Consider the following 56,666-nt stretch of genomic DNA (forward strand, 5'->3'; position numbering starts at 1 on the left):
GGCAGCGTCTCGCCGCCGAGCACCGCCGAGTCGAAGCCGATGCCGCCCGCGCCGAGGCCGAGCAGCACCCGGCCGCCGGACACGTCGTCGAGCGCCGTGACCTGCCGGGCGAACGCCGCCGGGTGCCGGAAGTTCGGCGAGGCCACGAGCGTCCCCAGCTTCACCCGGGACGTCACGCCGGCCGCCGCCGTGAGCGTCGTCCACGAGTCGAACCACGGCCCGTCGACCAGGTCACGCCAGCCCAGGTGGTCGTAGGTCCAGGCGTGGTCGAAGCCCCACTCGTCCACCTGCGCCCACCGCCGGCGCGCTTCCGACCAGCGCTGGTCGGGCAGGATCACGATGCCGATTCGCATGAGCGCCAGGGTACGACCCGGGTCGGACAGTCCGACCCGGGTCGCGGGGATCACGCCGCCAGGTCGGCGACCACGCAGGCGATGTTGTCCGGCGCGCCGGCCGCGTACGCCAGCTCGACCAGGCGCTCGACGGCGGTCTCCGGATCGCCCGCCTCGGTCAGCGCGGCGTGCAGCGCACCCGGCTCCACCACCGCGGACAGGCCGTCGGAGCAGAGCAGGTAGCGGTCACCGGGCAGCGCGGTACGCAGCGCCAGATCCGCCTCCACCTCCCCGCCCACGCCGAGCGCCCGGGCCAGCAGCGCCCGCCGCGGATGCGCCAGGGCCTCCGCCGGGGTGAGCCGCCCCTGGTCGACGAGCGTCTGCACGTACGTGTGGTCCTGGGTGAGCCGGGACAGCTCGCCGCCGCGCAGCAGGTACGCCCGGCTGTCCCCGACGTGCGCGAGCGCGAGCCGGGTGCCGCGCCGCACGAGCGCGGTGAGCGTGGTGGCGGGCTGGTCGGCGTCGGTGGCGTGCGCGCGTACCGCCTGATCGGCCCGGCTCACCGCGTCGGCCAGCGCGGCGAGCAGATCGGCCTGCGGCGCGTCGGCCTGCTCCAGCGGCCGCAGCGCGTCCACCGCCGCCGCACTGGCAGTGGACCCGGCGGGACCGCGTACGCCGTCGGCGACCGCGAGCAGCGCCGTGCTCGCGTACGCGGTGTCCTCGTTGGAGTCGCGGACCGCGCCGGTCTCGCAGCGCGTCGCGTACCGGAAGGTGGTCTCGGACATGGTGGTGCCCCTCTCGCTGAGCGTGCCGACGAGGAGCGCGACGGCCCGGCCGCGCGCCGCGGTGTCCGCGCTGACCCGCCGCCACCAGGCGTCGAGCGCCTCGGCGGCGGCAGCGGGCGGCAGACCGCAGACGGTACGGATCTCCGCCAGCGGCATCCCGGCCCGGCGCAGCCCGGCGATCAGCCGCGCCCGGTCCGCCTGCTCCGGCGCGTAGTAGCGGTAGCCCGAGTGCGGGTCCACCGCGGCCGGGGGCAGCAGCCCGCAGTCGTCGTAGATGCGCAGCGCCTTGGCGCTCAGGCCGGTCGCGCGGGCGAACGCGCCGATGGTCAGCAGTCGCACCGTGCCTCCCTCGCGCTCCTCGTGCCGGTCACCGCGACCGGCACCGACCACGCTGGGCCTTGCCGCGGGGGACGGGTCAAGGCGTCGCTGCCGCCAGTTTGGTCAGCACCCGGCCCAGGTGCGGCTCGATCGTGCCGGCCGGCGCCTCGGTCACCTCGGCCGGCGTCCACCAGCGGATGCCGGCGAACTCCACCGGATCGGGCGTGAACCGCTGGTCACGGTGAGCGGACAGCACGTACCAGAGGCTCACGTCGGTGTGCCGCTGCTCCGGCGGGCCGACCGTCTCGGTGACGGTCAGGAACGCCGGGCGCTCGCCGAACGGCGGCGCGAAGACCGCCGCCACGCCCAACTCCTCCCGCAACTCGCGGCGCACCGTGTCGGCCGGGTGCTCGCCGGGCTCGACGTGACCGCCGCTCGGCAGCCACATGCCCGCGAGACGGTGGTCGACCAGCAGCACCGCGCCGTCGGCCGAGTCGCGGAGCAGGAAGTACGCGACCAGATGCGGCGACGGCGTACGCGGCTTGGCCCGGCGGAAGATGTCCTCCGTGGCGGCGAGCCAGGTCAGCGCCGCCTCCCGGTGCCGCGCCTCCTGCTCGTCGCCAGGTGTCAGTTCCTCGACCAGTGCCCGGATCTCGTCCCGCATCCCGCCGATGCTGCCAGCCGGGTGCGACGTCAGTCCTCCGGCAGCGGGTTGGCGTCGGCAGCCGCGCGGACGAACTCGCGTACCCGGGAGGTGGTGTTCCCGGCCGGCCACACCGGACCGCGACAGATCGGCGGCGCGTCGTGGATCGGCACGTAGGCCACGTCCGGGCGGGCGTAGAACTGGCGGGCCTGCTCGCCCACCGGCAGCACCCCGCGCCCCAGCGCGACGAGCGCCAGCATCTCGGAGAAGCTGCCACCTGCCGGACCCTTCGGCACCGGACGGCCGGACGGGGTGCGGTCCGGCGTGCGGTCCTGTTTGAACGCGGCCGAGGTCACCGCCGGGTACCGCACCACCGGATGGTCACCCAGCACCTCCAGCGACACCGACTCCTCGCGGGCCAGCGGGTGATCGGCGGGCACCGCGAGCACCCGGCCCTCGCGCACCAGCACCGGGCCGTTCGCCATGCCGTCGAAGGGGTACGAGGCGATCAGCACGTCGATCGTGCCGTCCATCAGGCTCGACCGGGTGCTGGCCAGGGGCGCCTCGTGCACGCGCACCTCGCAGTCCGGGTGACGCTCGGTGAACAGGGCCACCGCGCGCAGCAGCACGGGTGCCGTCGACTCGCCGACGTACGCCACCCGCAGCTCACCGGTCAGCCCGCGCCCGGCATCCACGGCCCGCCGCACCGCCGCCTCGATGCCTGCGACCAGTGGGCGCATCTCCTCGGCCAGGCGGGCGCCGATCGGGGTGAGCCGGACGACCCGGCTGGTGCGCTCGAACAGCGGCGCGCCGATCCGGCGTTCCAGCTTGCGCACCACGTGGCTGACCCGGCCGGTGCTCACCCGCAGCCGCGCGGCGGTCCGCCCGAAGTGCAGTTCCTCGGCCAGGGTCAGGAACGTCTCGACCTCGTACCGCTCCAGCACCGGGCACCTCCGTCGTTGCCTGCGGGTCAACGATCGTAGTCCGGAACGGGCTTGGCCCGGCTCACCCGGCGGACCAGGGTTGACGGCATGCAGAACCATCTCGTGACGGTGACCGGATTCGATCACCTCGTGCTTTCGGTGAGCGACGTCGAGCGCTCCCTCGGCTTCTACTGCGGCACGCTCGGCCTGGCCCCGGTGCGGGTCGACAGGTGGCGGGCCGGCGAGGTGCCGTTCCCGTCCGTACGCGTCGACGCCGGCACCATCATCGACCTGATCAAGGGCGACCCGATCGGGTCCAACGTGGACCATTTCTGCCTGGTGGTCGAGCCGGTCGACTGGCAGCGGGTGGTCGACTCCGGCGTGTTCACCGTGCTGACCGGCCCGGTACCGCGCTTCGGCGCGCGCGGCACCGGCACCTCGATCTACGTCAGCGACCCGGACGGCAACACAATCGAACTGCGCTCCTACCCGGCCGACGCCTAACCTGGCCCGATGCCGCAGCTGGAACGACTCGCCGCCCACCACGCACCCGCCGTGCTGCGGTTCGAGCGGGAGAACCGGGCGTACTTCGCCCGGTACGTCCCCGACCGGGGCGACGACTACTTCACCGGGTACGCCGCCCGGCACGCGGCCCTGCTGGACGAGCAGGAACGCGGCACCTGCCACTTCCACGTACTGGTCGGCGACCACGGCACCGTGCTCGGGCGGTTCAACCTGGTCGACGTCGCAGGCGGCAGCGCCGAGCTGGGCTACCGGGTGGCCGAGCGCGCCGCCGGGCGCGGGCTCGCGAGTGAGGGCGTACGGCGCGTCTGCGAACTGGCCCGCACCGAGTACGGCCTGCGCCGGCTGGTCGCCTCGGCGGCGCTGGCGAACCCGGCCTCGCTGGCGGTGCTCCGGCGTGCCGGGTTCGTGCTCGACGGCGCGGTGTCCGACTGCGAGGTGGATCTCGACGGGGAGCCCGGCCTGCGGCACGTACTAGACCTCCGCGAGCGGCCCGATCGTTAAGGGCCGGCGACCCGGGGCGCGTGAGCGGCCCAGGCCGCGAGCCCTCGTGTCAGGTCCGCCAGGTGCGTCCGGTACTCGTGGCGCACCCGCGCTCCGGTCCCCACCGGCATGCCCGCCGGAAGCTCCACCCAGAGCGCCTGGGTGAGACGGCACGAGTCAGGTCCGAGCGGCACGACTGTGAGCTCGGCACCGCCGGGGCAGGCAGCCATGAGGGTACGGGTGACGGCACGACGACCCGGCTCCATCTCGACGACCTCCAGGATGTCGCCCATCCGGCCCATGGGGGTCCGGCGCACGAACGCCTGGATCTCGCCGACTCCCTTCGGGCCGGGCAGCGTGACGCCGAGCTCCACCGAATCGTGCAGCACCACTGACGACGCCGGGTCCCACATGAAGTCGAAGGCCGCCTCCGCACTGGTGGGCAGGTCGACGGTGGCCGTCTCCCGCACCTGGACCGGCGTGGTCGTCACCCTGATCATCCGCAGACGTGAACGCACGCCGCATTGTGGCAGTCGATCCGCCGACCGTGGGGGCGACGCCGGAGCCACAGCGGCGTCGCTACCGGCTCCCGTCCGGCGCGAACACGGCATAGAAGGTCTCCCGCATCGGAGACCGGCACGTCCTCGCCCTTGACGCGCCCTACGCGGCCGCGTCCCCGTAGGTGGGCGCGCCGACCGGCTCGTACGTCAGTCGCAGCGCGCCGTGGGCATGGATGACCGACTCGGTGAGCCGCAGCGCGGTCGGCACCGTCCCCTCGCCGAACAGGCGCTTGCCGGTGCCGAGCACCACCGGGTACAGCCACAGGTTGAGCCGGTCGACGAGGCCGTGGCGCAGCAGCGACCGCATCAGGTCCAGGCTGCCGATCACGTGGACCTCCGCGTGACGGTCCTTCATCTCGGCGACGCGCTCGGCCAGGTCACCGTCCACCAGAGTCGAGTTCGCCCAGGTCAGCGGCTCGGCGAGCGTACGGCTGGCCACGTACTTCGGTACGCCGTTCAGCAGGCCGGTGAAGGGGATGTCCGCTGGTGCCTTCGGCCAGTAGCCGGCGAAGATGTCGTACGTCTTGCGGCCCAGCAGCAGCGCGTCCATGCCGCTCGCCTGCTGGAACATCGCCGCGCCGGACGCCTCGTCGAGCAGCGGCATCTGCCAGCCGCCGTGACTGAAGCCGCCCTCACGGTCCTCGTCGGGCTCGCCGGGCGCCTGCGCCACGCCGTCGAGGGTCAGGAACTCGGTCGCGATCAACTTGCCCATGGGTCTGCTCCTCCGGTTGCCGCTCCGTCAACCGGTAGACCCGGCCACGACCCGCAACTCATCGCCGCACTGAACCTGGGCGACTGCGGCGAGCGGGCTCAGCGAACAGATCAAGAAGGGCCGTGACCGGTACGGCCAGCGCAAGAAGCAGTAGGAACGACTGAGGCCCCAGCCAGGAAACACGTCCTGAGCTGGGGCCTCACGTTGGAGCGGGTGACGGGAATCGAACCCGCACTGTCAGCTTGGGAAGCTGATGTTCTGCCATTGAACTACACCCGCAGGCGGCATCACTCTACCTGAGGTCACCACGCCCGTGCACCCAGGTACCCCCCACGCGCGAAGTTGCACGTCGGAAACGTATGGGCGTTCTCAAATGCGTCGATGGGATGTAACGTCTGCCCCACGTTTCCGAACCGGCGTGACACACCCCCTGGCACGCCGTCAGAAAGAGGTGGGCCCATGGGACTCCGTCCCAACCTGCTGACCCGGCGTACCGCCGGTGTCGCGACGTCGACCCTCGCGCTGCTGCTCAGCACCGCCGCCGTCGGCGTCGTCCCCGCTGCTTCGGCCTTCTCGGCCGCCCCGGCCGGCACCTGCGCCGAGCCGGCCGACGCCCACGCCGACGAGCACGCGAACGCCCGCGTCGCGAAGGGCGGCAACGCCAAGCTCGACCCCAACCACCTGACCGCCCAGCAGGTCCGTGACCGTGAGGCCGACCTCGCCGCCGCGCAGCGCGAGCGGGCCAACTTCCGGACCGGCGCCGTGGCCCCGCTGGCCACCGTGACGATCCCGGTCGTCGTGCACGTCATCCAGGAGAACAGCACCCGGGCCGGTGGCAACATCACCGACTCAATGATCAACCAGCAGATCACCGTGCTGAACCAGTCGTACGCGGGCTCGACCGGCGGCGCCGCCACCGCGTTCGGGTTCCAGCTCACGAAGATCAACCGGGTGACGAACCCGTCGTGGTACCCGATCGTGCAGGGTTCCTCCGCCGAGCGCTCGATGAAGACCTCGCTGCGTGAGGGCGGCAAGAACACGCTGAACATCTACCTGGGCGAGCTGAGCGACAGCCTGCTGGGCTGGGCGACGTTCCCGAAGCGGACGCTGGACAAGATGGACGGCGTGGTGGTGCTCAACGAGTCGCTGCCCGGCGGCACCGCGACCAACTACAACCAGGGTGACACCGGCACCCACGAGGTCGGCCACTGGCTGAACCTCTACCACACCTTCCAGGGCGGCTGCTCCGGCTCGGGCGACAGCGTCTCCGACACCCCGGCCGAAGCGTCCCCGGCGTACCAGTGCCCGACCGGCCGGGACACCTGCTCGACCGCCGGCAAGGACCCGATCACCAACTTCATGGACTACACGTACGACTCCTGCATGTACCAGTTCACCGCCGGCCAGGCGAGCCGCATGCTTACCGCGTGGAACGCCTACCGCGCAGCCTGACCGTCGTACCGCGTACACCGGTGCCGGCCCTGTCCTCGGACGGGCCGGCACCGTTCGTCGTGGGCCGGGTCAGGCGGCCGGGCGGCGGGTGTCGAAGCCGTGCCGGCCGCGAAGGCCCTCGGCGGCAACCGGGTCACGCCGGGCCGGTTCGACCCCGCGCGGATCGAGCCACACCCGCACCTGCGGCGGGGCGGCGCCGGGCTGGGCCACCGGGTCGCGCCGGGTCAGCATCGCCGCCTCGACAGTGAACTCGAACAGCCGCCAGTCGCCCTGCGGCGCCGCGCGGGCGATCCGGGCCAGCCGCGTCACCGTGGCAGGGTCGGTCACCTGCCGCGCGCGCCCCGCGATGTACGCCTCGTCGTCGCTCTCCTCCGGCGGGAACGAGTGCAGCGCGTAGCGGCCGTCGCGTTCGAGGTCGCGGCGCTTCGGCGAGTCGACGACGAAGCACCAGAGCCCGTCTGCGGTGATCACCGGGGAGACCGGGTGGACCCGGGGGCCGCCGTCGGCGCGGACCGTGGCGAGGTAGCCGAAGCCCGGCCCATACTGCTGCATCAGGAGGCGGATCTCGTCGGCGAGGCGGGGCTCGTCGGCGGCGAATTCGGACCAGGAAGCCATGTGGACACTCTATCGAACACGTGTACGAAGATGTAGTGCGACACGCAGGTCACCCATACCGGTCGCTATGGTGTTCGGATGCTGCTCTCCGACCGCGACCTGGTCTCCGAGATCAAGGCCGGCACGCTCGCGCTGGAGCCCTTCGAGCCGACGCTGGTGCAGCCGTCGAGCATCGACGTACGCCTGGACCGGCTGTTCCGGGTCTTCAACAACCATCTCTACACACACATCGACCCGTCGAAGCAGCAGGACGACCTGACCTCGATGGTCGAGGTGCCGGAGGGACAGCCGTTCGTGCTGCACCCGGGCGAGTTCGTGCTCGCCTCCACGCTTGAGGTGATCTCGCTGGGCGACCAGCTCGCCGGGAGGCTGGAGGGCAAGTCGAGCCTGGGGCGGCTGGGGCTGCTGACCCACTCGACGGCCGGATTCATCGACCCGGGCTTCTCCGGCCACGTCACGCTGGAGCTGTCGAACGTGGCGAACCTGCCGATCACGCTCTGGCCGGGCATGAAGATCGGCCAGCTCTGCATCTTCCGGCTCTCCTCGCCGGCCGAGCACCCGTACGGCTCGGCCGTCTACGGCTCGCGTTACCAGGGGCAGCGCGGCCCGACGCCGAGCCGGTCCTGGCAGAGCTGGCGCACCTGGCCGACGCGCTGACGGACGCCCGCAGTTGTTAAGAAGGGCCCCCTCCTCTACCGGAGGCGTTAAGAGGGGGCCCTTCCTTACACCCGGCCGTAGCTGTTGATGTCGCCGTCGTCGACCCGCTTCATCGTGATGGGCTTGCCCGACTGGGAGGCGTGCACCACCCAGCCGTCGCCCACGTACATCGCCACGTGGTGCAGGTCGCCGTAGTAGAAGACGAGATCACCGGCACGCAGCTCGGCACGGCCGATCCGCTTCGTCACGCCGTGCTGCTGGCGTGCGTTGTGCGGCAGCGACACGCCGCCCTTGGCCCACGCCGCCATGGTCAGGCCCGAGCAGTCGAAGTGGTCCGGCCCGGCCGCGCCCCAGACGTAGATCTTGCCGATCTGGGCGCAGGCGAACTTGACCGCCGCACCGGCCGCGCCACCGGGGTAACCGGCCGGGCAGGGCGCCGGGCGCAGCGGGCCGCCGCCGCCCTTGCCGTACACCTTGAGCCGCAGCTTCTGCAGCCGGGCGATCTCGGCGTCGATCTGCTTCTTCTTCGCCGCGAGCTGGGCCTCGGTGCGCGCCAGCCCGGCGATCATCTCGTCCAGCGGCTTCTTCTTCGCCGCCAGTTCGTCGCGCAGCGCGGCGACGGAGCGCACCTGCTCGTGCTGCCGGTGCGCGAAGCGGTCGAGCAGTTCCAGGCCGTTGACCAGGTCACCCGGTGAGCGGCTGCCCAGCAGCGCGTTGACGGTGGAGAGGTTGTCGCCCTTGTAGGCGTCGGCGGCGAGCCCGCCGACCTGGCCGAGCGCGGCGTCCACCCGGGCCTGGAGGGGCGCGATCTGCCGGCCGAGCGCGTCGGCCTGCTCGCGCCGCGCGGCGAGCTGTTCGCGTACGGCGTTGACCTGTTCGATGACCGGTTCGAGCTTGTTCCAGTCGCGGTCGATCTGGGCCTCGATCTCGGCGACCGAGGGTTCGGCGTGTGCCGCGGTGGCGCCACCGGTCAGGACGACAGCGGTGCCGACCAGGGCGGCGAGGGCGGTGGTGAAGCGGGACCAGCGGGTACGCGGCACAGCCGTGGACCGGTCGACAGACCGGCTCGACGACGGCCGCGGGGCATGGAGTGCCACCGGCGTCCGTACTCCTTCTTCAGTTCCGCCTACCGGGTTAGCTGACGGATTCGGGCGGGAAGGGAGCCGCCCTACCGCATCGCTGCGGATTCACCCCAGGTACCTGGTTCCCCGGCTCGCCCGCGGGCGACTCGGCGGTGCCGGTCCGTCACCGACCGGGTTGGACGGTGAGACGTACGGCCGACGATTCACCAGAGTAGGGACCACCGTTATCGATCCGCAACTTCCAGCGACGTGACACTCCGTACGCGATCCGGCGGCGAACCACTGACGGAAGTGAAATTTTCTTTCACGGCTGATTACTTACTGGAAAGGTATTGACCGTCACGGGTGTGCGGAGTGAGGGTGGAGACGCAGTGACCCCCATCCCTGTCCAGGAGGTTCGATGCACCTCTCCGCCCCGCCGTCGGGCAGACGGATACTGCTCGCCGCCGCCGTGGCCACCGCCACCGCGCTGGCGACGACCGGCCCGGTGACCGCCGCGCCGGACACGTCCCCGCCCGCGAGCGACAGGCAACAACAATACGCCGCCGCGGCCGCCGAGTACGGCGTCCCGCAGAACGTGCTGCTCGGTGTCTCCTATCTGGAGTCCCGCTGGGACACCCACACCGGGCAGCCGAGCACCAGCGGCGGCTACGGCCCGATGCACCTGACCGACGCCGCGCACATCCTCGCCATGCCGGGCAGCGCCCACGTCGACGAGGACGAGGACCCGCGCGGCGACGACTCCCGTCCACTGAAGCTCGACCCGGCCACGGCCGCCACGCCGGAGCGGGAGGCCCCGCTGCCGCCCGCCTCGCTCCAGACGCTCGACGCCGCCGCCGCGCTCACCGGGCTCGACGCCGGGACGCTGCGGACCGACCCGGCCGCGAACATCCGCGGTGGCGCGGCGCTGCTGGCGTCGTACCAGAAGGCTCTGGGCGGGCCGGTCGGCGCCGGCACCGACCCGGCGGCCTGGTACGGCGCGGTGGCCCGGTACTCCGGCGCGGACACCACCGACGGCGCGGCGGCCTTCGCCGACGAGGTGTACGACCAGCTCGGCCAGGGCGCCAGCCGGACCACCGACGACGGCCAGCGGGTCACGCTCGCCGCCACCGCCGCGACGCCGGACCGCTCCCGGCTGGCCCGGCTCGGTTTGCGTAACGCCGAGCGGCCGGACGGGCTGGAGTGCCCGGTGCGGCTGGCCTGTGAGTGGATCCCCGCGCCGTACGAGCAGCTCAGCGACGACCCGGGTGACTACGGCAACCACGATCTTGGCGACCGGCCGAAGCAGCAGAAGATCGAGTACATCGTCATCCACGACACCGAGGGCTACTTCGGCCCGAGCGTCGACCTGGTGAAGCGGGCCGACTACCTGGGCTGGCACTACACGCTGCGCTCGGTGGACGGCTACATCGCCCAGCACATCAAGACCAAGGACGTCGGCTGGCACGCCGGCAACTGGTACGTCAACGCGAAGTCCATCGGCCTGGAGCACGAGGGCTTCGCCGGTCAGGGCACCTGGTACACCGAGGCGATGTACCGCACCTCCGCCAAGCTGGTGCGCCACCTGGCGCTGAAGCTCGGCATCCCGATGGACCGGCAGCACATCATCGGCCACGACAACGTGCCCGGCATCAACGCCGGCGCGGTGGGCGGCATGCACTGGGACCCGGGACCGTACTGGGACTGGTCGCACTACTTCGACCTGATGAAGGCGCCGTTCCGCACCACCGGCACCGCGCGGACCGGTCTGGTCACCATCGACCCGGACTTCGCCACCAACCGGCCGGCGTTCACCGGCTGCAACCAGCAGCCGCCGGGCGTCCCGACGCCCAGGCCGCCGGCCGAGCCGTGCCCGTCGCGCGGCTCCTCGTCGGTGATCCTGCGGACCGCGCCGAGCCCGGACGCCCCGCTCGTCAACGACCTCGGGCTGCGCCCGGACGGCACGCCGGACACGATGTACATCTCCGACCACGGCGCCCGCGCCTCGGCCGGTCAGACGTACGCGCTCGCCGGCCGGCAGGGTGACTGGACGGCGATCTGGTATCTCGGCCAGAAGGCGTGGTTCCTCAACCCGGCCTCCGCGCCGACCGCGAAGTGGGCCACCGGCTTCGTGGTGACCCCGCGGCCCGGCAAGGCCACCATCCCGGTGTACGGGCGGGCCTACCCGGAGCAGGCCGCCTACCCGGACACCATCCCGTACCAGACCATCTCGCCGCTTCAGTACACGTTCGCCGCCGGCCAGCGGTACGCGGTCGGCGGGGTGCTGCCCGGCGAGTACTACCGGGCCGTCTCGTTCGACGGTTCGGCCCCGGGTGACCGGACCGTGGTACGCGGCGAGAACCGCTACGTGCAGGTCCAGTTCGGCCACCGGATCATGTTCGTGAACCTGGACGACGTGCTGATCCTGCCGTCCCCGGTCGGTGCGCCGCGCTGACCCGTCACCGCACGGCGAGAGGCCCCCGGTCCGTGACGGACCGGGGGCCTCTCGGTGGTACGGGGTACGGTCAGGCGACCCGGACGAAGCCGGCGATCGGCATCGTGCTGATGCTCGACACCTGGACCGGTTTACCGGTACGTGGCGCGTGCACCATCACGCCGTTGCCGAGGTAGAGCCCGACGTGGTGCAGATCGGAGCCGAAGAACACCAGGTCACCCGGTCTCGCCTCGGAGCGGGACACCTTGCGGCCCTCGTTCCACTGCGCGCCGGTGAAGTGGGTGAGCGAGATGCCCGCCGCCTTGTACGCGTACTGGGTGAGGCCGGAGCAGTCGAACGAGTTCGGGCCGGTGGCACCCCACACGTACGGGTCGCCGACCTGGGCGCACGCCGTCTTGATCGCGGTCCGCGCGGCGCTGCTCACCACACCGTCGACGGCGGGGCAGCCCGCCGGGCGGATCGAGGTGACCGGCAGCATGGCGGTCAGCCGCTTGATCTCCGCGTCGATCTGCTTCTTCTTCGCCGCGAGATCGTTCTGCTGCTTGATCTCCAGCGCGATCAGCGCGTCGAGCTTCTCCTTCTGCTTGTTGTACTCGTCACGCACCTTGAGCACACCGGCGATCTGGCGGCGCTGGTCCTCGGCGATCCGGTCCAGCATGACCAGCTGCTCGGCCAGCGCGCCCGGCTTGGAGTTCACCAGCAACGCGCCCAGCTCCTGCGACGGGCCCTGGATGTAGTAGCGGGCCGCGATGTCGCCGACCTTGTTCATGGCGAGCGTGGAGGCCAGCTCCAGCGGCACCATCTTGTCCTTCAGCGCCTTGGACTTCTTCTGGTTGGCGCGCAGCTGCGAGCGGACCTTGTTGAACTGCTCGATGGTGGGTTCGAGCTGCTGCCACTGCTTGTCGATCTGCGCGTCGATCTCGTCCACCGACGGCGCCGCGTGCGCCGGGGCCGTCAGCATTCCGGCGCCGACCGCGGCGGCCGCGACCAGGGTGACCAGACGGTGAACCACCCGTCGGAACCCGGCCCGCCGGCCGGGTGGCGCGCTCGGGGCGTGACGTTGAGGGGGCGTGGTTGCCACCGGCACGGACTCCTTTGCAACCGACCGCCGGGCGCCTCGCGAGAGGGAAGGTCGAGGCAGACGACCCACAGCGGTCGGTGCCTCACATTAGGGAAGGCGTCCGGTGGAATCAAGGCGACCGTTTACTCAATCACGTTTCCGCAATCGTTTGCACACCAAGGGTATTCGTTTCATCTTCCGACGATGGCCGTCAATACGTCGTCGAGCGTGACCACGCCCATCGGCCGGCGCCCGTCGCTGACCAGCACCATGTGGCGGCGTTCGCGGCGCATCGCGAGCAGCAGGTCGGCCAGCGTACGGTCCGGCGGCACCACCGCCAGCGGCCGGTAGACGGCGGCCGGCACCGGCGCCCGGCGGCTCGCCCCCGCGTACCCGAGGACGTCCTTGACGTGCACGAACCCGAGCACCCGGCGGGTGGCCCGCTGCACCACCGGGAAGCGGGACCGGCCGGTACGGGTCGCCAGCACCTCCAGCGACGCCGGTGAGACGTCCTCGGCCACTGTGGTCACCGTGGACCAGGGTTGCAGCGCGTCCGCGGCGGTACGGCTGTGCAGGGCCAGCGCGCCGGTGATCCGGGCGTGCACCTCGGCGTCGAGCAACCCCTCGGTACGCGCCTGGGAGACCAGACCGGCCAGTTCCTCGGCGGTGAACACGGTCTTCACGGCGTCTGTCGCCTCCACCCGCCACCACCGCAGCACCTGCCGCGCCGCCCACTTCATCGCCAGCAGCAGCGGCTTGGTGGCCAGGCAGAACGCCAGCATCGCCGGGCCGAGCCAGAGCGCCGACGGCTCCGGGCCGGCCAGCGTGATGTTCTTCGGCACCATCTCGCCGACCACCGTGTGCAGGAACACCACCACCGCCAGCGCGACGACGAACGCCACCGGGTGCACCGCCGAGGCGGGCAGTCCCAGCGCGGCGAACGAGGGCTCCAGCAGTTGGGCCAGCGCCGGTTCGGCGATCGCGCCGAGGCCCAACGAGCAGACGGTGATGCCGAGCTGCGCCCCGGCGATCATCAGCGGGATCTGGTTCATCGCAGCCAGTGCCCACCGGGCCCGCTTCGACGTCGCCGCGAGCGGTTCGATCACCGTACGGCGGGAGGCGATCAGCGCGAACTCACTGCCCACGAAGAACCCGTTGCCGAGCAGCAGGCCCACTGCGACGAGTAACTCAGGCACCGTCGTCGGGCTCCTCGGGGCGCACCACCCGCACCTGCTCGATCCGGTGCCGGTCGACCTCCACCACGGTGAACTCGTACCCGGCCTCGTCCACCGTCTCGCCCGGCACCGGGATGTGGCCGAGCCGCGCCATGAGGAAGCCGCCGAGCGTCTCGTACGGCCCGTCAGGCAGCCGGAAACCGGTCTGCTCGACCAGCTCGTCGGCGCGCAGCACGCCGTCGGCCAGGACGGTCCGCTCGCCCCCGGGCACGGTGAGCTCCACCGGCCCGAAGCCGTCCAGCGCGTCCGGGTCGAACTCGTCGGCGATCTCCCCGACCAGTTCCTCGACCAGGTCCTCCACGGTCACCACGCCGTCGGTGCCGCCGTACTCGTCCACCACGATCGCCAGGTCCGCCCCGGCGGCCTTGAGCGCGGCCAGCACCCCGTTCAGGTTCAGGCTCTCCGGGACGTACACCGGTTCCCGGGCCACGGCGGCGACAGTGGTGGCCGCCCGGCGGGCCAGCGGCACGCCGAGCGCGTCCGGCACCCCCGCGACACCGGTGACCAGGTCGAGCGTCTCCTCGTAGACGGGGAACCGGGTCCGGCCGGTCCGCCGGGACGCCTCCAGCAGCTCGGCCACCGTCGCGGTGGCGCGCAACGCCGTCACGTCGACCCGGGGCGTCATGGCCTCGGCGGCCCGCTTGTCGCCGAAGCGGATGGTCCGGCGCAGCAGCATCGCGGTGTCCGGCGGCAGCGCGCCCGCGCGGGCGGAGATGGCGGCGAGCAGGCCCAGCTCCTCCGGGGAACGGGCGCTCGCCAGCTCCTCCTGCGGCTCCACGCCGAGGCGGCGCACCAGCCGGTTCGCTGACTCGTTCAGCAGCCGGATCAGCCAGCCGAAGGTGCGCGAGAAGGCCCGCATCGGCGCGGCCGTGGCCAGCGCCGCGGGCATCGGGCGGGCCAGCGCGAGGTTCTTCGGCACCAGCTCGCCGAAGAGCATCGAGATGAGCGTGGCCAGGGCCAGCGCGAGCAGGCCGGTGAAGCGTTCCGCGCCGCCGAACGGGTGCAGCAGCGGCGCGAAGAGGCGGGCCAGGGCGGGCTCGGCCAGGTAGCCGGTGAGCAGCGCGGTGAGCGTGATGCCGAGCTGCGCGCCGGAGAGCTGGAAGGACAGCTCGCGCAGCGCGCGGCGTACCGTGGCGGCCCGGCCGTCGCCCTCGTCGGCCCGCCTGTCGATCTCCGCCCGGTCGACGGTGACCAGGGCGAACTCGGCCGCGACGAAGAAGGCGTTGCCGGCGGTCAGCAGCACGAAACCGACCAGTGGCAACAGCGTCAGAAGCAGAAGGCCGTCGATGCGCGTGATTGTGGCACGCGGACGGCGATGGTGGACCCCCCGTAGCGTGGTGTGCATGGACGGTCTGCTGCTCACCGACGAACTGGTCCTGCTCGCGTACGACGACGACGGCGTCAACCGGCTCGGCAGCCCGCACCTCGGCTACGGCCTCGCCGGGGCGGTGCTGCTGGAACTGGCCCTGGCCGGCCGGGTGGAGGTGGCGGACAAGCGGCTCGTGGTGACCGATCCCGCCCCGACCGGCGTACCGCTGCTGGACGAGGCGCTGGCGACCGTGGGAACCGGCCGCGCGCGCAAGCCGAAGGACTGGATCGGCAAGCTCGCCCGGGGCCTGCCGGACCGGGTGCTCGGCGGGCTCGTCGACGCCGGGGTGCTGCGCCGGGAGTCCGGCAAGGTGCTGCTGGTCTTCCCGCGTACCCGCTATCCCTCGCCGACCGGCGCCCAGCCGCCGGCGGAGACGGCGGCCCGGCAGCGGATGGCGGCGGCGCTCACCACCGACGGCCCGGTCGACGCCCGGACCGCCGCGCTGCTCACGCTGACCCGCGCGGTCGGCCTGGACCGCAAGATCTTCCGTGAGCTGCCCAGGCAGCGGGTCAAGGCGCGGATCGAGGAGATCGCCGCCGGTGACTGGGCCTCGGACGCCGCCAGGAAGGCCATCGAGGAGATGCAGGCCGCGCTGCTGGTCGCCAGCACGGCCGCGGTGGCCGCCGCCTCGTCCGGCTGAGACGCGACGGCGGCGGCACCGCACTGGTGCCGCCGCCGTCGTGGTCCGGCTCCTGCCGGGGTACGCCTCAGCTCGCGGAGGGTGCGACCTCCGGTTCACCGGCCGGGGCCTCCGGCTTGACCGAGCGCAGCAGCACGCTCGCCACGTCGACCACCTCGACCTGCTCGCCCGCGCCCTTGCCGTTGACGCCGTCGTTCAGCATCGTCGAGCAGAACGGGCAACCGACCGCGATGGTCTTCGCGCCGGTGGACATGGCCTCCTCGACCCGGTCCACGTTGATCCGCTTGCCGATCTTCTCCTCCATCCACATCCGGGCGCCGCCGGCGCCGCAGCAGAAGGAGCGCTCGCTGTTACGCGGCATCTCGGTCAGCTCGCCCTGGATCGAATCGCCGAGCACCTCGCGCGGGGCCGCGAAGATCCGGTTGTGGCGGCCCAGGTAGCACGGGTCGTGGTAGGTCACGCCGCCGTCGACCGGCTGGACCGGGGTGAGCTTGCCGGCGCTGACCAGGTGGGCCAGCAGCTGGGTGTGGTGCACGACCTCGAACTCGCCGCCGAGCTGGCCGTACTCGTTGCCCAGGGTGTTGAAGCAGTGCGGGCAGGTGGCGACGATCTTGCGCTTGTTCTTCTCCCGGCCCTCGAACGCCTCGTTGAGGGTCTCGACGTTCTGCTGGGCGAGCATCTGGAAGACGAACTCGTTGCCGATACGCCGCGCCGGGTCGCCGGAGCAGGTCTCGCCCTCGCCCAGGATGGCGAACTTGACGCCCGCCTCGTTGAGCAGCGTGGCGACCGCGCGGGTGGTCTTCTTGGCCCGGTCCTCGAACGCGCCGGCGCAGCCGACCCAGAACAGGTATTCGAAGTCGTCGACCTCGCCGACGCGCGGCACCTCGAACCCGAGGCCCTTGGTCCAGTCCTCGCGGGTGTTCTGCGGGGCGCCCCACGGGTTGCCCTTGTTCTCCAGGTTGCGCAGCATGACGCCGGCCTCGGACGGGAAGCTCGACTCGATCAGCACCTGGTAGCGGCGCATGTCGACGATGTGGTCCACGTGCTCGATGTCGACCGGGCACTGCTCGACGCAGGCGCCGCAGGTGGTGCAGGACCAGAGCACGTCCGGGTCGATGACACCACCCTCCTCGGCGGTGCCGATCAGCGGCCGGTCCGCCTCGGCCATCGCGAGCACGTCCACCCCGGCCAACTGCTCCTGGGTGGCCTTCTCCTCGCCGGTCAGGTCCTTGCCGCCGCCGGCCAGCAGGTACGGCGCCTTGGCGTACGCGTGGTCGCGCAGGCTCAGCACCAGCAGCTTCGGCGACAGCGGCTTGCCGGTGTTCCAGGCGGGGCACTGCGACTGGCAGCGACCGCACTCGGTGCAGGTGCTGAAGTCGAGCAGGCCCTTCCAGGTGAACTGCTCGACGTGGGCGACGCCGAACTGGTCCTTCTCCGGGTCGGCCTCCTCGAAGTCCAGCGGCTTGCCCTCGCTGGTCATCGGGCGCAGCGGGCCCAGGCCGGAGCCGGCCGGCTTCTCCGGGTCGCGCTTGAAGAAGATGTTCGGGAAGGCCAGGAAGCGGTGCCAGGCCACGCCCATCGTGACGTTCAGCGAGATCACGATGAGCCAGGTCATCGAGATGCAGATCTTGATGAGCGCGGCGACGCTGACGCCGGCCTCCCAGCTCGGGAGCACCGAGCCGACCGCGTGGCTGAGCGGGGCGGCCCAGACGGGGTACTCGAAGTGGTCGGTGGCGACCTTGAAGCCCCGGATCACGAACCCGAAGATCAGGACCAGCAGGACGACCCACTCGACGAAGTAGCCCTGCCACATGGTCGAGCCGGTGAACCGGGACCGGTTCTCCGCGCGGCCGGGCCGGTTGCGCAGCCGGATCACCATCAGCACGACGATGCCGATCAGGCCGAGGATGCCGATCCACTCGGTGACCAGGCCGAAGATCGTCCAGTGCCCGATGATCGGCAGCCCGCCGCCGGTCGAGACCACCTCGAAGTAGGCCTCCAGCACCAGCAGCGACAGCACGATGAAGCCGACCATCACGAACCAGTGGGCGGCCCCGACCACGCTCCACTTCAACATGCGGGTGTGACCGGCGGTCTCCACCAGCATCTGCTTCGTACGCGCGCCCTTGTCGCCGAACCGTTCCGGCGCGGGCTGGCCGAGCCGGATGACGGCGGTCATCTTCATGACCGCGCGCACCGCAAGCCACACCGCAACGGCGGTGATGGCGGCCGCGAGGATCGTGGTGACGATCTGGACGCTGCCCATCGAGTTGGCCTCCCGGTCTGCTGCTTTGTCCGTGCAGCCTACGCGCAAGGTTACCCAGCAGTAACGTGAGTCTTCTCGCACCAGGCCACGCCGCCCTGCGCACACCTTAGGTGCAGTGGCACCGAAGTGCCGGGCAGGGGCGGCGTGGCGTGACCTACGCCGTGGCGGGGCAGCGCCCGATCAGCGCCAGCGGGAGAGCAGGATCAGCGACGAGACCATCGCGCCGAACCCCACAGCGAGGTTCCAGTAACCCCAGGTGGCGACCGGATACGCCTGCTCCGAGAGGTAGTAGACGACCAGCCAGCCGATGCCCACCACGATCAACGCGACAGCGGTGACCGGAAGCCAGATCGGGCTAGGCTTGCGCGTCGACGCCGTCGCCGTCGGACGAACGTCCGTCGGCGGGGTGTACACCTTCTTCTTGCGGACCTGAGACTTGGGCACGACGCTCTCCAGAGGGGGGTACGACCTCGTCCGGCCTGACAACCGGGCGCGAGGGCGACGGTCCATGGCCAATAATGTTCGACAGCTAGCGTAGTCCCGACGGACCGTCCAGGCCATGAATGGGGCCAGGACGGTGCACTCAGTAACCGGAAAGAGCGGACTTTCCGGGTCGAGCAGGTCGGCTCGCACCGGCGCGGGCCGGAACGAGACGACGGGAAAGGGAACGCCCGGTGGAGTACACGTCCGGTGCCGCCTCCTGGCAGAAGGTCCTCCGCCGCGCGGCAGCCGCCCTGCTGCCCCGGCGCGCACGCCAGCGCCGCCCGGGCTGGTCCGTCGGCGTACCCCTGATCGCCGCCGCGGCCGGTCTGCTGTTCACCACCACCGCCACCACCGCGGGCGGCACCTCGCTGCGTGAGGACCGACGGCCCCAGCTCACCCAGCTGATCGAGGACCGCCGCGAGGAGGTCGCCGCCAGCGAGGCCAAAGCCGCCCGGCTCCGCGCCGAGGTGGAGGAACAGACCGAAGCGCTCGCCGGCGCCGACGGGCCGATCAAGACCGAGCGGGACCGGGCCGCCGCCAGCCGGCAGGCGGCCGGATTCACCGCGCTCACCGGCAGCGGCGTGACAGTCGAGCTGAACGACGCCGACCGCCGGCCCGACCAGCCGCTGCCGAAGGGTGCCAGCAACGACGACCTGGTGGTGCACCAGGGCGACGTCCAGGCCGTGGTCAACGCGCTCTGGGCCGGCGGCGCGGAAGCCATGTCAATCATGAACGTCCGCGTGCTGAGCACCAGCGCGGTACGCTGCGTCGGTAACACCCTGCTGCTGCACGGCCGGGTTTACTCCCCTCCTTTCAAGATCGTGGCAATCGGCGATCCCGCGGAACTCCAGCGGGCGCTCGCCGCCTCTGAGGGAGTGCGGGTGTTCAAGGAAGTGGCCGACCACTACCAACTCGGGTACGTCGAACGCGTCTCCACGGTCACCGTGCCCGCCTTCGAGGACTCCACCGCGTTGCAGTCGGCGACGGTGCCCCGGTGACCGGCGGCGACCCGCGGGCACGCGCCGGTCACGACCGCGAGGAGGAACCCACCGCGTTCCTTCCCCGGGTCGAGCGTCCGGCACCCGCCCCGGCGTCGCCACGGCCGCTCGACCTGCCCTGGCCCGAGGCCGGCCCCGCACACACCGCCCCGGTCCGGCGCGGCCCGGCCGCCCGGCCGCACCGCCCACCGCCCGCACCGCCCCGGGCCACTCCGCCGCCCGGCCCGCCGCCACCGTGGCCGGGCAGCCGGGCACATCAGCCGATCGGCGACTCCCACCCGGAGGCCGACCCCCGGCGCCGCCCACCGGCGCGCGAGCCTTCCGGGGGTTCGCCCCGGCCGCCCGGCGTACCCCGTTTCGGCGGGCCGACCGGCGCGGACCGCAATCCGCCGGTCGACCCCGGAGCGACAACGGTGCTGCCCGCCGTTCCCCGCCCGCCCGCCGATCCCCGCCTGGACGCGACCGGGCTGATGGGCGCGGTGCCCCCGGCGCCGGACGCCGGTGACGACGGCCCGCCGGCCGAGCCGCCCCGTCCCCGCCGCGGCGAGCGGGTGGTGCGACTGCGGCCGGAGCAGACCGGCGACGGCTACCGCAGCGTCCACTCCGAGCTGACCCGTCCCACAGTCGGCTCCCGGGTGCGCACCGTCGTGCGCGGCACCGGCGAGCTGCTTATCACCTTCGGCCTCGTGGTGCTCCTCTTCGTCGGGTACGAGATCTGGGGCAAGTCGGTCCTCGTCGAGGCCCACCAGAACGACCTGAGCAGCCAGCTCGCCCAGCAGTGGGACACTCCCGCGGACCCGACTGTCGGCCCGACCAGCCGCCCGGCCGCCACGCCGAAGCCACCGGCCAAGGGACAGCCGGTCGCCGGCCTCTACATCCCCAAGTTCGACAAGCACTGGGTAGTGGTCGAGGGGGTCGACCCGGAGGACATCCGGTACGCCCCGGGCCACTACCCGGACAGCGCCCTGCCCGGCGGGGTCGGCAACTTCTCCGTCGCCGGTCACCGCATCCGCTCCACGTTTTGGCGGCTGGACGAGCTGACGACCGGCGACGCCATAGTGGTCGAGACCAGGTCCGACTGGCTCGTCTACCGCGTCTACGAGCAGCGGATCGTCAAGCCGTCCCAGGTGGAGGTGGTCGCGCCGGTGCCGGGCAAGCCGGACCAGAAGGCCACCGAGAAGCTGCTCACGCTGACCACCTGCAACCCGAAGTTCGACAACTACCAGCGGCTGATCATCCATGCCCGGCTGGACCACGCGCAGGCGAAGTCGGCGGGCCGCCCGGCCGAGTTGGAGGCGTGATCCGTGTACGCGTGGATCTGGCGCAAACTGCCGTTCGGGCTGCCCGGAAAGCTGATCGGCTCGCTGCTGCTCGCCACCGCCACCGTCGCGCTGCTCTGGTTCGTGGTCTTCCCGTGGGCCGAGCCGCTGCTGCCCTTCGACGACGTGCAGGTCACCCAGGACTCCGGCGTGCCGGGCGACGGCGGGCCGCCCGGCGAGGAGCTGCCGTACAGCACCGAGACGAACAACGCCCCACCCTCCACCCCGAACAGGTGACCCGATGCGCGTTCTGGTGATCGACAACTACGACTCGTTCGTCTTCAACCTCGTGCAGTACCTCGGCCAGCTCGGGGCCGAATGCGACGTGCGGCGCAACGACGAGATCGACGTCGCCGAGGTGGGCCGCGCCGGTGCCGCCGGCGTCCTGCTGTCACCCGGTCCGGGCAGCCCGGATCGGGCCGGCATCTGCCTGGACGTGATCCGCGAGTACGCCGGCAAGCTCCCGATCTTCGGCGTCTGCCTCGGCCACCAGGCGATCGGCGAGGCGTTCGGCGCGACCGTCGCCCGCGCGCCGGAACTGCTGCACGGCAAGACCTCTGAGGTACGCCACGACGGCGTGGGCGTGCTCGCCGGCCTGCCCGACCCGTTCACCGCCACCCGCTACCACTCGCTTGCCGTACTGCCCGAGACGCTCCCCGACGAGCTGGAGGTCACCGGCCGGACCGCCTCCGGCGTGGTGATGGCGATGCGGCACCGTTCGCTGCCGATCGAGGGTGTGCAGTTCCACCCGGAGTCGGTGCTGACCGAGGGCGGTCACCTGATGCTGGCGAACTGGCTGGCCGCCTGCGGCTTCCCGGCGGCGCTGGAGCGCGCCCCGGAGCTGGCCGCCGAGGTGGACGCCCGCCGCCAGGCGGCCTTCTCCCCAGCCTGACGGCCGCCTCCCGCCCGCCCCCATCCGCCTCCCTCTCCGTCGATCATGAAGTTGGCGGGGATAAATCGGACGCTCAGTGCCGCTAAGTTCATGGTCAACGGGAGAAGCAGGGCGGAGATGCGAGCGCGGCGGCGGCCCCGGGATCGGGGACGCCGCCGCGTCGGTCGGTCAGGTGAAGGTCAGCGGTCGGTACGTGTCGGCGCGATGGTCGGGAACGGGAAGCCACTGCCGCCGCCGTTGCCGCCGCCGTTGCCCGGCGTGCTCGGGGACGTGCTGGGGGTGACGCTCGGCGTCGGGCTCGTGGGCTCCTCCTCGCGCGGCACGTCGACCTCGATGGTCACCGTCTCGCCCTTGGCCAGCTTCCTATTGGGCGACGGGGACTGACCGCTGACCTTGCCCACCTGGGCCGGTTCGACCTCTTCGCCGTCGACCACCTTGACCCGGTAGCCGGCGTTCTCAAGCTGCTTCCTCGCCTGGTCCTCGGTGAAGCCGCGGACGTCCGGCACCTCGGCGACGTTGCCCTTGGAGACCTCGAGCGTCACCTTGGTGTTCGGGGCCACCGTGCTGCCCTCGTCGGGCGACACGTTGACCACCTGTTCCTTCGGGGCGCTGTCGGTGACGTCCTTGCGGACCACGGTGAGCCCCAGGCCTTCCAGGGTCGCCTTCACGCTGGTGAAGGTGCCACCCTTGAGGGCCTGCGGGATGGTGACGTCGTCCGGACCGGCGCAGATCTGGACCGTGACCTCGCTGTTCTTCTCCACCCGCTGGCCGAACGGCGGGTTCTGCTCGACCACGGTGCCCTTCTTGCACTCGGCGTTCTTGACCGGGTCCCCGGGGGCGAAACGCAGCCCGGCCTGGCTGAGCGCGGCCTGCGCGTCGGCCTGCGTGCGGTCCACCAACTGCGGCACCGACACCTTCTCGTTGCCGGCCTGGTTGAGCCAGAGCGCGGTGCCGAGCGCGATCACCGCGAGCACACCGAGCGTGGCGAACGCGGCGATGACCCAGGACGAGGTCTTGCGCTTGCCCGGGTCGCCGACCCGCGCCACCGGCTGCTGGCGGGTCTGCGGGCCCATCATCTGGGTCTGCTGCGCCTGCTGGTAGCCGCCGCCCGCGGCGGAACCCATCGCCATGGTCTCGTCGGCCGGCATCACCGGGGTGGCGAGCACCGGGCGTCCGGCGGCGGCGCGGAGCAGGTCCGCCCGCATCTCGCCGGCGCTCTGGTAGCGGTTGAGCGGGTTCTTCGACAGCGCCTTGAGCACGATCGCGTCGACAGCGGGGTTGACGTCCGGGTTGATCGTGCTCGGCGTCGGCGGCTGTTCCCGTACGTGCTGGTAGGCGACGCTGACCGGACTGTCCCCGACGAACGGCGGGTGGCCGCAGAGCAGCTCGAACAGCACGCAGCCGGCCGCGTAGACGTCGGAGCGGGCGTCGACCGCCTCGCCGCGCGCCTGCTCGGGAGACAGGTATTGCGCGGTGCCGATGACAGCGCTGGTCTGCGTCATCGTGGTGGCGCCGCTGGCGAGCGCCCGGGCGATGCCGAAGTCCATCACCTTGACCTGGCCGGTCTGGGTGAGCATCACGTTTCCGGGCTTGATGTCCCGGTGGATGATCCCGTGCCGGTGGCTGAACTCCAGCGCCGCGCACATGTCGGCGCAGATCTCCAGCGCCCGGCGCGGCTGGAGCCGCCCCTCGACGCCGAGGACCTCCTTGAGGGTCCGGCCGTTGACGAACTCCATCACGATGAACGGCAGGGTCTCGCCCGTGGGGGCGGTCTCCTCGCCGGTGTCGTAGACGGCGACGATGGCCGGGTGGTTGAGCGAGGCGGCGTTCTGCGCCTCACGGCGGAACCGCATCTGGAAGGTGGCATCCCGGGCCAGGTCGGTACGGAGCATCTTGATCGCGACATCCCGCCCGAGCCGGAGGTCACGGCCGCGGTGCACCTCCGCCATGCCGCCGTAGCCCAGCAGCTCGCCGACCTGGTACCTGCCACCGAGCAGGCGGGCCTGCGCTGTCATCGCGTCTCTCGTCCTTCGCTCGTCGTCGTACCGCCGTCGGCCGGCAGGAGGCGTACCTCACGACGGTACGACGTGCGGACCGGATAGTCGCCTCCGTACGGCCGCACCGCGCCGGAGGTCACGCTCACACTCGCCGGAGCGGATGCGGTAGCACCGTATTTCCGGTACAGGAACGAAATCACGCCCGAACAGAGGATGACCAGTACAGCCACCACGATCGCCGTTGTCCACAGCCCGGACCGGGAGCGCCGGGGCGGTGCGGGGGCGGGCGGTCGCGCGTACCCCATGGGGTTGTGCTGGGGCATGGGGCGGGGCTGCGGGACGGGGGCCGCGCCGCGCGGCGCCACCGGCGGGCGGGGCTGCGGGACGGGGTGCGCGACCACCGCGGGGTGCGGCGTGACCGGCGGGCGGGCCGGGGACACGGGCGGCCGGGGTTGCGGGCGCGGGGCGGGGGCCGGCTGCGGGCGCGGCACGGCGGCCGGCACCTGCGCCCGCGCGACCGGCGCGGCCGGTGAGGCGGGCACGCCGGAGATCGGGTGCCCGGCACGAGCCGCCTGGGAGAGCGCGAGCTTGGCCTGCCGGGCGATGCTCGCCAGCGCGGCGGCACTGGGCCAGCGCGCGGCCGGATCCTTCGCCATGGACCGCTCGACGATCGCACGCACCTGCGGCGGGATGTCGGGCGGAAGCGCACGTGGAGCGTCCCGCACGTGCTTCATGGCGATTTCGAGGGGGTTGTCCCCCTCGAACGGGCGGCGGCCGGCCAGGCACTGGTACGCGACCACGCCCAGCGCGTAGACGTCCGAGGCGGGGGTGGCGACCGCACCGGTGGCCTGCTCCGGCGAGATGTACGACGCGGTGCCGAGCACCGACCCGGCGGCGGTGAGCTGGCCGATCAGGTCCGAGCGGGCGATGCCGAAGTCGGTGAGCACGAGCGTGCCGTTCGGCCGGACCAGCAGGTTGCCGGGCTTCACGTCGCGGTGCACGATGCCCTTCTCGTGCGCCGCGTGCAACGCGTCGGCGGCCTGCGCCAGCAGGGCCATCGTGCGGGCCGGGGTCAGCCGGCCGACCCGGCTGAGCGTGGCGGAGAGCGCGTCGCCCTCGACGTACTCCATCACCAGGAACGCGATGTGCTGGTCGCTGCCGAAGTCGTAGACGTCGACCACGCCGGGGTGGTTGATGGTGGCCATGGTCCGGGCCTCACCGCGGAACCGCTCGGCGAAGCCCGGTTCGTCGAGCAGCGCGGGGAGCAGGCTCTTGACCGCGACGGTACGGCCCAGCACCTGGTCGGTGCCGCGCCACACGTCACCCATGCCACCGCTGGCGATCCGCTCGTCGAGGCGGTAGCGGTTGCCCAGCTTCACTCCCGGGGCGAGCACGTCAGCGCCTCCCGGAGTCCGCGATGGCCGCCGCCATGATCCGGCCGGCGATGCGGGCCGCCTCGGCGCTGCCGCCGCTGCCCGCCTGCTCCAGCTCGACGCAGACCGCGGAGAGCGGCGTGCCGTCCTTGTCCAGCGCGAAGCCGATGAACCAGCCGTGGTCCGGGGTGTTCGGGCCGGACTCGGCGGTACCGGTCTTGCCGCCCACCACGAAGCCGTCGACGGCGGCCCGGCGGCCGGTGCCCTCCTTCACCACGTTCTGCATCATGTCGCGCAGGTCGGCGGCGACCTGGCCGCTGATCGGGCGGCGCAGCTCGCGCGGCTGGGCGGCGTCGTAGACGGTGGTGCGGTCCGGCCCGAGCAGCTGCTTGACCAGGTAGGGACGCATCTGCTTGCCGTCCTTGTTGGCCACCGCGGCGGCGATCAGCGCGCCCTGCAGCGGCGTCATCCGCACGTTGTTCTGGCCGATCGACGACTGCGCCAGCGCCGCCGGGTCGGTGCTGCCGTCCGGGTTCTGCATGTCGCCGGTGCGGCTGGCCGCCACCGGCAGGCCGCCCTCGCCGAGCTGGCCGACGTTGAGGTCCTCCTGCTCGAAGCCGAACTGCTTGGCCTTCTCCTTGACCTTGTCCGCGCCGAGGCGGACGCCGAGCTGGGCGAAGCCGGTGTTGCAGGACTCGGTGACCGCCTCGCGCAGCGTGACCTGGGACTCGGGGCAGATCGACGGCGCGGCGTTGCGGATCGGCTGGCCGGCGCCGGGCGCGGTGTAGCTGGAACCGGCCGGGATGCGGGTCTGCTGCCCGACGCCGTTCTCCAGCGCCGCCGCCGCCATGATGATCTTGAAGGTGGAGCCCGGCGGCAGCGTCTCGGACAGCGCCCGGTTCGCCAGCGGCCGGTCCTTGTCCTTCTCCAGCGTGTTGTACGCCCGGTCCGCCTCGGTGCTGTTGTGGCTGGCCAGCGGGTTCGGGTCGAAGCTCGGCATGGACACCAGCGCCTGCACCGCGCCGGTACGCGGGTCGATCGCGATGGCCGCGCCCTTCTTCGCGCCGACCTGGTTGTCGTTCAGTTGCTTGTACGCCGTCTCCTGGGCCCGCTTGGAGAGCGTCAGCAGCACGTTGCCGCCACCGGTCTCGTCCCCGGTGAACATGTCCTTGATCCGGCTGGCGATGAGCGCGTCGCTGGTGCCGGCCAGGAAGTCGTTCTCCACCCGCTCGATGCCGCTCGCGCTGCCGTTCACCGGCTTCCAGCCGAGCACGTGCGCGTACATCTCACCGCCCGGGTAGGTGCGCTGGTACTTCAGCTCACCGCCGGTCTCCTTGCTGAGCGCGTACGCGGTGCCGCCGACCTCGATGTTGCCGCGCTTGCGGTCGTACTCGGCGACCTGGACCCGGCCGTTGTAGTCGCTGTTGCGGTACTCGTCGGCCTTGTAGGCCTGGATCCAGTTCAGGTTCGCGAACAGCAGCCCGAACAGGACCATCACGACCACGCCGACGCGGCGCAGGGGGGCGTTCACGGCCGGATCACCTCCGTCGGGGCGCCGTGCAACTGCTCGGGCGGACCGCCGGCCGGCCGGGCTGCCGGACCGCCGCCACCGGTCACCGGACGGCGGGCACCGTCGGACACCCGCAGCAGCACGGCGATGAGCAGCCAGTTCGCCATCAGCGAGGAGCCACCGGCGGACAGGAACGGGGTGGTCTGACCGGTCAGCGGGATGAGCTTGCTGATGCCGCCGACGATCACGAAGACCTGGAGGCCCAGCGTGAACGCCAGACCACCGGCGAGCAGCTTGCCGAACGAGTCCCGCACCGCGAGCGCGGCCCGCAGGCCCCGCTCCACGATCAGCAGGTAGATCACCAGCAGCGCGGAGAGACCGAACAGGCCGATCTCCTCACCGATGCCGGCGAAGATGAAGTCCGTCTGCACCTCGGGCAGCAGCGCCGGCTGGCCCCCGCCCGGGCCGGCCCCGAACAGGCCGCCGGTGCCGAGCGTCAGCAGGCCCTGCACCAGCTGGTAGCCCCTGTCGTACGGCTCGGCGAACGGGTCCAGCCAGATCTGCGCCCGGTCGTAGAAGTTGGCGAACGGGCCGCCCACGGTGCTGCCCAGCACGTACGCCAGGTAGGCGCCGCCGAAGAACAGGATCAGGCCGATGAGCAGCCAGCTGACCCGCTCGGTGGCGATGTAGAGCGTCACCACGAACATGCCGAAGTAGAGCAGCGACGTGCCCAGGTCCTTCTCGAAGATCAGGACCAGGAGGCTGACCAGCCAGACCACGAGCACCGGGCCGAGGTCACGCCCGCGCGGGAAGTCGATGCCGAGCACCCGCCGGCTGGCGAGCGAGAGCACCTCGCGCTTGCGCACCAGGTAGTACGCGAAGAACGTGAGCAGGGCCAGCTTGGCGAACTCGCCGGGCTGGATGGAGAACCCGCCGAACTTGATCCACAGCTTGGCGCCGTTGATCTCGGAGAACCGGCTCGGCAGCACCGCCGGGATCATCACCAGCACGATGCCGGCCAGGCCCAGCGTGTACGCGTACCGGGACAGCGAACGGTGGTCGCGCAGGATCGCCAGCAGCCCGGCGGCGAGCACCACGGCGGCCAGCGTCCAGGCGAGCTGCCGGCCGCCGGTGCCGGCGAAGATGGCCAGGTCCTCCCGCTCCGCGGGGGTGGCCTTGGCCAGGTCGTACCGGCGCAGGAAGCCCACGCCGATGCCGTTGAGCAGGGCCACCGCCGGCAGCAGCGCCGGATCGGCGTACGGCGCGAGCCAGCGGATCACCAGGTGCAGGCCGAGGAAGACCAGCCCCAGCGCGGCGGCCGGGATCCAGAAGTCGGGCGTGATCGTGTCCAGCGCCTTCGCCTCGACCATCGCCGCGTACGCCGCCACGAGCACCATGGCGAGCAGGAGCAGGGACAGTTCGGCGTTACGCCGCGACCGGGCCAGGCGGTCGCCGGACTCCCCGCCCGTCGAAGCGGGCGAGGCGGCCGGTACGGCGGCTGCGGTCACGGATACGTCCTCGGGATCGAGCCGGCACTCACTCCGGCGACCGGCAACCCGCCGGGTCGGCCGGCGGAACGGTGTCGGAGGGTACGGCGTCGGGCGTGATGGTCGACGTCGGCGTGCCGGCGGGCGGCGCGGAGGGTACGGGGCTGCCGCTGAGCTGCGGGGTCAGCGCGTTCGGCGTCGCCGCCGTGCTCGGGCTGGTCAGGCCGGGCGACGGGTCGGGCGGACAGAGCGGCTTGAGGTTCGGGTTCGCCGGGTCCTCGCTGGTCAGCTCCGCCAGCCGACGCTCCGCGTCCGGCTCGTCGCGGGCCTGGATGCCCTGCTTCACCCGCTCCTGGGCGGCCAGGGTCAGGTCGTCGAGCCGGGCGTCGCTGCGCGCGTGCACGTCCGACAGGTCCAGCCCGGCGATCTGCCCGGGCACCCCGCGGAAGACCGCGAGCTGGCCGTCGTCGGTGGCGCCGACGTAGTACTGCCGCTGGGTGTACGTCCAGCCGCCCAACGCCGCGCCGCCGACGATCACCGCGAGCGCCAGCACCATCGCGACGGTGCGCAGCGGCCGGCGGCGACGCCGCTCGGGCTCGTCGTCGCGGTTGTCCACCGGTTCCTCGGGCGCGGGCGGCCGGGGTGCGGACAACGCCGAGGCGCGGGCCGCCGGGGTGGAGTCGTCGGCCGAGGTCGCCATGCCCCGGTCGCGGGCGGCGGCACCGCCGACGATCGGGGACGCCTCGACGATGTCCTGGTCGGTGGCGTCAGCGATGATCACGGTGATGTTGTCCGGGCCGCCGCCGCGCAGCGCGAGCTGCACCAGGCGTTCCACGCACCGCTGCGGGTCGGGGTACTCCCGCATGGTGTCCGCGATGGTCTCCGCGCTGACCACGCCGGAGAGCCCGTCGGAGCAGATCAGGTAGCGGTCACCGGGCAGCACCTGGCGGACGCTGTACTCCGGGTCGATGTCGCGGCCGTCGAGCGCCCGGGTGAGCAGCGAGCGCTGGGGGTGGCTGCTCGCCTCCTCCGCGCTGATCCGGCCCTCGTCGACGAGCATCTGGACGTACGTGTCGTCCTTGGTGATCTGCGCGAACTCGCCGTTGCGCAGGAGATAGGCCCGGGAGTCACCGATGTGGACCATGCCGAGCTTGCTGCCGGAGAAGAGGGTCGCGGTGAGCGTCGTGCCCATCCCCTCCAGCTGCGGGTTGGCGTCCACGGTGTCGCGGAGCTGCTGGTTGGCGGTGCCCACGGCGGAGCGGAGCGCGTCGACGAGGGCATCCCCGGGGACGTCCTCGTCGAGCGGCGCCATGGCACCGATGACGATGTTGCTGGCGACGTCACCGGCGGCCATGCCGCCCATGCCGTCGGCCACGGCGAGCAGCCGCGGTCCGGCGTAGACGGAATCCTGGTTACCGTCTCGGATCAGACCGCGGTCGCTGTGGGCCGCGTAGCGCAGGGTCAGAGTCATGGCCGTAATTCGAGGGAAGTGCGGCCGATCCGGATCGGCACGCCGAGGGGGACGGGGGTTGGTCCGGTGACCTTAGCGCGATCGAGATAGGTGCCGTTAGTCGATCCGAGGTCCTCGACGTACCACTGCCCGTCACGGGGCACCAGCCGGGCGTGTCGCGCCGAGGCGTAGTCGTCGGTGATCACCAGGGTCGAGTCCTCCGCCCGGCCGATGGTGATCTGGGCCTCTCCGAGCGTGATCCGGGTGCCGGCGAGCTGACCGGCGGTGACCACCAACTGGTGGGCGGCCCGGCCGCGCTTGGCCTTGGCCGGCTTCCCCGGCTGCCCGGTCGACGCGCCGATCCCCCGCGGCGCGGCCACCAGCTTGCCCGACCGGGCACCGGCGAAGAGGTCCCGGCGGATCACACCGACGACCGTGAACACGAAGATCCACAGCAGGATGAGGAACCCGAACCGGGCGACGGTGATGACGAGCTCCGGCAACGCGGATCAGCCGTCCACGCGGAAGGTCAGCGTCGTGGTGCCGAGCTGGATCATGTCGCCGGGGTTGAGGGCGACCGCCGACACCCGCTGGCCGTTGACCATGGTGCCGTTCGTGGAGCCCAGGTCGGTCAGCACCACCTGGCCGCCGTCGAAGTCGAGCCGGGCGTGGCGCCGGGAGATGCCGACGTCGGGCAGGCGCAGGTTGGCCTGGTCGCCGCGGCCGATCACGGTCGAGCCCATCTGGAGCGGGTAGGTGCGGCCGTCGCCGGAGACCAGGCGGACGTTGCGACCACCGCCGTGACCGGGCGGGGGGCCGTAGCCGCCACCCTGGTCGTACGCCGGGTAGGCCGGGCCGGCGTCGTAGCCGCCGGGCGCCGAGACGGGGGCGACGTCCCCGCCCGTGTAGACCTCGGCGGTGACCCGGAACATGCCGGTGTCCAGGCCCTCACCGCGTTCGACCTCGACGATCACGTCGCCGTAGACCGTCCACGCCTGCTCGCCGATGAACTCGGCCTGCGACTGGGCCAGCTCCTGGGCCAGCGCGGCAGCGTACGGCGCCAGCCGACTGTGGTCGTAGGGCGAGAGATCGATCACGTAGCGGTTGGGCACAAGGGTGCGCCCACCGGCCAGGATCGCCTTGTGCGCCTCGGCCTCCCGCTGCATGGCGTTGAGGATCTCCACGGGGTGGACCACCCCTTTGAAGACCTTGGCGAAGGCCCCCTCGACCAGGCCTTCCAGACGCTTCTCGAAGCGTTGCAGCACGCTCACCGGCTCCTCCTCGGGTCCCGAGGCAATGATGGTATCCGGACACCGCCTCCGCAGCTCACACGCCGCTCGGCCGGCTGCCGTCGGCCCGTTCGTGACCAGGCCCGCGGACGTGCTAAAGTTTCGCCCGCCACGAGCGGTGATCGTTCGTGGCGTGGCCAGTGGACAGCGTAATATGTCCCGGCACCCGCCGCAGATGGCGGGCGCGGGATGCGATATGGTGTTCCGGGTCGTGCCACGGGGATGTGGCGGAATGGCAGACGCGCACGGTTCAGGTCCGTGTGTCCGAAAGGACGTGGGGGTTCAACTCCCCCCATCCCCACCAGGACAAGGGCTCCGCATACAGCGGGGCCCTTGCTTCGTATCGGGGCGTTCCGGACGTCACGCTATGCTCCGATGGTTTCCCTGCCTCCCACGGACCAGGAGTGGCGTGTGACTGTCGCGTTGGTGACCGGTTCCGGCGGTCTGATCGGCTCCGAGGCGGCCCGGCACTTCGCCGGACTGGGTCTCGACGTGGTCGGCATCGACAACGACATGCGGCGGTACTTCTTCGGCGAGGACGGCTCCACAGCCTGGAGCCTCGACCGGCTCGCCGCCGACCTCGGCTCCGCGTACACCCACCACGCCGTCGACATCCGCGACCGCGACGGGCTGGAGCAGGTCTTCAAGCGGTACGGCAAGGACATCGCCGTGGTGATCCACAGCGCGGCCCAGCCGAGCCACGACTGGGCCGCCAAGGAGCCGTTCACCGACTTCGACGTGAACGCCGGCGGCACGCTCAACGTGCTGGAGAACACCCGGCGGCACGCGATCGAGGCGCCGTTCATCCACTGTTCCACCAACAAGGTTTACGGCGACCGGCCCAACTCGCTCCCGCTGATCGAACTGGACACGCGTTACGAGCTGCCCGAGGACCACCGCTGGTACGACGGCATCACCGAGGACATGTCGATCGACGAGTCGCTGCACTCGATCTTCGGCGCCTCGAAGGTCGCCGCCGACGTGATGGTCCAGGAGTACGGCCGCTACTTCGACATGAAGACCGCCTGCTTCCGGGGCGGCACGCTGACCGGCCCGGCGCACTCCGCCGCCGAGCTGCACGGCTTCCTGGCGTACCTGATGCGCTGCGTGATGGAGGGCCGGACGTACAACCTCTTCGGTTACAAGGGGAAGATGGTCCGGGACGCGATCCACTCGCACGACGTGCTGACCGCGTTCGAGGCGTTCTTCCGCGAACCGCGCTCGGCCCAGGTCTACAACCTCGGTGGCGGCCGGCACTCGAACACCTCGCACATCGAGGCGTTCCGGGTCGCCCAGGAGATCACCGGCCGCGAGGCCCGGATCAACTACGTCGAGCAGGCCCGCACCGGCGACCACCAGTGGTACGTCAGCAGCATGGCCCGGTTCGAGGAGCACTACCCGTCCTGGAAGATCACGTACGACGTGCCGATGATCCTCCGCGAGATCTACGAGGCGAACGCCGACAAGTGGGTACCGAAGGCATGACCACCGGGACCAAGCGCAACGTGCTCGGCGTGGGCGTCGACGCGACCGACTACGCCCGGGCCACCGAGGCGGTGGTGGCCGCCGCGCACGAGCGCCGCCCGCTGGCGCTCACCGCGCTGGCCGTGCACGGCGTGATGACAGGCGTGCTCGACCCGGCGCACAACGCCCGGCTCAACTCCTTCGACGTGGTCACCCCGGACGGGCAGCCGGTGCGCTGGGCGCTCAACCTGCTGCACGGCGCCGGGCTCACCGACCGCGTCTACGGCCCGGAGCTGACCCTGCGGGTGCTCGCCCGGTTCGCCGAGGAAGGGCTGCCGGTCTACCTCTACGGCTCCACCGAGGAGACGCTGTCCCGGCTGGTGCCGGCGCTGGAGCGCAAGTTCCCCGCGCTGAAGATCGCCGGGGTGGAGCCGTCCAAGTTCCGGGCCGTCGCACCGGGCGAGGACGCCGAGATCGCCGACCGGATCCGGGCCAGCGGCGCCCGCCTCGTCCTGGTCGGGCTGGGCTGCCCGCGCCAGGAGGTCTTCGCGTACGCCATGCGCCCGTTGCTGGACATGCCGCTGATGGCTGTCGGCGCGGCCTTCGACTACCACGCCGGCCTGCTGCGCAACCCGCCACCGTGGATGCAGCGCGCCGGACTGGAGTGGTTCTGGCGGCTCGGTCTGGAGCCCAAGCGCCTGTGGCGCCGGTACGTCATCCTCAACCCGGCCTACCTGGCCCGGCTCGCCGCCCAGAAGACCGGGCTGTGGAAGGCCACCCCGCCGGCGCCGGCCACCGGGCGTCCCACCACGTTCGACGTCTGAGCCCCCGACCCCTACGGGCCCGGGTACGGGACGAACCGGGGTGCCGTCCCGGATTCGGCGAGCGCCGGAACGGGCAAGGCTAGGGGGCATGGATGACCGTCTCGCCGTGCTGCTTCCCGTCGCCGCCGTCTGGCTCGCCGCCGGACTGGTCGCGGAGGGGCTGCCCGGGCTCGACCGCGCCCGGGCGCTGCGCCGGCGTACCGGATGGTTGTCCGCCCTGGTGCTGACCGGCCTCGCGCTCACCGCGGCGGTCCTCGCCGCGGGCCTGCAACGCGCCGACGGCACCACTGTCGACCGGGCCGCCGCCGCGCTCGGGGTCGCGGCGCTGCCGGCGGCCGTGGTGGCGGTCTGCACGGTACGGCGGGTCCGGCGGCTGCGGTCCGGCGCGGGCGCGTTCGCGGCGGCTCCGGGCACGCCCGCCCCGCACGGGCTGCGCGCGGCGGCGGCGCACCCGCTGATCGCGCTGCCGCTCCAGGCGACGGCGATCGCGGTGCTGGTGGCGGTGCTGCCGTCGGTCGGGATCGACCTGTTCGCCGCGCCGGGCGTCGCCGGACCGGTGATCACCGTCGGAGTGCTGGGCGTCTGCGCGATCGGGGTACGCCACGCGCTGCGGCACAACCGGCTCGCCGAGCGGGCGATGCCGGCCGCCGAGAGGGTGTCAGCGCGACCGGCTCGCGCCCTGCACGTATAGCAGTTCCAGGATCGCGCGGGTCGCCTCGAACCAGCGGTCCAGCCAGCCGGGCGGGGGCACGCTGCCCTTCGGGGGCAGCTCCATCAGCAGGCCGCGCAGCAGCGGGTGGTCCACCAGGGACTCCTGCTGCTCGACCGGCCAGCCGCTCGGTGGAAAGGACGGCTCGGTGAGCGGGTTCGGGTCCAGCGACGGCAGGGACAGCGGCGCCGCGGCCTGCTCCGGGACGCCACCCTCGCGCGCGTCGTCGCCGTCGCCGGAGACCACCTCGGTGAGGACGGTGTCCCGGCGGGCCCCCCGGTACTTGCCACCGAACCGCTCCGGCTTGCCCGGGCCGCTGGTGAGGTTCTCTGAACCGATCGTCGTCATCCGTCTCGCCTGCCTCGTTCGGTTGCCGATCTGTGCGGTTCAACGAGGCGGATCGGAACTGGCGACGGGTGCCCGCCACCGCGCGGGCCCGCGAACGCGAATGGTCCCGCCCGGCGGCGCTGCCGGGCGGGACCACACTTCGGTGCCGGTCAGCTCCGGCTGAACGCGCCGTTGCGCGCGCGGGCGACGAAGGCGTGCCAGTCACCCGGGGCGAAGACCAGGGCCGGGCCGGCCTTGTCCTTCGAGTCCCGCACTCCGACCGCCCCGGTCACGTACGCGACCTCGACGCAGTTGTCGCAGTTCGGCCCGCTCTTCGAGCTCTTGAACCACGTCGCCTGCGTCAGGTCCACGGGGAACTCCTTGGTCGCCATTTCCACAGTGGCTCCTCTGCCAGTCTCGCGATGTGTGCGACGGACTCCTCCGGGCGCATGGCCGCTGCTCGAATGTGATCGAAGATGAAGCTGTACTTCTGAAGTTCGTCGCTCTTCTCCAGGAAGAGCCCACCCGTGGCGTTCTCCGCGTACACGACATCGGGATCACTCGGCTCGGGGAAACTGAGAATGGTGAAGGTCCCGTCCATGCCGGCGTGCGCTCCCACCTCGAAGGGCAGGACCTGCACCGTCACGTTCGGCAGTTCGGCCACCTCCACCAACCGCTTGAGCTGACCACGCATCACCGCGTCGCCGCCAACCGGCCGGCTCAGCACCGCCTCATCGAGCACCACCCACAGATCGACCGGATCGTCCTGCGTCAACAACGACTGACGGCCCAGACGGACACGCACCCGTTGGTCGACCTGATCGTCGGTGATGTCCGGCCGGGCCGCGCGGATCATCGCGCTGGCGTACTCCTCGGTCTCCAGCAGCCCCGGCACCACCTGCTGCTCGTACGTGCGGATCGAGCCGGCCGCGGCCTCCAGGCCGACGTACGCGCCGACGAGCACCGTGCTGTACGGATGCCACCAGCCCTTCTGCCGGGCCTCCCGGGCGATCTGCACCAGCTCGTCGCTCTCCGCGCCGACGATGCCGTAGATCCGGAGCATGTCGCGCACGTCGCGCGGGGTCGCGGTGGTGTGGCCGGTCTCGATCCGGGAGATCTTGGACGCGGAGCACTCCAGCTGCTCGGCGACCACCTCTATGGTGATGCCCGCCGCCTCCCGCTGCCGGCGGAGTTCCGCACCCAGCCGCCGTCGCCGGATGGTGGGGCTACGCCGTTCCGTCACGGCGCCATATATCGGCTGGCGGGACCACGATTCACAGTCACCCGGCTACCTCCGGTCGGTCGCGCCCCGGTTCGGCACCCACCGCGGGCGCGACCGGGGGCGGCGGGCGAACGTTCGCGGCAGGGGTGGTGCCGGTCGTCGACCGGCCGCGACGGGCGAAACCGGCGTCCAGTGTGCCGTTCTGGTACCTGACGCTTCAAGTATCGCCGATTGCGTGTCCGACTCACCTATCGGCAAAACTCTACGTGCAACTTGCATGTCGCACGCCCCTGATGCAGGCTGTCCGTATGGCACGGGTTACTCACCGTCTTCGCTTGATCTCCGGGCGTGGTGGCACCACGGTCCGCGGGACAGCCGGAGGGGGGCCGTCCCGCGCCGTGCGACCTGCCCCGGAATGAAGACCCCGTCGCTGCACGCCAGCTTGGCTGCGGCGACGGGAGCGGTAACCGGGAGCAGCCGGGTGATGGTCGGGTGGCGGTCCGCCACCGCGGGTACGGCCCGACCACCACCGACCCACAGACCGCCGGTCCACGAGGCAGACCCCCGTCACCGGACCGCACCGACCCGATCCGCCTCGCCGGTCCCGGCCGGCCGACCCTCCCAGGAGCCCATGTGCTTCCCCGCTCCGGTGACGTACTGCACGTGACTCGCGCGGCGAGTGTCCAGTTCCTCAGACCGATCATGTTCCGGGTCATCCGGGTGCTCGACTGGCCGACCTACGACGGTTGGCTCTGGCTCGAAGGCTACGAGCTGAACGCGGCGGGGGACGCGGTCAGCCGGCGGTCGATCTTCGTACTCGGGGAGGGGTTGCGGCAGCTTCAGGCCGCGCCGGCTCCGCGTCAGCACACCGTGCGGACGGCCCGCCGCCCGGTGGTCCGGACTCCGGTCCGGGTCGGCTGACCTGACGATTCCCGGCCGGGAGGGCGTGCCGTCGCCATAGAATCGGTACGCCCACCCCGGCACGTTCCACCCCGCGCGCCATGGACCCCGAACCTGGGATGGTCATGGTCAATCTGCCCGCCGCGCGGCGGCATCACCGCTCCCGTGTCGGCTATGCCCTCGGGCTCTTCCTCTTCCTCGTCACCGCGACAGCACTAGCGCTCGCGGTACGCCACCCCGCCTTCTCCGCCACCCAGCAGCTCGCCGAGCCGGTGCCGGCCCCGGAGATCACCGTTGCCGGTGAGGGCGCCCGGACAGAGTCCGACACGGCCGGTTCCGACGCGGCCGACGACCCGGACGGCTGGGCCGCCACCGACACCTCGCAGGACGAGGACGATCCACCGGCGGGCACCGGAGGCGGCGAGGGCACGCTGGCCGAGCGGCCGGCCGCCGGCACCGACGACCTCAGCCGGTCGCTGTTCTACTCCGGGCTGCTCGGGCTCGCCATCTCGCTGGCCGGGCTGGGCCTGGTCGGCACCCGCAGACGCCAGTGGTGACCGCGCCGAGCCTCGGCGCCGTGGACGTCAGGGCGTCGTGGTCGTCGCCGGAGCGGAGCCCGGCGTGCTCGGGCCGCTCGTCGGCGGAGCGGGTACGGCCACCACGATGGTGACCCGATCGTCCTCACCCACCGGGTAACCGGCTTCCGGATCGGTGGCGATCACCGTGCCGGCCGGGCGGTCCGACGCCCGCCGCTGCACCCGGTAGTCCACGTCCAGCCGATCGAGCGCCGCGCGGGCGGCGGCCTCCGGCAGCCCCACGAGCGGCGGCATCGGCACCTCGACCGGCGCGGTGGTGGCCGGCGTGCTCGGCGGTGAACTGCTCGGCGCGGCACTCGTCGGGGCGGCGGTCGTCGGGGCGGCGCTCGTCTGCGCCGGAGGGCTCGGCAGCGGCGGCCCCGGATCGGAGTCCCGGTCGGCGGCGCGCAACGCCAGCCACACCCCCACCCCGATCAACGCGAGCAGCAGCAGCGCCAGGACGCCGAGCAGGATCGGCATCCACCAGCGGCGCCCGGCCTGTTCCTCGGCGTACCACTCGCTCCCGGGCTCGGGATAGCCCGCCGGCCGTGGTGGCGGCACCCCGGCCCGGCCGGACCAGGCACCCACCGGTTCCTGCGGAGTGGTGGCGTCGAGCGGACGGCCCGGCGCCGGTGGCCCGCCCGGTCCGGCCGGGCCGCCGGGCAGCGGGCGGGTGGCGTCGCCCGCGTCCCGGGGCAGCGGGCGGGTGGCGTCGCCCGCGTCCCGGGGCAGCGGGCGGGTGGCATCGCCCGCATCCCGGGGCAACGCCCGGGTCGCGTCGGCGTCCTCCCCCGCCGCGTTCCGGGGAAACGCCCGGGTCGCGTCCGCGTCACCGGCGGGTGGTTCCTGACGGTCGTCGCTCATGGCACGTCCTTTCCCCACCGGGACGGGGCGCACGGCCCTCGATCGTCCACCGTAGCGGGCCCCGGCCCGCCCGGCCGGGATCAGCGCGCCACGCTCGTCAGGGAGTCGGCGACGGGGACGCCGTCGGCGACGTGGACGCCGTGCCGCCGCAGGTGAGCGTGACCTGCTCGTTCCACCGGGCGGCACCGCCCGCCACCGGATCCTGGGCCGTGACCGGACCCTCGCGGCCGGTGGCGTACCGGGGATAGAGCCCGGCGTCCACCAGATCGTCTGCGGCGTCGGAGCAGGACAGCGCGCCCACGTCGGGCACGGCGACAGCCGGCGCCGGGCCGGAGACCCACACGGTGACGGTGATGCCGCGCTTCACCGGGGTGCCGGGCGCCGGTGAGGCGCGCTCCACCGTGCGTCCGGTGCCCGTACCGAAGACCAGTCGCCAGCCGAGCCGGCGCTCGCGCAGGTCCCGGCGGGCCTGCGCGAAGTCGGCACCCACCACCTCGGGCACCGTGAGCCCGGCCGGTGCGCTCGTGCGCGTACCGGTGGGCGAGGCGGTGGCGGTCGGCGACGCTGAGGCCGACGTGGGCGTGGCACCGACCGGTGGTGTGGTGCCGGGCGCGGCCTGGCGCTCCGGTTCGCCGGCCAGGATCCACCCGACGCTGGCGCCGATCACCGCCAGCAGGACCACGGCCAGGCCACCGCCGAGGAGCAGCCTGGGCCGCCCCGGCCGGGTGCCGTCGTCTGCCGGTTGCCGCTCGTCCGTCATGTTCCCCCGCCCGATCATCGACGACCGTATCCGTTGCCGCCAAGCGGTCACGGTCCGTCGCTACGACTCGCCGCGCCGACCTCGGGACGTTACGCTCCCCGGCATGGTCAGACGGGGCTGGGGAGGATCGACAGCCGCCGCGCTCGGCGTCGCCGCCGGCGCGGGCGCCGCGCAGCTCGGTTTCGGGTACGGGCTGGGCATCATCGACTGGTCGCCGGCCGGTGCGGTACGGGACGAGGCGGCGTGGGTGGCGAGCCTCGCGTGGGCGACCTGGATCGCGGCGACCTCGGTCATCGTCGGTGCGGTCTGCGCCCAGCGCCTGCGCGGCCACGACGAGGAGCCCCAGGGCGCGCTGCCCCGGCTCGGCCTGGCGCTCGCCGCGGGTGCCGGCGCGCTCGTCACCGTACTGCTGGTGGCGGTTCCGGCGCGGGCGGCCCGGGTGCCGGACGTCTCCTCGCCGCAGGCCGTCGCCGCCGCGTACGCGGGCGCCGGGCTGGTGCTCGGCGTGCTGCTGGCCGTCTGGGCACTGCACACCCGTGCCGCCGCCACCAACCTGATCGCCACCACCGGCTGGCTCTGGCTGCTCGCCGTGGTGTCCGTGGTGGACGGTGTGGTGGCCGGCCGTGGCCTGACCACCGCCCAGCTCGGCATCTGGCAGATCAGCGCGGACCGTGGCGCGTTCTGGATCCGCGACTACTTCTACTGGCCCGGTGCGCTGCTGTCGGTGCTCTCCGCCCTGGTGATCGGCCTCGTGGCGGCGCGGCGAGCCGCCCGCGCGCCGGAGATCCGGGTCGGCGCGGCGGCCTCCGGGGCGGCCGGACCACTGCTCGTCGCGCTGGCGTACCTGCTTGCCGTACCGCGCCTGGCCGGGATCGCCGCGGAGCAGTTGTCGGCCCATCTGATCGCACCGTACGCGGTGATCGCCGGTGTCGGCGGCTCGATGGTGATGGCCGCGCTGGCCCAGCGCTCCGAGCGTCGTGGCACCGAGCGGACGGCCGTGCCCCGCCAGCGCACCGGCGAGCCGGACCCGATCAGCGCGGAGGCCGAGCCGGTCGCCGCGGACCCGGCCGCGCCGGACGCGCCGTCGGACAGGTCGGCATTGGCGTCGGCCAGGTCGGCACCGGACCGCTCAACGTCGGCCACGTTGACGTCGGACCGGTCGACGTCGCCGCCCTCGGACGAGGCGGCCGGGCCGGCACCCGACCCGTCGCCCGTTCCGAGCCGGGATGCGGCGGCGCAGGACGGACCGGACGTGACGTCCGCCCGGACCGAGTCGGAGCGGGGTCGCGTGACCCGGTCCACCAGCACCGGCCGCCGCAGCCAAGCCGTCCCGCCGCAACGGCAACCCGAGACACCGCTCGGCCCCACCCGGTCACGCGACGAACCGTCCACCGACGAGCCGGACCCGACCGACCCGTCCCCGTCGGCCTCACCCGGCCCGACCGACCCACCCCCTGCCACCGGAACCCCCCGCCGCCGGGGCCGTTGACCCTCACCGCGATCTTGGAGTTGTGGCACCTCACAGACCTCGCATTCGGGAGGTTCGAGGCGTCACAAGTCCAAGATCGACGCACCCAGTCCCCGCCCGCCGAGATCTTGGTATAAACGGCCCCCATAGGGCGCTCTTCTACCAAGATCTCCACCGATCCCAGCCGCACCGACGTCACCCCCACCACTCCCGGCGATCTTGCAGTTTCGGCCCTCGTCAACTGCGCGAATCGGGCACCACGAGGGCCGCAAGTGCAACATCGCGGGCTGCGGGGGACGCGCGGCGGGGCGGGGGCAGTCAGTCGACCGGCCAGGTGTGGACGGGCTCGTTGCCGCGCTGGAGTTCGGCGTACCGCTTGACCATGTGGTGCAGCGCGGCCTCCCGGTCCAGGCCCCGGTGCCGCTCGGCCGTCCACACCGTCTCGGTCTGCCAGACCGCACCGTTGCGGCCGGTACGGCAGCGGCCCTCGATCACGCCGAGCAGGCGGTCCCGCTCGGCCGGGGCGACACCGAACCGGTCCAGCCCTTCGGCGGCCACCGGGAGCAGCGTGTCCAGGACGAGCTTGGTGACCGGCACGTCGCCGAGCCGGGGCCAGTGCAGGACCGCCTCGATGCCGCGCCGGGCGGCGGCGTGGAAGTTCTCCTCCGCCGAGCTGAACGTCAACTGGCTCCAGATCGGACGGTCCGACTCGGCGAGGCCCCGGGCCAGCCCGAAGTAGAACGCCGCGTTGGCGAGCATGTCGACAACTGTCGGCCCGGCGGGCAGCACCCGGTTCTCCACCCGCAGGTGCGGGCGGTCGTTCATGATGTCGTACACCGGGCGGTTCCAGCGGTAGACGGTGCCGTTGTGCAGTCTCAGCTCACCGAGCTGGGGCACGCCACCGGCGTGCAGCACCTCGACCGGGTCCTCCTCCTCGCAGATGGGCAGCAGCGGGGGGAAGTAACGGACGTTCTCCTCGAACAGGTCGAAGATCGAGGTGATCCAGCGCTCGCCGAACCACACCCGGGGGCGTACGCCCTGGGCCTTCAGCTCGTCCGGGCGGGTGTCGGTGGCCTGCTGGAACAGCGCGATCCGGGTTTCCGCCCAGAGCTGCCGGCCGTAGAGGAACGGCGAGTTGGCGCCGACGGCGACCTGCACGCCGGCGATGGCCTGGGACGCGTTCCAGTAGTCGGCGAAGCTGTCCGGCGCGACCTGGAGGTGGAACTGGAGACTGGTGCAGGCGGCCTCCGGCGCGATCGAGTCGGTGTGCGTACGCAGCCGCTCGACGCCGTTGATGTCCAGCTCGATGTCCTCGCCCCGGGCGCCGACGATCTGGTCGTTGAGGACGTGGTACCGCTCGTTCGTGGAGAGGTTGTCGGCGACCAGGTGGCGCTCGGTCAGCGTGGGGAGGATGCCGACCATCATGATCGTCGCGTCGGACTTGGCGGCCCGCTCGTCGGCGCGGCTGAGGCTGCTGCGCAGGTCCTGCTCGTAGTCGGCGAAGCCACTGCCCTCGATCAGCCGGGGCGAGGCGTTCAGTTCGAGGTTGAACTGTCCCAGCTCCGTCTGGAACAGCGGGTCGGCGATGTCGGCCAGGATCTGGTCGTTGCGCATGGCCGGTTCGGCGGCGGCGTCGATGAGGTTCAGCTCGATCTCCAGCCCGGTCATCGGGCGGTCGGCGTCGAAGCCGAAGTCGTCGAGCATCAGCGCGAAGACGTCCAGGCACCGCCGCACCTTCTGCCGGTAGCGGACCCGATCCTCGCGGGAGAAGGCGCCCTGCTCGACGTCTCTGCCCATGTGTCCTCCCGGCGCCGGTGCGACGGAACCGTACCGTTCCGCAACGCATTGTGAACCATTCGCGTGATGGGCGTAAGTGCGCCCGTGCCGTCGTCCTGCTGGACGGGCGACAGGTCTGCACCTGTACCCCGTCAACGCCGTCACCAGCACATCCGTCCGGAGAACTTCACGTGACGATTCGCACCGCCGGGGCGTACGCGGGAAGGGCCCGCACCGTCGGCGGACGGTGCGGGCCCCACGGGCCGGTGCCGGGCTCAGCCCTGGCGGATGGCCTCGCCCTCGATCTCGATCTTGATCTTGCGGCCGACCAGGACGCCGCCGGTCTCCAGCGCCACGTTCCAGGTCAGACCGAAGTCCTCCCGGTCGATCTCGGTGGAGGCGGAGAAGCCGAAGATGTCCTGCCCGAAGGGGCTGCGGCCGACGCCCTCGAACTCCACCTCCAGCTCGACCTGGCGGGTCACGCCCTTGATGGTCAGCTCGCCGGCGAGCACGAACTCGTTGCCCTCGCGGGACTTCACAGCGGTGCTGCGGAACTCGAGCGTCGGGTACTGCTCGGCGTCGAGGAACTCCGGGCTGCGCAGGTGCGCGTCACGGTCCGCCTGGGCGGTGTTGATGCTGGCCGCCTGGATGCTGGCGGTGACCGAGGACTGCATCGGGTCGTCGGCGACGGTGATGGTGGCGGTGGCGTCCGCGAACTCACCGCGTACCTTGCTGACCATCATGTGCCGCGCGACGAAGCCGACGCGCTTGTGCGCGGCGTCCAGCACGTAGGTGCCGGGGGTGGGGATGGTGAGACCTTCCCAGTCGCGGGTAGTCGCCTCGGTGCTGCTGGTCATGATGCTCTCCTCCGGAGAAGAATGTTTAGGTGCCCAACGACTGACTAAGCAACTATAGTCTAGACAATATTCCCTGTGTCAAGTGTTGCTAGGATGGTGGCGTGGACCAGAACGTGTTCGACGACCCCCGGATCACTGCCGTCGGCCTGCTCGTCGAGGCGCACGCCGGGCTCGCCGCCCGGTTCGCCGCCCAGTTCGAGGAGCACGGCCTCTCACCGGTCGAGTTCGAGGTGCTGACCCGACTCGCCCGCTCACCAAACAACCAGTTGCGGATGACCGACCTGGCCGCACAGACCTCGCTCTCCACCAGCGGTGTCACCCGCGTGGTGGACCGGATGGAACGGGACGGGCTGATCCGCCGACGGGCCTGCCCGTCGGACCGGCGCAGCTCCTTCGCGGTGGTGACCGCCGCGGGGCTGAGCCGGCTGGACGCCGTCCTTCCCGGCCATCTGCGGATCATCGAGCAGTGGTTCACCAGCCAGCTCGATCCGGAGCAGCTCGACGGGCTGCTGGACGGGCTGCGCCGGGTACGCGACGCCGTCCATCCGGGCGCCACCGCCGGCAGCACCGAGCTCGCCCAGGACGTCGCCTGACCGCCTGCGGCCGTTCGACGGCTACCCGCCGGTCACCGGCAGAATGACCGGCAGAATCAGCCGAGCGGACGGACAAAGCAGCACAAGGTATCGCGAATCGGCGGTCAGACCTCGATAGTCTTCCCGCAGCGCGGGGGGCACCGGGGGGTGCTGGCGCGAGCGTGGAGCGAGGGGCAGCACCAGGGGGCTACTTCGCTCGTGCCACCCCCGCGCCCTCCACCGCCCCACGCCGGCGGCGCTCATCGCCCCCGGCGGGCCATCAGGGAGAACAGCAACTCCTCCTCCTGCGGCAGCAGGCTCACGCCGGTGACCCGCCGCGCCGCGTCCAACCGGTCAAGCACACCAGGGTCGGCGGTGCTGACCGCCAGCCCCACGAGCGCCTCGACCAGATCCCGCCGGTCGGCGACGCCCTCGGCCGCGTCGGCCGCCGCGGCGAACCACTCCGCCGCCAGCTCCCGATCCCCCCGGCGCAACGCCACATGTCCCTCGATCAACCCGCGCAGCGCGTCGCCGGTGCGGGCGTCCCCGGCCGAGCCGGGCGCGTCGAGTGTCTCCACCGCCGGTGGCCGGCGGCGGTCCGGCACCGCGCCCGACGGCCACAGCTCGGCCACGGTGGCCAGCGCCTCGTCCGCGCGCCCGGCATGGGCCAGGGCCAACCCGACCGCGCCGATCGTCCGGCGCCGCCGCCCGGGATCGCCCAGCTCCGCGAGCGCGGTAGCCACCCGGCGCCCCTGCTCGACCGCCTCGGCGTACCGGCCCTCCAGGCGGGTCAGCTCGGCCTGATCGGCCCGCGCCAGCACCCGCAGGCGCTGGTCACCGCACTGCGCCGCCAGGCGGTCCACGGTGGCCAGCCGCCGCCGGGCGCCGGCCAGCCTCGCTTCGCGTACGTCGTGCCAGGTGAGGTGCGCCTGGGCCACAGCCATCTCGCGTACCCGGTGGTGCCGGGTGGCCGCCGCCAGCGCGGCCTCGGCCTGCGCGCGGGCCTCGTCGTGCGCGCCGAGCCGGGGCAGGAGCGCGCAGAGCACCGACCGGGCGGACAGCTCGCCGGTCACGTCGCCCGCCTCGGTGAAGATGACCAGGGCGGCCCGGGTCGCGGCCAGTTCCTCCGCGCCCGCGCCGTGCTCGACTGCGAGCCGGGCCGCGCCGAGCATGGCCCAGGCCCGCAGCGTGGGCCGGGCGTCAGCGGTACGCGGATCGGCGAGCAGCCCGCGCAGCCGCTGCCGGCCGGCGACGTCCCGCCCGCGCAGCCGCCACCATCGCGGCAGTGAGGCGGCGAGCAGGAGAGCCGTCTCCGGCGCGTGCTCCGCGGCGTACGCCAGCGCGGCGGTGATGTCGCTCGTCGCCTCGTCGAGGACGTGCACCGCGCCGGCCATCCGTGGGCCCACCAGCCCCGGCGCGGTGCGGTTGACCAGACCGGCGATCACCGAGGCGTGGCGCGACCGGATGCGGTGGGTCTCACCCTCGACGTCGGCCTGCTCGGCGGCGAAGTCACGGACGGCGTCCAGCAGACGGAACCGGAACCGGCCGGCGCCCCGGACGCTCAGCAGGCCCAGCTCGCGCAGCCGGTCCAGCATGGGCGCGGCGTCCCACCGCCGGCCGCCGTCGGCGAGCAGTTCCTCGGCCAGCTCGACCGACCAGCGGTTACGGAACGCGGACAGCCGCCGCAGCGCCGCCCGGTCGGCGGACGCGAGCAGGTGATAGCTGGTCGCCACCGCGTCGCGCAGCGTCACCGTGCCGGTGGACGGGCCGGCGGGCTCCCAGCCGGGGCGCACGCCGGTCAGGTCCAGGACGCGGTCGCCGTAGCGGTCGAGCAGCTCGATGACGTCGAGGATGCGTCCCCGTGCCGCCATCAGCTCGATGGCCAGCGGCAGTCCGCCGAGCCGGCGCACGAGCGCGGCGAGCGCCGGCAGCTCGGCGGCTGTGGGTGGTTCCCGGCGGACCTGGGCGAGCCGGGCGGCGAACAGCGCCGCCGCCGGCCAGCGGTCCAGGTCGGTGGCGTACTCGGGATCCACGCCGGTCGGCGGCACGTCGAGCGGCGCGACCGGCCGGACCAGCTCGCCGGGCAGGCCGACCGGGCGGCGGCCGGTCGCCAGCACCCGCAGCGTCGGCGCGGCGGCGGTCAGCGCGCGCAGTGCCCCGGCCACCGCAGCCGGCGCCCGGTCCACCGCGTCGACGACCAGCAACGCCGGCCGGTCGCCGATCCGGCAGGCGAGGTCGGCCAGCCGGTTCACGCCGAACATCGAGGTCGACGCGGCGAGCACGTCGGCGGTGTCCGAGCCCTCGCCCACGAGCACTCCGGCCACGCCCGCCGGATGCCGGGCCGCCACCGCGTGCGCGACCGAGACGGCCAGCGCGGTCTTGCCCACCCCGGCGAGCCCCACCAGGCTCACCACCGGGTACGCGTCGAGCAGGCCGGACACCTCCGCCGCGTCCCGCTCGCGTCCCAGCAGGGGTACGGGTTGGGGCAGCGCGACCGGCGGATCGTCCGAGGCACCGGTGGCGGGTGGGCGGGACGCCGCGGGCCGGGCGGTGTCCACGAACTCCCGCCGCCGCTCACCGGTCAGACCGAGCGCGTCGGCCAGCAGGTCGACTGTGGTGCGCTGCGGCCGGGTGGCGCGGCCCCGTTCCAGATCGCGGACCGTCCGTACGCCGACGCCGGCCCGGTCCGCCAGCTCGGCCTGGGTCAGGCCGACGGCGAGCCGGTGCCCGCGTAACAGTTCGGACAGACCGGCGCGACCGCCCGGGCCCCGCGCACGGTCATGATCCGGAGTCATGGGCACGAAGAGTACGGATGGACTCCGACGCTCCACAGCCCATCGTCAACCACCCGACCGTCCACCGCCGTTATCCGACAGGACGAGGACGCGGGTGAATGTCACATGCCGAGGTCGCGCGCGATGATCATGCGCTGCACCTCGCTGGTGCCCTCACCGATCTCCAGGATCTTGGAGTCGCGCCAGAAGCGGGCCACCGGGTACTCGTTCATGAAGCCGTACCCGCCGTGGATCTGCGTCGCCTCGCGGGCGTTGTCCACCGCCACGGTGCTGGCGTGCAGCTTGGCGATGGCCGCCTGGCGCTTGAACGGCTCACCGGCGAGCATCCGGGCCGCCGCGTCGTAGTAGGCCAGCCGGGCCGTGTGCGCCTTCATCTCCATGTCCGCGATCTTGAACTGGATGGCCTGGTAGTTGCCGATCGGCTGACCGAACGCCTGGCGCTCCTTGGCGTACTTGATCGACTCGTCGACGCAGCCCTGGGCCAGGCCGACGGCGAGCGCCGCGATGGCGATCCGGCCCTCGTCCAGGATGCGCAGGAACTGGGCGAAGCCCCGGCCGCGCTCGCCGAGCAGGTTGGCCGCCGGCACCCGGCAGTCGTCGAACGTCAGCTCGTGGGTGTCCGAGGCGTTCCAGCCGACCTTCGAGTAGCCGGGCGCGACGGTGAAGCCGGGCGTACCCGACGGCACGATGATCGTGGACAGCTCCTTGCCGCCGTCGGGCCGCGTACCGGTGACGGCGGTGACGGTGACCAGCGCGGTGATGTCGGTGCCGGAGTTGGTGATGAACGCCTTCGAGCCGTTTATGACCCACTCGTCGCCGTCCAGGACCGCGCGCGTCCGGGTGCCGCCCGCGTCCGAGCCGGTGCCCGGCTCGGTGAGCCCGAACCCGGCCAGCGCCTCACCGCTGAGCAGCCTCGGCAACCACTGTGCCTTCTGCTCCTCGGTGCCGAACCGGTAGATCGGCATCGCGCCGAGCGACACCGCCGCCTCCAGCGTGATCGCCACGCTGGAGTCCACCCGGGCCAGCTCCTCCAGCGCCAGGCAGAGCGCGAAGTAGTCGCCGCCCATGCCGCCGTGCTCCTCCGCGAAGGGCAGCCCGAACAGGCCCATCTTCCCCATCTGACGGACGATCTCGTACGGGAAGGTGTGCCGCTCGTAGTGCTCGGCGATGGTGGGCGCGACCACCTCGCGGGCGAATTCCCGGACGCTCTCCCGCAGCGCCTGCTGCTCCTCGTCGAGCCGGAAGTCCATGTCGATCCTCCTGGAAAGGGCGGGCCGCCGGGCGCTCGTGACGCCGGGAGCGGCTGAAGCGTTAGGAGGGGCCCCTTTACATGCACCAGGCGTTAAGAGGGGGCCCTTCCTTGCCGGGTCAGACGGGGGTGACGCCGTGGCGGCGCCGGGAGAAGTGCCGCTCCTTGCCGCGCGCGGCGGCGAACCGGCGTACCAGCTCGGCGCGCAGCTCGTGCGGCTCGACGATCGCGTCCACCACCAGCTCGCTGGCGAGGCGGACCACGTCGATGTCGCGCTCGTACTCCTCGCGCTTCGCGGCCACGAAGGCGGCCCGCTCGGCCTCGTCGGAGATGGCGGCGATCTTGTTGGCGTAGACCGCGTTGACGGCGGCCTCCGCGCCCATCACCGCGATCTTCGCGGTGGGCAGCGCGATAGTGGCGTCCGGCTCGAAGCCGGGACCGGCCATCGCGTAGAGACCCGCGCCGTACGCCTTGCGGACCACCACACAGATCTTGGGTACGGTCGCCTCGGAGATCGCCGTGATCATCTTCGCGCCGTGCCGGATGATGCCCTGCTTCTCCACCGCGCTGCCGACCATGAAGCCGGGCACGTCGGACAGGAACAGCAGCGGCACGTTGAACGCGTCGCAGAGCTGCACGAACCGGGTCGCCTTGTCGGCCGAGTCGACGAAGAGCACGCCGCCCTTGAACATCGAGTTGTTGCCGACCACGCCGACGACCTCGCCGTTGAGCCGGCCGAACCCGATGGTCAGCTCCTTGGCCCACAGCGCCTGGATCTCGAAGAAGCTGCCGGAGTCGAGCAGGCCCTTGACGTACCGGCGCATGTCGAACGCCTGCCGCTCGCTGGCCGGCACCAGCGCGGCCAGGTCGGCCTTCTCCGGCGCGGCCACCGCCTCGGCGGCGGGCGGGTCCTGCTTCCAGTTCGACGGCAGGTACGACAGGTAGGTCCGCACCACGTCGAGCGCGTCGTTCTCGGTCTTGCAGAGGAAGTGACCGACGCCGGACTCGGCGCAGTGCACCTTCGCGCCGCCCATCGCCTCCAGCGTGGTCTTCTCACCGGTGACCATCTCGACCATCCGGTCGGAGCCGAGGTACATGCTGGCGTTGCCGTCCACCATGGCCACCACGTCGCAGAACGCCGGGATGTACGCCCCGCCGGCCGCGCTCGGCCCGAACAGCGCGCACACCTGCGGGATCGAGCCGGAGGCGCGGACCTGGTTCCAGAAGATCTTGCCGGCGCCGCGCCGGCCCGGGAACAGGTCGACCTGGTCGGTGATCCGGGCACCGGCCGAGTCGACCAGGTAGACCATCGGGACGCCGGTCGCGTACGCCCGCTCGATGATCCGGATGATCTTCTCGACGGTACGCGCGCCCCAGCTGCCGGCCTTGACCGTGGAGTCGTTCGCCATAAGGCAGACCTGGCGGCCGTCGATGGTGGCGGTGCCGGTGACCACGCCGTCGGCGGGCAGCCCGTCGACCATGGCGTTCGCGTAGAGCCCGTCCTCGACGAAGGAGCCCTCGTCGACCAGGTAGGCCACACGCTCGCGGGCGAACAGCTTGCCCTTGGCGGCGTTTGCCGCGTGGTACTTGTCCGCGCCGCCGGCGCGGGCGCGCTTGCGTAGCTGCTCCAGAGCCTCACCGTCGAGCGTCACGCCGACTCCCCGTTGCCACCGCCCGCGCAGGGCGCCACCGACCTGAACGATCGTTAGGCTACCCCACCGGCCCGGCTCCCGGCGACCCTGCCACGCCCCCGACGTTCCCCCGTGATCAAGGAGTTCGTGTCCTCATCCGGGCTCCCGGAGGACGCGAACTCCTTGATCAACGAGAGGCAGGGGCAGGGTCGGGGTCAGGTGGGGAGGGGGGTCAGGCGGGAGCGAGGACCGGCTCGGAGGACTCCGGACGGGAGCTGCTTGCCCACCAGGGCCTCGGCCAGCTCGGCGGCCTCGATCAGGGCGTCCAGGTCGATGCCGGTGTCGATGCCCATGTCGTGCAGCATGTGCACCGCCTCCTCGGTGGCCAGGTTGCCGCTGGCACCCGGGGCGTACGGGCAGCCGCCCAGGCCGCCGACGCTGGCGTCGAACTCGGTGACGCCCAACTCCATCGCGGTGAGCATGTTCGCCAGCGCGGTACCCCGGGTGTTGTGGAAGTGCAGCAGCACCGGCAGGTGGGCGTTACGGTCCCGGACCGCCGTGACCAGTTCGCGGACGCGCCGGGGCGTACCCATGCCGGTGGTGTCGCCGAAGGCGACGCGGTCCGCGCCGTCGCGGGCGACGCGGTCGACGATCGCGGCGACCCGGCGGGGGTCCACGTCGCCCTCGTAGGGGCAGCCGAAGCTGGTCGCCACGATCACCTCGGCGGTGGCGCCCGCGCCGTGCAGCAGGTCGATCAGCTCGGCGATGTCGTCGAGCGACTCGTCGGTGGAGCGGTTCACGTTGCGGCGGTTGTGCGTGTCGCTGGCCGAGACCACCACCTCGATCTCGGTGAAGCCGGCCGCCAGCGCCCGCTGCGCGCCACGGGTGTTCGGCACCAGCGCGGAGTAACGCACGCCGTCGGCCTTCTCCGCCCGCTGCCACACCTCGTCGGCGTCGGCCATCTGCGGGATCGCCTTCGGGTGGACGAAGGAGACGGCCTCGATGCGCCGCACGCCGGTGCGGGACAACGCGTCGAGCAGCCGCACCTTGGCGTCGGTGGGAATGGGCTCCTCGTTCTGGAGGCCGTCGCGGGGGCCGACCTCACGGATGCTGACGGAGTCCGGAAGTTGCGCCATCAGGTTCACCTCACTTCAGTCGAGCGTGACACCGAGATGGCGTCAGCGCATCCGGGAGACGATGCCGGTGTCGTAGTCGCCGGAGAGGAACTCCGGGTTCTCCAGCAGCTCGGCGAAGAACGGCAGGTTGCACTTCGGGCCGGCGATCTCGAACTGGGCGACCGCCGCCCGGGCCCGCTCGACCGCCTCCTCGCGGGTAGCGCCACTGACGATCAGCTTGGCCATCAGGCTGTCGTAGAACGGCGTGACGGTGTTGCCGGCGACGTAGCCGGAGTCGACACGTACGCCGGTGCCGGCCGGCTCGTTCCAGGTGGTGATCGCGCCCGGGCCGGGCAGGAACCGCTTCGGGTCCTCGGCGTTGATCCGCAGCTCGATGGCGTGGCCGCGCGGGGTGAGCGCGTCCGGGTCGAACGTCGGCGCCAGGCCGGACGCCACCCGCAACTGCTCCTCGACCAGGTCGACGCCGTAGACGTACTCGGTGACCGGGTGCTCGACCTGAAGCCGCGTGTTCATCTCCAGGAAGAAAAATTCTTCGGAGAGGGGGCTGCCGTCCTTGAGATCCCGCTGACGCGGGACCAGCAAGCACTCGACGGTGCCGGCGTTGCGGTAGCCCACCGCCTCGCCCGCCCGTACCGCCGCGGCCAGGAACCGCTCGCGCAACTCGGGCGAGACCGCCGGGGACGGCGACTCCTCGACCAGCTTCTGGTTGCGCCGCTGCACCGAGCACTCCCGCTCGCCGAGCGCCACCACCCGGCCGTCGGCCAGGCCGAGGATCTGCACCTCGACGTGGCGCACCCGGGGGAAGTACCGCTCGATCAGCACCGACCCGTCGCCGAACATCCGCTCGGCGAACGCACGGACCTTGTCGTACTCGGTGCGCAGCGCCGTCTCGTCGGCGGCCACGCCCATGCCCATGCCGCCGCCACCGGCGGCGGCCTTGACCATCACCGGGTAGCCGATCTCCGCGGCGGCCACCGCCGCGGCCAGGTCGGTCGCCGGTTCGGTGGTGCCGGGCGCGACCGGGACCCCGGCCGCCGCCATCAGGTTCCGAGCGTTGATCTTGTCGCCCATCGCGCTGATCGCGTCCGCGCCGGGCCCGACCCAGATCAGGCCGGCCCCTTCGACGGTACGGGCGAAGTCCGCGTTCTCGGACAGGAAGCCGTAGCCGGGGTGGATCGCCTGCGCGCCGGTGCTACGGGCGGCGTCGAGGATCGCCTCCACGTTGCGGTAGCTCTGCGCCGGGTTCGCCGGGCCGACACAGACCGCCTCGTCCGCCTCGGTCACGAACGGCAGCCCGCCGTCGGCCTCCGAGTGGACGGCGATCGTCCGGATCCCGAGCCGCCTGCCGGTACGGATGATCCGCCGCGCGATCTCCCCCCGATTCGCGACCAACAACGATTCGATCATCTTCTGCACGGACGTGACCCCTTCTCGACGCAAAGCCGGGGTCTCTTCTTAACACGCGTTAAGGTGCGCGCGGCGTGTCAGGCCGGATCGGTGGGCGCGAGCAGGGCCGCGAGGGTCGCGCCGCGCAGCAGTTCGGCCCGGCGCCGGCGGTCCACCTCGCCGCCGAGGAACGGCGTCGAGTTCATCAGGCCGAACGCCGCGTGGGCGAGCACCCGGGCCGCCCCGTCGGGCAGGCCGGGGTGCAGCGCGGTCAGCACGGTCACCCACTCCTCGACGTACATCCGCTGGAGCCGGCGGATCCGGCGGCGCGGCTCGTCCGGCAGGCGGTCCAGCTCGTGCAGGTGCAACGCGATCACCGCCGGATGGGCCAGCGCGAACTCGACATGGAAGTCGATCAGCGACTCCAGCGCGGCACGCGGATCACCCGGGTGGCCGGCGGCGCGGTCCCGCCCGCCCGCGAGCAACCCCTCGCTCACCGGGATCAGCGCGGCGGCGAGCATCGCCTCCTTGCCGGCGAAGTGGTGGTAGAGCGCCGGCCCGGTGACCCCGGCCGCCGCGCCGATGTCGTCCATCGACACCCCGTGGTAGCCGCGCGCCGCGAAGAGGCCGACCGCGATCTCCAGGATCTCGTCCCGCCGGGACCGCCGCCGGGCCGCACCCGCCGCCCCCCGTGCCTGCTGTTCCACCGCCACCGGCCCAGCCTAGACCTCGCGTACGAGCCGGGGCAGCCGCGGTTGACCCACCGTTGCCCCGGCTCGCCGTCTCAGTCCTCCTCGATGCCGTGGTCGGCGCGGACCTTCGCCGCCTCGGCCTCCCGGCCCTGCTCGTCGAGCGCGCGGGCCAGCAGCCAGGCGGCCTGCGTGGCCGGGCGGGAACCGGCGGGCAGCCCGGCGAGGACCGGGCGCAGCAGCCCCTCGGCCTGCTCCGGCCGCCCGTCGCGCAGCAGCAGCTCACCGGTCAGCACCTCGACCTGCGCCGCCTCGCCGAACGCCTCGATCGACCGCAGGCGCTCCGGCACGCCGTCCACCCGGTCCAGCGCGGCGGTGAGGCGGTCCTCGCCGATCAGCACCCGGGCCACCGCGTCGGCGGCCATCGCCCGCTCGTACGTGACCACCGGCGGCTCGTCGGCCTCGCCCTGGAGCGCGGCCACCGCCTCGTCCACCCGCTCGATCGCGGCCACCGCCGCCGGCAGGTCGCCGGACCAGTGCAGGGCGAGCAGTTCCCGCCGCCGGGCCCGCAGCTCGTCCACCTGATACCCGGCCAGCCGCCAGGCGGTCGCCGCCGCCGCGAACCGCTGCGCGGCCAGGGCGTCCCGGTCGGCGTCGTAGAGCAGGCCACCGGATTCCTCCAGCACCTGCGCCCGATGGGGGAGATTGTCCGGCCCGTCCAGGTTCTCGGCCAGCTTGTCGAGCACCGTGAGCGCCAGGTCCGTCTCGCCCAGCCCCGCGTAGATGCCGGCCAGCAGGTGCCGGCACCGGTCCGCCTCGGCCTGCGCGCCGGCCCGGTCCAGCCCGAGCACCGCCTCCTCGGCCACCTCGGCGGCCTCGGCCAGCCGCCCGGCCGCCCGGTACGCGTCGGCCAGCTCCCAGCGCAGCAGCGCGTCGCCGTCGAGCCCCTGCTCGACGCAGAGGGTGACCGCCTCGGCCAGATCCTCCACCGCCTCGGCGGCCCGGTCGGCGGCCATCAGCGCCCGGCCCCGGGTCACCCGCAGCGGCAGGTGGACGCCGGGCGGGGCGACCGACAGCGCCTCGTCACAGGCGGCCACCGCGTCGGCCGGGTCGTCGGTGGCACGCGCGTACGCCAGGCAGGCGCCGATGAGCATGTCGGCGTCGCCCAGCTCGCCCGCCAGCCGGCGGGACCGCGCCGCCGCGTCCCGGAACTCGTCGGCCCGCTCCAACTGTTCCAGCACGTGCGTGCGGTGCAGCGCGACCCGGCCGGCCAGCCACGGATCGGCGTCGGCGTCCGGCTCGGCCCGGTCGAGCGCGTCGAGCGCCTCCGCCCACCGCCCGCGGTGCACATGGGCCAGGGCGAGCCGGTCCCAGCCCGCGGCCCGGTCACGCGGCTCGCCGTTCTCGGCCAGGTAGTCGGCCGACTCCCGGGCCAGGGCCAGCCCTTCGTCCGCGCTCTCGTCGACCATGCTGAGCAGCACACCGAGCCGCCCCGCCACCACCTGCGCGCGCAGCGGATCCGGCACCTCCCGCCACGCGGCGAGCGCCTCCTGGTTGACGGCGATCGCCGCCGGCACGCCGTCGTCGTCCTGGGACAGCTCACCGGCTCGCAGTTCCAGCCGCCAGGCCCGGGTGTTCGCGGGCACGTCGGCGTCACCGAACCGCTCGTCGTACGCGCGCAGCGCCGCCGCCAGGCCGTCCCGGCGGTTGGTGCGCCAGGACTCCTCGGCCAGCCCCAGCAGCTCGTCGGTACCGGCGTCGGCGGGCACGGTGACCGGCTGCGCGGCGGCCACCGGAGCATCCGGGCCGGTACGCGGCGCGGGCACCGCCGGGCGGCGCAGGCTCGCGGAGAGCGGCAGGTGCTCGCCGACCGGCCCGGCCGCCAGCTTGCGGGCGATCAACCCGGACTGGTGCGTGGTGCCGTTGCGCGCGTCGAAGCGTTCGGCCAGGGCGGTCGCCGTACCGGCCAGCTCGTCGGCGAGCGCGCCCGCCGGCACGTCCGCGGCCGGCCGGTCGCCTGCGGCGCGGCGGTGCACTGTCAGCTCGGCCGGCACCTGACGCAGCGCCGCCGAGGCGGCGGCCGCGAAGTGCATCGCGGCGGCCGGCGTGGGTGCCCGGTCCAGCCAGTCCAGATGCCGCTCGACCAGCTCCAACGCGCGCGCCTCGTTGCCGGTGACGGTGCAGAAGTCGACGTGGTCGGCGATGTCCCACAGGTCGGCGAGGTGCCCGCGCACCCGCCGGTACGCCTCCCGGTGCGCGTCCCGCGCGGCGTCGGTCCGGCCGGTCTCCCGGTAGGGCGTGAGCAGCGCGGTGAGGATCCCCTGTGGCTGCTCGCTACAGGTCAGCCGGCCGGCGAGCACCGGCTCGGCCAGCGCCACCGCCTCCTCGTGGCGACCAAGCCGCACCAGGTGCGTGACCTGCGTGGTCGGGTCGCAGCCTGCGCAGTCGGAGAGCGTGTCGCGGGGCGTTGTCATCCACTTGCGGTACCACCCGTCCGCCGCCTCCTCGTCACCCAGGTGCGCGGCCACCAGGTAGCGGTGCTTGTAGACCGCCTGGAGCGAGTGCCCGGAATCGCGGTAGCGCCGTTCCATGTCGTCGAGGACCGCGTACGTCCGGTCCAGCGGCAGCTCCGGGAACTTCACCATGGCGTTGACCATGTACTTGAAGAACCACAGCAGCTGGTGCGTGTAGCGCTGGTGGTAGGGCTGCGGATCCTTGTCGTACTCGGACAGGCACCAGGAGAACGTGACGAAGGACTTCGCCGGCTCGCCGCCGTAGACGTACGCGGTGGTGCCGATGATCCGGGCGGCGAAGGCGAGGTGCCGGTCGTCGCCCGCGTCGGCGCGGCGCAGCAGCTGCTCCAGCGCGGCGATCTGCCCCGGGCCGTACGGCATGGATTCGATCTCGCGGTGCATGCGCCAGAGGTCGTCGTCAGTCACGGATCTCTCCCGGTACGGCCCGGCCGAGCAGGCCGAGGAAGGAACTGTTCAGCAGTGCGGCGTCGGCCGCCCGGATGGGGTGGTGCCCGAGCAGCAGCGCCTGCCCGTAGAGCGCCTCGACGGCCAGGCCGACCAGCTCCGGGTCGGCGAGCGTGGTGACCCGGCGGACCAGCGGGTTGCGGTGGTTGAGCACCAGTTGCGGGCGGTCCGGCGGGGCGGTGGCGGCGAGCGCGTCGAGCACGCCGCCCCACAGCTCGTCGGCCTTGTCCCGGCTGGCGGCGAGCTGGTCGTGGAACGCCGCCGAGCGGGACAGCAGGTAGAGCGCGGGGAGCGAGACCGGGTCGTACGCCCGGATCACCACCTCGCAGCCGAGCCGTTCCAGGGCCCGCTGCGCGGCGGTGCGGAACGGCCGCAGGGCCAGCTCGGTCGCCGGGTCGAGGATCTCGAACCGGGTGGTCAGGTCGCTCGGCTCCAGCCGCTCGATCAGCACCGACCGATCCACACTGGGCATGCGTTCGATCAGCTCGGTGTCGTACGTGTAGCCGCCGTTGACCACGGCCAGATCCTGCGCGGCGGCCACGGCGGCGAGCTGGCGGAACTCGTCCAGGCTGGCGGCGTACCGGAGCACGCCGTGGCGCTCCCGGAACTCGGCGAGCGTCATCGTGCCGACGTTTGTGTCCATCGGCCACCACTGGTCGACCAGCCGCAGCATCTCGTCGTCGTGCATGGCGAGCGCCTTGACCCCCAGGTGGTGCACCTGGAGGAACTCGCCGAGCCGGCGCGGATCGTGCTTCGCGAGCCGGACCAGCCAGCCCCGGATCTGGTCGCCGAGCGCCTCCCGGACGGAGGTGAGCAGCGCGTCCTCGTAGAGCGCCTCGCGGCTGGCGGTGGGACGCAGCTCGCCGGCGTCGACCACGCAGTGGGCGAAGAAGGCCCACTCGGGCAGCAGCCCGTCGGCGTGCTCGCTGAGCAGCATCCGCTTCAGGTAGACCCGGTGCCCGGCCCGGGCGGCCGGGTTCACCGCTGTGGGCAGGATGAACGCCACGCCGGTCAGGCCGGCCTCCGGCACCGACAGCGGCACCACGTCGAACGGGACGACCCCGAGCAGGTCCTGCGCGTACCGCTGGAGGGCGGCGCGGTCGACCGGCGCTCCCGGCGTGGTCGGCCACGGCGGCGGGCCGGCGGTGGTCGGCGTGTCACCGACCCGGACGTCGACCGGCAGCAGGCTGCCGTAGAGGCGGGCCAGCTCGGTGACTGTGGGTACGCCGAGCCACTGGTCGGCGTCGCGCCGGGGCACCAGCGTGACTGTGGTGCCGGGCTCGTCCCGGGCCTGCTCCGGATCGGCGAGGCGCACCGCGTACCGCCCGTCGGACCAGCCCGTCCAGAGCACAGTGGGCTCGTCGGCGTGCCGGGTGACCACCCGGATCTCGTCCGCGACCAGGAAGCAGGAGAGCAGGCCGATGCCGAACTGGCCGAGGAACTCGTGCCGGGAGAAGCCCAGCTCGTCGCGCTTGGAGCTGCGGCCGATGGTGGCGAGCAGCTCGTGCACCTGCGCCTCGGTCAGCCCGATGCCGGTGTCGTGCACGCGCAGTGTGCCGTCGCCGGTCAGCTCCGGCGGCTCGATGCGGACCCGCGCC

52 protein-coding genes, 2 tRNA genes and 1 riboswitch (2 of these 55 running past the window's edge) are annotated in these 56,666 nt (G+C 72.5%); of the genes, 18 read left to right on the forward strand and 36 right to left on the reverse strand.

Annotation, left to right across the window (positions count from 1 at the left end; genetic code table 11):
• The 4 genes from AB0B20_RS06070 to AB0B20_RS06085 form a co-directional block, all read right to left on the reverse strand.
• A protein-coding gene (locus AB0B20_RS06070; protein ID WP_357385266.1) for an LLM class flavin-dependent oxidoreductase crosses the window boundary here: on the reverse strand, window positions 1-353 show its 5' end (the start). It extends 529 nt beyond the left edge of the window; 353 of the gene's 882 nt are visible here — the first part of the coding sequence; the start codon lies at window positions 351-353; its stop codon lies off the left edge, out of view.
• Between the two features lie 50 nt (window positions 354-403).
• Window positions 404-1,456 (reverse strand): MerR family transcriptional regulator, encoded by a 1,053-nt coding sequence (locus AB0B20_RS06075; RefSeq protein WP_357468507.1) that lies wholly within the window; start codon window positions 1,454-1,456, stop codon window positions 404-406.
• 76 nt (window positions 1,457-1,532) lie between these two features.
• Complete coding sequence (locus AB0B20_RS06080; protein WP_357468510.1) at window positions 1,533-2,099, reverse strand: NUDIX domain-containing protein; 567 nt, start codon at window positions 2,097-2,099, stop codon at window positions 1,533-1,535.
• A 29-nt stretch (window positions 2,100-2,128) separates the two neighbouring features.
• Window positions 2,129-3,022: a LysR substrate-binding domain-containing protein gene (locus AB0B20_RS06085; protein WP_357468513.1), complete on the reverse strand. Its 894-nt coding sequence runs from the start codon at window positions 3,020-3,022 to the stop codon at window positions 2,129-2,131.
• An 87-nt stretch (window positions 3,023-3,109) separates the two neighbouring features.
• On the opposite strand from AB0B20_RS06085, the gene AB0B20_RS06090 reads away from it, so the two are divergent.
• Together AB0B20_RS06090 and AB0B20_RS06095 are read left to right on the forward strand one after the other, a co-directional pair.
• The gene (locus tag AB0B20_RS06090; RefSeq protein WP_357468516.1) at window positions 3,110-3,505 is read left to right on the forward strand and encodes a VOC family protein; all 396 of its coding nucleotides are present in this window, start codon (window positions 3,110-3,112) and stop codon (window positions 3,503-3,505) included.
• A 9-nt stretch (window positions 3,506-3,514) separates the two neighbouring features.
• Window positions 3,515-4,027, forward strand: a complete 513-nt coding sequence (locus AB0B20_RS06095; protein WP_357468519.1) for a GNAT family N-acetyltransferase — start codon at window positions 3,515-3,517, stop codon at window positions 4,025-4,027.
• Here the strand turns inward: AB0B20_RS06095 and AB0B20_RS06100 are convergent.
• From AB0B20_RS06100 to AB0B20_RS06110, 3 genes are all read right to left on the reverse strand, one after another.
• Window positions 4,024-4,506, reverse strand: coding sequence for an SRPBCC family protein (locus AB0B20_RS06100; protein WP_357468522.1), 483 nt, complete (start codon window positions 4,504-4,506; stop codon window positions 4,024-4,026). The two genes, AB0B20_RS06095 and AB0B20_RS06100, sit on opposite strands and share 4 nt — an antisense overlap.
• Before the next feature lie 160 nt (window positions 4,507-4,666).
• Window positions 4,667-5,278 carry a dihydrofolate reductase family protein gene (locus tag AB0B20_RS06105; RefSeq protein WP_357468525.1) on the reverse strand — a complete coding sequence of 204 codons (612 nt, stop codon included), beginning with the start codon at window positions 5,276-5,278 and terminating at the stop codon, window positions 4,667-4,669.
• A gap of 205 nt (window positions 5,279-5,483) precedes the next feature.
• Window positions 5,484-5,557: transfer RNA gene (locus AB0B20_RS06110), tRNA-Gly, on the reverse strand.
• A 180-nt stretch (window positions 5,558-5,737) separates the two neighbouring features.
• On the opposite strand from AB0B20_RS06110, the gene AB0B20_RS06115 reads away from it, so the two are divergent.
• Window positions 5,738-6,730, forward strand: coding sequence for a zinc metalloprotease (locus tag AB0B20_RS06115; protein WP_357385284.1), 993 nt, complete (start codon window positions 5,738-5,740; stop codon window positions 6,728-6,730).
• Window positions 6,731-6,799: 69 nt separating this feature from the next.
• Here AB0B20_RS06115 and AB0B20_RS06120 read toward each other — a convergent pair whose 3' ends face one another.
• Window positions 6,800-7,345, reverse strand: coding sequence for a pyridoxamine 5'-phosphate oxidase family protein (locus AB0B20_RS06120; RefSeq protein WP_357468530.1), 546 nt, complete (start codon window positions 7,343-7,345; stop codon window positions 6,800-6,802).
• Window positions 7,346-7,423: 78 nt separating this feature from the next.
• Here AB0B20_RS06120 and dcd point away from each other — a divergent pair, with 78 nt between their 5' ends.
• Complete coding sequence (dcd, locus tag AB0B20_RS06125) at window positions 7,424-8,002, forward strand: dCTP deaminase (protein WP_354866296.1); 579 nt, start codon at window positions 7,424-7,426, stop codon at window positions 8,000-8,002.
• A 65-nt stretch (window positions 8,003-8,067) separates the two neighbouring features.
• Here the strand turns inward: dcd and AB0B20_RS06130 are convergent, their stop codons facing one another.
• Window positions 8,068-9,099 (reverse strand): NlpC/P60 family protein, encoded by a 1,032-nt coding sequence (locus AB0B20_RS06130; protein ID WP_357468533.1) that lies wholly within the window; start codon window positions 9,097-9,099, stop codon window positions 8,068-8,070.
• A gap of 11 nt (window positions 9,100-9,110) precedes the next feature.
• A riboswitch (cyclic di-AMP (ydaO/yuaA leader) is annotated at window positions 9,111-9,246 on the reverse strand.
• Between the two features lie 238 nt (window positions 9,247-9,484).
• Between AB0B20_RS06130 and AB0B20_RS06135 the strand changes: the two genes are divergently transcribed.
• Window positions 9,485-11,518: a peptidoglycan recognition family protein gene (locus AB0B20_RS06135; RefSeq protein ID WP_357468536.1), complete on the forward strand. Its 2,034-nt coding sequence runs from the start codon at window positions 9,485-9,487 to the stop codon at window positions 11,516-11,518.
• A 70-nt stretch (window positions 11,519-11,588) separates the two neighbouring features.
• On the opposite strand, the gene AB0B20_RS06140 is transcribed toward AB0B20_RS06135, so the two are convergent.
• The 3 genes from AB0B20_RS06140 to AB0B20_RS06150 form a co-directional block, all read right to left on the reverse strand.
• Window positions 11,589-12,605 carry an NlpC/P60 family protein gene (locus AB0B20_RS06140; protein ID WP_357468541.1) on the reverse strand — a complete coding sequence of 339 codons (1,017 nt, stop codon included), beginning with the start codon at window positions 12,603-12,605 and terminating at the stop codon, window positions 11,589-11,591.
• A 164-nt stretch (window positions 12,606-12,769) separates the two neighbouring features.
• A complete protein-coding gene (locus AB0B20_RS06145; protein WP_357468544.1) occupies window positions 12,770-13,774 on the reverse strand; it encodes a hemolysin family protein in 1,005 nt (334 codons plus the stop codon).
• Window positions 13,767-15,074 carry a hemolysin family protein gene (locus tag AB0B20_RS06150; RefSeq protein WP_357385296.1) on the reverse strand — a complete coding sequence of 436 codons (1,308 nt, stop codon included), beginning with the start codon at window positions 15,072-15,074 and terminating at the stop codon, window positions 13,767-13,769. Before AB0B20_RS06150 ends, AB0B20_RS06145 begins: the two co-directional genes overlap by 8 nt.
• 82 nt (window positions 15,075-15,156) lie before the next feature.
• On the opposite strand from AB0B20_RS06150, the gene AB0B20_RS06155 reads away from it, so the two are divergent.
• On the forward strand, window positions 15,157-15,822 hold the full coding sequence (locus AB0B20_RS06155) for a GPP34 family phosphoprotein (RefSeq protein WP_357468547.1): 666 nt from the start codon (window positions 15,157-15,159) through the stop codon (window positions 15,820-15,822).
• 67 nt (window positions 15,823-15,889) lie between these two features.
• On the opposite strand, the gene AB0B20_RS06160 is transcribed toward AB0B20_RS06155, so the two are convergent.
• Together AB0B20_RS06160 and AB0B20_RS06165 are read right to left on the reverse strand one after the other, a co-directional pair.
• On the reverse strand, window positions 15,890-18,088 hold the full coding sequence (locus AB0B20_RS06160) for a (Fe-S)-binding protein (protein WP_357385300.1): 2,199 nt from the start codon (window positions 18,086-18,088) through the stop codon (window positions 15,890-15,892).
• Between the two features lie 180 nt (window positions 18,089-18,268).
• On the reverse strand, window positions 18,269-18,532 hold the full coding sequence (locus AB0B20_RS06165) for a cell division protein CrgA (RefSeq protein ID WP_357385302.1): 264 nt from the start codon (window positions 18,530-18,532) through the stop codon (window positions 18,269-18,271).
• Between the two features lie 230 nt (window positions 18,533-18,762).
• On the opposite strand from AB0B20_RS06165, the gene AB0B20_RS06170 reads away from it, so the two are divergent.
• The 4 genes from AB0B20_RS06170 to AB0B20_RS06185 are packed head-to-tail and all read left to right on the forward strand — an operon-like array spanning window position 18,763 to window position 21,780.
• On the forward strand, window positions 18,763-19,569 hold the full coding sequence (locus tag AB0B20_RS06170) for a DUF881 domain-containing protein (RefSeq protein WP_145824166.1): 807 nt from the start codon (window positions 18,763-18,765) through the stop codon (window positions 19,567-19,569).
• Window positions 19,566-20,870: a class E sortase gene (locus AB0B20_RS06175; protein ID WP_357468550.1), complete on the forward strand. Its 1,305-nt coding sequence runs from the start codon at window positions 19,566-19,568 to the stop codon at window positions 20,868-20,870. The genes AB0B20_RS06170 and AB0B20_RS06175 overlap by 4 nt, the downstream gene beginning before the upstream one ends.
• A gap of 3 nt (window positions 20,871-20,873) precedes the next feature.
• Entirely contained in the window at window positions 20,874-21,125 is a 252-nt protein-coding gene (locus AB0B20_RS06180) for a hypothetical protein (protein ID WP_357385306.1), read from the forward strand.
• 4 nt (window positions 21,126-21,129) lie between these two features.
• Window positions 21,130-21,780: an aminodeoxychorismate/anthranilate synthase component II gene (locus AB0B20_RS06185; RefSeq protein ID WP_357385308.1), complete on the forward strand. Its 651-nt coding sequence runs from the start codon at window positions 21,130-21,132 to the stop codon at window positions 21,778-21,780.
• Between the two features lie 179 nt (window positions 21,781-21,959).
• Here the strand turns inward: AB0B20_RS06185 and pknB are convergent, their stop codons facing one another.
• Genes pknB through AB0B20_RS06220 form a run of 7 tightly spaced genes read right to left on the reverse strand, consistent with a single transcriptional unit; the run spans window position 21,960 to window position 30,895 of the window.
• The gene (pknB, locus tag AB0B20_RS06190; protein WP_357385310.1) at window positions 21,960-23,795 is read right to left on the reverse strand and encodes a Stk1 family PASTA domain-containing Ser/Thr kinase; all 1,836 of its coding nucleotides are present in this window, start codon (window positions 23,793-23,795) and stop codon (window positions 21,960-21,962) included.
• Complete coding sequence (locus AB0B20_RS06195) at window positions 23,792-25,171, reverse strand: protein kinase (protein ID WP_357468553.1); 1,380 nt, start codon at window positions 25,169-25,171, stop codon at window positions 23,792-23,794. The genes pknB and AB0B20_RS06195 overlap by 4 nt, the downstream gene beginning before the upstream one ends.
• Before the next feature lies 1 nt (window position 25,172).
• Window positions 25,173-26,681 (reverse strand): penicillin-binding transpeptidase domain-containing protein, encoded by a 1,509-nt coding sequence (locus AB0B20_RS06200; protein WP_357382286.1) that lies wholly within the window; start codon window positions 26,679-26,681, stop codon window positions 25,173-25,175.
• A complete protein-coding gene (locus tag AB0B20_RS06205) occupies window positions 26,678-28,168 on the reverse strand; it encodes an FtsW/RodA/SpoVE family cell cycle protein (protein WP_357382284.1) in 1,491 nt (496 codons plus the stop codon). The genes AB0B20_RS06200 and AB0B20_RS06205 overlap by 4 nt, the downstream gene beginning before the upstream one ends.
• 28 nt (window positions 28,169-28,196) lie before the next feature.
• A complete protein-coding gene (locus AB0B20_RS06210; protein ID WP_357382282.1) occupies window positions 28,197-29,618 on the reverse strand; it encodes a protein phosphatase 2C domain-containing protein in 1,422 nt (473 codons plus the stop codon).
• Window positions 29,615-30,100 (reverse strand): FHA domain-containing protein, encoded by a 486-nt coding sequence (locus AB0B20_RS06215; protein WP_128138039.1) that lies wholly within the window; start codon window positions 30,098-30,100, stop codon window positions 29,615-29,617. Before AB0B20_RS06215 ends, AB0B20_RS06210 begins: the two co-directional genes overlap by 4 nt.
• 6 nt (window positions 30,101-30,106) lie before the next feature.
• Window positions 30,107-30,895 carry a DUF3662 and FHA domain-containing protein gene (locus AB0B20_RS06220; protein ID WP_026267912.1) on the reverse strand — a complete coding sequence of 263 codons (789 nt, stop codon included), beginning with the start codon at window positions 30,893-30,895 and terminating at the stop codon, window positions 30,107-30,109.
• Between the two features lie 209 nt (window positions 30,896-31,104).
• Here AB0B20_RS06220 and AB0B20_RS06225 point away from each other — a divergent pair.
• The 4 genes from AB0B20_RS06225 (at window position 31,105) to AB0B20_RS06240 (ending at window position 33,865) form a co-directional block, all read left to right on the forward strand.
• Window positions 31,105-31,190 (forward strand) — tRNA-Leu (locus tag AB0B20_RS06225).
• 71 nt (window positions 31,191-31,261) lie between these two features.
• Window positions 31,262-32,371: an NAD-dependent epimerase/dehydratase family protein gene (locus AB0B20_RS06230; protein ID WP_357382279.1), complete on the forward strand. Its 1,110-nt coding sequence runs from the start codon at window positions 31,262-31,264 to the stop codon at window positions 32,369-32,371.
• Window positions 32,368-33,174: a WecB/TagA/CpsF family glycosyltransferase gene (locus tag AB0B20_RS06235; protein ID WP_357382277.1), complete on the forward strand. Its 807-nt coding sequence runs from the start codon at window positions 32,368-32,370 to the stop codon at window positions 33,172-33,174. Before AB0B20_RS06230 ends, AB0B20_RS06235 begins: the two co-directional genes overlap by 4 nt.
• Before the next feature lie 88 nt (window positions 33,175-33,262).
• Window positions 33,263-33,865, forward strand: coding sequence for a hypothetical protein (locus AB0B20_RS06240; RefSeq protein WP_357468557.1), 603 nt, complete (start codon window positions 33,263-33,265; stop codon window positions 33,863-33,865).
• Here the strand turns inward: AB0B20_RS06240 and AB0B20_RS06245 are convergent.
• The 3 genes from AB0B20_RS06245 to AB0B20_RS06255 all read right to left on the reverse strand — a co-directional run bounded on the left by AB0B20_RS06245 (window position 33,833) and on the right by AB0B20_RS06255 (window position 35,453).
• Window positions 33,833-34,231: a hypothetical protein gene (locus AB0B20_RS06245; protein ID WP_262012857.1), complete on the reverse strand. Its 399-nt coding sequence runs from the start codon at window positions 34,229-34,231 to the stop codon at window positions 33,833-33,835. The genes AB0B20_RS06240 and AB0B20_RS06245 overlap by 33 nt on opposite strands.
• Before the next feature lie 149 nt (window positions 34,232-34,380).
• Entirely contained in the window at window positions 34,381-34,602 is a 222-nt protein-coding gene (locus AB0B20_RS06250; protein ID WP_357382271.1) for a DUF397 domain-containing protein, read from the reverse strand.
• Window positions 34,572-35,453 carry a helix-turn-helix transcriptional regulator gene (locus AB0B20_RS06255; RefSeq protein WP_357468561.1) on the reverse strand — a complete coding sequence of 294 codons (882 nt, stop codon included), beginning with the start codon at window positions 35,451-35,453 and terminating at the stop codon, window positions 34,572-34,574. The genes AB0B20_RS06250 and AB0B20_RS06255 overlap by 31 nt, the downstream gene beginning before the upstream one ends.
• Window positions 35,454-36,065: 612 nt before the next feature.
• Between AB0B20_RS06255 and AB0B20_RS06260 the strand changes: the two genes are divergently transcribed.
• Window positions 36,066-36,353: a hypothetical protein gene (locus AB0B20_RS06260; RefSeq protein WP_357382268.1), complete on the forward strand. Its 288-nt coding sequence runs from the start codon at window positions 36,066-36,068 to the stop codon at window positions 36,351-36,353.
• A 98-nt stretch (window positions 36,354-36,451) separates the two neighbouring features.
• Window positions 36,452-36,889 (forward strand): hypothetical protein, encoded by a 438-nt coding sequence (locus tag AB0B20_RS06265; protein WP_357468684.1) that lies wholly within the window; start codon window positions 36,452-36,454, stop codon window positions 36,887-36,889.
• Window positions 36,890-36,916: 27 nt separating this feature from the next.
• On the opposite strand, the gene AB0B20_RS06270 is transcribed toward AB0B20_RS06265, so the two are convergent.
• Both AB0B20_RS06270 and AB0B20_RS06275 read right to left on the reverse strand, forming a co-directional pair.
• On the reverse strand, window positions 36,917-37,771 hold the full coding sequence (locus tag AB0B20_RS06270) for a PASTA domain-containing protein (protein WP_357468564.1): 855 nt from the start codon (window positions 37,769-37,771) through the stop codon (window positions 36,917-36,919).
• Window positions 37,772-37,868: 97 nt separating this feature from the next.
• Window positions 37,869-38,531: a PASTA domain-containing protein gene (locus AB0B20_RS06275; protein ID WP_357468567.1), complete on the reverse strand. Its 663-nt coding sequence runs from the start codon at window positions 38,529-38,531 to the stop codon at window positions 37,869-37,871.
• Window positions 38,532-38,634: 103 nt separating this feature from the next.
• Between AB0B20_RS06275 and AB0B20_RS06280 the strand changes: the two genes are divergently transcribed.
• A complete protein-coding gene (locus AB0B20_RS06280; protein ID WP_357468570.1) occupies window positions 38,635-40,020 on the forward strand; it encodes a hypothetical protein in 1,386 nt (461 codons plus the stop codon).
• 297 nt (window positions 40,021-40,317) lie between these two features.
• Here the strand turns inward: AB0B20_RS06280 and AB0B20_RS06285 are convergent, their stop codons facing one another.
• Window positions 40,318-41,796 carry a glutamate--cysteine ligase gene (locus AB0B20_RS06285; protein ID WP_357382258.1) on the reverse strand — a complete coding sequence of 493 codons (1,479 nt, stop codon included), beginning with the start codon at window positions 41,794-41,796 and terminating at the stop codon, window positions 40,318-40,320.
• Between the two features lie 254 nt (window positions 41,797-42,050).
• Window positions 42,051-42,632, reverse strand: a complete 582-nt coding sequence (locus AB0B20_RS06290) for a YceI family protein (protein WP_357382256.1) — start codon at window positions 42,630-42,632, stop codon at window positions 42,051-42,053.
• Window positions 42,633-42,733: 101 nt separating this feature from the next.
• Here AB0B20_RS06290 and AB0B20_RS06295 point away from each other — a divergent pair, with 101 nt between their 5' ends.
• Window positions 42,734-43,225: a MarR family transcriptional regulator gene (locus AB0B20_RS06295; protein WP_357382254.1), complete on the forward strand. Its 492-nt coding sequence runs from the start codon at window positions 42,734-42,736 to the stop codon at window positions 43,223-43,225.
• A gap of 239 nt (window positions 43,226-43,464) precedes the next feature.
• Here the strand turns inward: AB0B20_RS06295 and AB0B20_RS06300 are convergent, their stop codons facing one another.
• The 8 genes from AB0B20_RS06300 to AB0B20_RS06335 form a co-directional block, all read right to left on the reverse strand.
• The gene (locus AB0B20_RS06300; RefSeq protein ID WP_357468574.1) at window positions 43,465-45,999 is read right to left on the reverse strand and encodes a helix-turn-helix domain-containing protein; all 2,535 of its coding nucleotides are present in this window, start codon (window positions 45,997-45,999) and stop codon (window positions 43,465-43,467) included.
• A gap of 101 nt (window positions 46,000-46,100) precedes the next feature.
• Window positions 46,101-47,249 (reverse strand): acyl-CoA dehydrogenase family protein, encoded by a 1,149-nt coding sequence (locus AB0B20_RS06305; RefSeq protein WP_357382250.1) that lies wholly within the window; start codon window positions 47,247-47,249, stop codon window positions 46,101-46,103.
• Between the two features lie 118 nt (window positions 47,250-47,367).
• Window positions 47,368-48,900 (reverse strand): acyl-CoA carboxylase subunit beta, encoded by a 1,533-nt coding sequence (locus tag AB0B20_RS06310; protein WP_357468579.1) that lies wholly within the window; start codon window positions 48,898-48,900, stop codon window positions 47,368-47,370.
• 194 nt (window positions 48,901-49,094) lie between these two features.
• Entirely contained in the window at window positions 49,095-50,015 is a 921-nt protein-coding gene (locus AB0B20_RS06315) for a hydroxymethylglutaryl-CoA lyase (protein WP_357468582.1), read from the reverse strand.
• 42 nt (window positions 50,016-50,057) lie between these two features.
• The gene (locus tag AB0B20_RS06320) at window positions 50,058-51,422 is read right to left on the reverse strand and encodes a biotin carboxylase N-terminal domain-containing protein (protein WP_357468687.1); all 1,365 of its coding nucleotides are present in this window, start codon (window positions 51,420-51,422) and stop codon (window positions 50,058-50,060) included.
• Window positions 51,423-51,499: 77 nt separating this feature from the next.
• A complete protein-coding gene (locus AB0B20_RS06325; RefSeq protein WP_357382246.1) occupies window positions 51,500-52,114 on the reverse strand; it encodes a helix-turn-helix domain-containing protein in 615 nt (204 codons plus the stop codon).
• A gap of 71 nt (window positions 52,115-52,185) precedes the next feature.
• A complete protein-coding gene (locus AB0B20_RS06330) occupies window positions 52,186-55,029 on the reverse strand; it encodes a hypothetical protein (protein WP_357468586.1) in 2,844 nt (947 codons plus the stop codon).
• On the reverse strand, window positions 55,022-56,666 hold the 3' portion of the coding sequence (locus tag AB0B20_RS06335; protein ID WP_357468591.1) for an HSP90 family protein. The gene runs 149 nt beyond the window's last position; only the last 1,645 of its 1,794 coding nucleotides appear in the window; its start codon lies beyond the right edge, outside the window; the stop codon is at window positions 55,022-55,024. Before AB0B20_RS06335 ends, AB0B20_RS06330 begins: the two co-directional genes overlap by 8 nt.

The organism is Micromonospora sp. NPDC049151 (genome assembly GCF_040648395.1).
GTDB lineage: Bacteria > Actinomycetota > Actinomycetes > Mycobacteriales > Micromonosporaceae > Micromonospora.

Coding starts and splice junctions, on each gene's coding strand:
- AB0B20_RS06300 (WP_357468574.1), bottom strand. CDS start 45,999: ATGACTCCGGATCATGACCGTGCGCGGGGCCCGGGCGGTCGCGCCGGT.
- AB0B20_RS06235 (WP_357382277.1), top strand. CDS start 32,368: ATGACCACCGGGACCAAGCGCAACGTGCTCGGCGTGGGCGTCGACGCG.
- AB0B20_RS06100 (WP_357468522.1), bottom strand. CDS start 4,506: ATGATCAGGGTGACGACCACGCCGGTCCAGGTGCGGGAGACGGCCACC.
- AB0B20_RS06305 (WP_357382250.1), bottom strand. CDS start 47,249: ATGGACTTCCGGCTCGACGAGGAGCAGCAGGCGCTGCGGGAGAGCGTC.
- AB0B20_RS06090 (WP_357468516.1), top strand. CDS start 3,110: ATGCAGAACCATCTCGTGACGGTGACCGGATTCGATCACCTCGTGCTT.
- AB0B20_RS06095 (WP_357468519.1), top strand. CDS start 3,515: ATGCCGCAGCTGGAACGACTCGCCGCCCACCACGCACCCGCCGTGCTG.
- AB0B20_RS06120 (WP_357468530.1), bottom strand. CDS start 7,345: ATGGCTTCCTGGTCCGAATTCGCCGCCGACGAGCCCCGCCTCGCCGAC.
- dcd (WP_354866296.1), top strand. CDS start 7,424: ATGCTGCTCTCCGACCGCGACCTGGTCTCCGAGATCAAGGCCGGCACG.
- AB0B20_RS06185 (WP_357385308.1), top strand. CDS start 21,130: ATGCGCGTTCTGGTGATCGACAACTACGACTCGTTCGTCTTCAACCTC.
- AB0B20_RS06210 (WP_357382282.1), bottom strand. CDS start 29,618: ATGACTCTGACCCTGCGCTACGCGGCCCACAGCGACCGCGGTCTGATC.
- AB0B20_RS06230 (WP_357382279.1), top strand. CDS start 31,262: ATGGTTTCCCTGCCTCCCACGGACCAGGAGTGGCGTGTGACTGTCGCG.
- AB0B20_RS06275 (WP_357468567.1), bottom strand. CDS start 38,531: ATGACGGACGAGCGGCAACCGGCAGACGACGGCACCCGGCCGGGGCGG.
- AB0B20_RS06280 (WP_357468570.1), top strand. CDS start 38,635: ATGGTCAGACGGGGCTGGGGAGGATCGACAGCCGCCGCGCTCGGCGTC.
- AB0B20_RS06135 (WP_357468536.1), top strand. CDS start 9,485: ATGCACCTCTCCGCCCCGCCGTCGGGCAGACGGATACTGCTCGCCGCC.
- AB0B20_RS06245 (WP_262012857.1), bottom strand. CDS start 34,231: ATGACGACGATCGGTTCAGAGAACCTCACCAGCGGCCCGGGCAAGCCG.
- AB0B20_RS06270 (WP_357468564.1), bottom strand. CDS start 37,771: ATGAGCGACGACCGTCAGGAACCACCCGCCGGTGACGCGGACGCGACC.
- pknB (WP_357385310.1), bottom strand. CDS start 23,795: ATGACAGCGCAGGCCCGCCTGCTCGGTGGCAGGTACCAGGTCGGCGAG.
- AB0B20_RS06315 (WP_357468582.1), bottom strand. CDS start 50,015: ATGGCGCAACTTCCGGACTCCGTCAGCATCCGTGAGGTCGGCCCCCGC.
- AB0B20_RS06105 (WP_357468525.1), bottom strand. CDS start 5,278: ATGGGCAAGTTGATCGCGACCGAGTTCCTGACCCTCGACGGCGTGGCG.
- AB0B20_RS06080 (WP_357468510.1), bottom strand. CDS start 2,099: ATGCGGGACGAGATCCGGGCACTGGTCGAGGAACTGACACCTGGCGAC.
- AB0B20_RS06320 (WP_357468687.1), bottom strand. CDS start 51,422: ATGATCGAATCGTTGTTGGTCGCGAATCGGGGGGAGATCGCGCGGCGG.
- AB0B20_RS06240 (WP_357468557.1), top strand. CDS start 33,263: ATGGATGACCGTCTCGCCGTGCTGCTTCCCGTCGCCGCCGTCTGGCTC.
- AB0B20_RS06285 (WP_357382258.1), bottom strand. CDS start 41,796: ATGGGCAGAGACGTCGAGCAGGGCGCCTTCTCCCGCGAGGATCGGGTC.
- AB0B20_RS06290 (WP_357382256.1), bottom strand. CDS start 42,632: ATGACCAGCAGCACCGAGGCGACTACCCGCGACTGGGAAGGTCTCACC.
- AB0B20_RS06160 (WP_357385300.1), bottom strand. CDS start 18,088: ATGGGCAGCGTCCAGATCGTCACCACGATCCTCGCGGCCGCCATCACC.
- AB0B20_RS06250 (WP_357382271.1), bottom strand. CDS start 34,602: ATGGCGACCAAGGAGTTCCCCGTGGACCTGACGCAGGCGACGTGGTTC.
- AB0B20_RS06265 (WP_357468684.1), top strand. CDS start 36,452: ATGGTCATGGTCAATCTGCCCGCCGCGCGGCGGCATCACCGCTCCCGT.
- AB0B20_RS06155 (WP_357468547.1), top strand. CDS start 15,157: ATGGACGGTCTGCTGCTCACCGACGAACTGGTCCTGCTCGCGTACGAC.
- AB0B20_RS06115 (WP_357385284.1), top strand. CDS start 5,738: ATGGGACTCCGTCCCAACCTGCTGACCCGGCGTACCGCCGGTGTCGCG.